The sequence below is a fragment of the Sinorhizobium sp. Y406 genome, assembly GCF_058732025.1.
Map to the genome: position 1 here is coordinate 57,108 of NZ_CM178974.1, position 56,059 is coordinate 113,166.

The following is a 56,059-nucleotide window of genomic DNA, read 5'->3' on the forward strand; positions in this document are numbered from 1 at the left end:
TGCCACTTGCCTGCAGCATGAGATCGATCACTTGAACGGGGTGCTCTTCATCGACCATATCTCCAAGCTCAAGCGCGATATGGTGATCCGCAAGTTCACCAAGGCTGCCAAGGTACGCGGAAGCCGGGCGATCTGACGGCTCCGATGCAACCGGCATGAAGGATCGGCGCTTGAGCACGACGCCGTTTCGGGCAATCGAGAGATACGGAGTACACCGACTTGCCGCTGCGCATCATCTTCATGGGCACACCGGACTTTGCCGTTCCGACGCTGGCGGCGCTCGCAGAAGCCGGGCATGAGGTCGTCGCCGTCTACACCCAGCCGCCGCGTCCCGGTGGCCGGCGTGGCCTCGATCTTCAGAAGTCGCCGGTGCACCAGGCGGCGGAGCTACTGGGCGCGCCGGTGTTGACGCCTGTCGACTTCAAGGATCCGGCCGATCGGCAGCGTTTTCGCGGCTTCGATGCCGATGTCGCCGTCGTCGTCGCCTATGGGCTCTTGCTGCCGGAGGAGATTCTCTCGGGCACGCGCCATGGCTGCTACAACGGCCATGCCTCGCTCCTTCCGCGCTGGCGGGGTGCGGCCCCGATCCAGCGCGCCATCATGGCCGGCGACAGCGAGACCGGCATGATGGTGATGAAAATGGACAAGGGGCTCGACACCGGCCCCGTCGCGCTGACGAAGCGCGTTGCGATCGGCGAGGCAATGACGGCCGGCGAGCTGCACGACAGGCTGATGCATGTCGGCGCGAGCCTGATGAAGGAAGCGATGGCGAAGCTCGAGGCGGGCGATTTGACGCTGACGCCGCAGCCGGAAGAGGGCGTCGTCTACGCCGCCAAGATCACCAAGGACGAGACACGCATCGATTTTTCGAAGCCCGCGCGCGAGGTCCACAACCATATTCGCGGCCTTTCGCCCTTTCCGGGCGCCTGGTTCGAACTCGTGACCGCCGGCCGTATCGAACGCACCAAGGTTTTGGGATCGGAACTTGCCGAAGGAACCGGCAAGCCCGGCACTGTGCTCGACGAAGCATTGACGATCGCCTGCAGCGAAGGGGCCGTGCGGCCGACGCGCTTGCAGCGGGCGGGCGGCAAGGCGCTTCCCACGGCCGAGTTCCTGCGCGGCACGCCCGTTGCGACCGGCTCGAGGATCGCCTGATGCCGCGCTATCGCCTGACTGTCGAATATGACGGCTCCGGCTATGTCGGCTGGCAGCGGCAGGAGAACGGCCGTTCAGTGCAGGGCGCGATCGAGAAGGCGGTGCTGTCGCTGACCGGCGAGATCGTCTCGATCCGCGGCGCCGGGCGCACTGATTCCGGCGTTCATGCAATCGGCCAGGTGGCGCATGTAGATCTGGGGCGCGAATGGAAGAGCCACACGCTGCGCAACGCGTTGAACGCCCACCTGACGCTCGCTGGCGATAGGGTCTCGATCCTCGATGCGGCGGACGTGCCGCCGGATTTCGACGCGCGCTTTTCCGCCGTCCGCCGCCACTATCTCTACCGCATCATTTCCCGCCGTTCGCCGCTGGCGCTCGAGGCAAGGCGCGCCTGGTGGGTGCCGAAGACGCTCGACCATGAGGCGATGCAGGAGGCGGCCCAGCGGCTCGTCGGCCATCACGATTTCACCACTTTCCGCTCGGCCCATTGTCAGGCGACGAGCGCTCTCCGTACGCTCGATCGGCTGGATGTCACCCGCAACGGTGAACTCATCGAGATCCGGGCGAGTGCGCAGAGCTTCCTGCATAACCAGATCCGCTCCTTCGCCGGCTCGCTGAAACTCGTCGGCGAGGGCAAATGGACGCCGGAAGCTCTGCAGGCGGCACTCGAAGCGCGGGACCGCAAGGCTTGCGGTCCTGTCGCGCCGCCCGACGGCCTTTACTTCCTGCAGGTGGACTACTGAACCGTGGGTTCAACCCGGTACCAGGCCGAAGAGATGCTGCAGATATTGTCCGACCATCATCGAAGGCAGCAGGAACAGCCCCGTCAGCGCTGCGGCGAGCAGGTTCTCATTGCCGGTGATCGTGCGCAGCAGCCGGAAGAGCAGGGCGATGCTGGCGAAGAGCACGATCAGCCACAGGAATGCGGTCACCTGCTGGCTTCCTCGCGTAAGGAGCAGGATCGCGGCCGGCACAGCCATCGCATAGGAGAGGGGCACAGACAGCCAGTTGCTGGTGACGATCACCGGCACCACGAGACCGGCGAAGCCGAGCGGCCGTGAAAGGACGACGATCAGCAGGATCGGCACGAGCCAGCTTGCGAGATCGACGATGAAGAGCTTGAGGAAAAAGCTGCCGCCGACGGTGGTGCCGCTCGGCATTGCGGAAAGATAGTAGAGACGCCAGGAGGCCCAGGTCACCGCCATGGCAGGCAGCGACCAGAGGATCGCCGCGAAGGAGCGCCACAGGCCGCGTTCGCTGATGTCCAGCCAGCCATAGCCTTCGCGCTTGCCGAGGATCAGCAGCCAAAGTCCCTTGACGTAGGAGAGGACCTCTTCAAGCGACGGCATGGCCGAACCAGCGGGCTATGAAGGATTCATAAATATTGGTGAGCGTCTCGAGATCGGCGACTGCGACGCGCTCATCGACCATGTGCATCGTCTGCCCGACGAGGCCGAATTCGACGACCGGGCAATAATCCTTGATGAAGCGTGCATCCGAGGTGCCGCCGGTGGTGGAGAGTTTGGGTCGGCGTCCGGTGACGCTTTCGACTGCGCCCGAAAGCGACTCGATCAGCGCATCGTTGCGGGTCAGAAAAACATGGCTCGGGCGTTCGTTCCAGACGATTTCATAGCTGACCGGCGCCCGGCCGGGTCTGAGCCTGTCGTCCTTAGCGGCCTCGTCGAGCCGCGAGACGATCTCTGCCTTCAGGCTCTCGACCGTCCAGCTATCATTGAAACGGATGTTGAAAGCAGCACTTGCCTTGGCGGGAATGACATTCACGGCGACATTTCCGACATCGACCGTCGTCACTTCCAGGTTGGACGACTGGAAATTCTCCGTGCCCTTGTCGAAGGGCGGGTGCATGAGCGCCTGGACGAGCTGAACGACACCGCGCACCGGATTGTCGGCGAGGTGCGGATAGGCGGCATGTCCCTGAACGCCATGGACGGTGATCCGGCCGGAAAGGGAACCGCGGCGACCGATCTTGATCATCTCGCCGAGCGCATCGGGATTGGTGGGTTCGCCGACGAGGCAGGCGTCCCAGCGCTCGCCTTTGCCTGCCGCCCATTCGAGCAGCTTCACCGTGCCGTTGATCGCAGGACCTTCCTCGTCACCGGTGATCAGGAAGGAAACGGAACCCTGCGGCGGCCCATGCGTCTCAATGTGACGGGCAACCGCTGCCACGAAGCAGGCGATGCCGCCCTTCATGTCGACGGCGCCGCGGCCATACATCTCGCCGCCGGCGATCTCGGCGGAGAACGGGCCATGGCTCCATGCGGCCTCGTCGCCGACCGGGACCACATCCGTGTGGCCGGCGAACATCAGATGCGGACCTTGCGTTCCGAGCCGTGCATAGAGGTTCTCGATATCCGGCGTCCCGGCCTCTTGCGCGACCATCCGGTCGACCTTGAAGCCGAGCGGCGAAAGCATCGCTTCGAGCGTAGCGAGCGCCCCGCCCTCGGTCGGAGTTACCGACGGGCAGCGGATGAGGGTGGCGAGATTGGAGATCGGATCGGTCGGAAACATGGAGCGGAATGCCTGCGGTGCCGGTGGGCCAATGGAGGAATTGCTGGTTTATCCGATCGATTTCGAGCTGTCACGCAGTCATGGAATCGAAAACGGGCCGGACGATCGTCCGGCCCGCTTCCATCCTGATCGGACAAGCCTATTCGCCCGGGGCGAGATGCGGCGCTTCGATCCGGGCTCCCGCATGCTTCAGCGGCCTTTCGCCCGAGAGCTTGCGGATCAGCACATAGAAGACCGGTGTCATGAAGATGCCGAAGGCCGTAACGCCGATCATGCCGGCAAAGACCGCGATGCCCATGGCCGAGCGCATTTCCGCGCCGGCGCCGGTGGAGGTGACGAGCGGCACGACGCCCATGATGAAGGCCATGGAGGTCATCAGGATCGGCCGGAGCCGAAGCCGGCTCGCCTCGATCGCGGCGCTGACGGCATTCCTGCCGGAGAGCTCGAGTTCGCGGGCGAACTCGACGATCAGGATCGCGTTCTTCGCCGATAGCCCCACAAGCACGATCAGACCGATCTGCGTGAAGACGTTGTTGTCGCCACCCGTTAGCCAAACGCCCGCCAGCGCCGCCATGATGCCCATCGGCACGATGAGGATGATGGCGATCGGTAGCATCAGGCTCTCGTATTGCGCGGCGAGCACGAGATAGACGAGCAGCAGCGCCAATGGGAAGATGAGGATGCCTGAATTGCCGGCGAGGATCTGCTGGTAGGTCAGATCCGTCCACTCGAAGCTGATGCCGGGCGGCAGCGTTTCCGCCGCGATCCGCTCGACCGCCGCCTGCGCCTGGCCCGAGGAGAAGCCCGGAGCCGGCCCGCCATTGATGTCGGCGGCGAGGAAGCCGTTATAGCGGATTGCCCGCTCGGCGCCCACCGTCTGCTCGACCTTGAGGAGCGCCGAGAGCGGGATCATCTCGCCCGAGGCCGAACGTACCTTCAGCTTGCCGATGTCGTCCGCATGGCTGCGGTAGCTCGCATCCGCCTGGATCCGCACGCTGTAGGTCCGGCCGAAGGCGTTGAAATCGTTGACGTACAGCGAGCCCAGATAGATCTGCAGCGTCTCGAAGACGTCCGTCACCGCCACGCCAAGCTGGCGCGCCTTGGTGCGGTCGAGGTCGGCATAGAGCTGCGGCACATTGATCTGGTAGCTCGAATAGAGTCCAGCCAACTCCGGCGCTTGCATCGCCTTGCCCAGGAAAGCCTTCGCGGCATCGTCGAGGGCCCGGTAGCCGAGGCCGTTCCTGTCCTCGATCTGCAGCTTGAAACCGCCCGTCGTGCCGAGGCCTTGGACCGGCGGCGGCGGGAACATGGCAATGAAGGCATCCTGGATCGCCCCGAATTGCTGGTTCAGCTGCATGGCGATCGCACCGCCGGAAAGCTCGGGCGTCGTGCGCTCCTCGAAGGGCTTTAGGGAGACGAAGACGATGCCGGAATTCGAAGAATTCGTGAAGCCGTTGATCGAAAGGCCGGGGAAGGCGATGGCATGCTCGATGCCCGGATGCTTCATCGCGATGTCGCTCATGCGGCGAATCACGTCCTCCGTACGGTCGAGTGTGGCCGCATCCGGCAGCTGCGCGAACCCGATCAGATACTGCTTGTCCTGCGCCGGCACGAAACCGCCGGGGACGGAGCGGAACAGGACGAGCGTGACACCGAGAAGCACGACATAGACGCCCATGATCAGCGACTTGCGCGTGAGAATACCGCCGACCCCTCGGCCATAGGCCCCGGAGCTCGCTCCGAAGAAGCGGTTGAAGCCGCGGAAGAACCAGCCGAAGGCCTTGTCCATCGCCCGCGTCAGCAGATCCTTCGGCGCACGATGATCCTTGAGCAGAAGCGCGGCGAGCGCCGGCGAGAGCGTCAGGGAGTTGAAGGCGGAGATCACAGTCGAGATCGCGATGGTCAGTGCGAACTGGCGGTAGAACTGGCCGGTGAGCCCGGTGATGAAGGCGAGCGGCACGAAGACCGCAACCAGCACTAGGGCGATCGCGATGATCGGACCGGAGACCTCCTGCATGGCGCGATAGGTGGCCTGGACCGGAGACAAGCCCTGCTCGATGTTGCGCTCGACGTTCTCGACGACTACGATCGCGTCATCCACGACGATGCCGATCGCCAGCACCAGTCCGAAGAGGCTCAGCGCGTTGATCGAGAACCCGAAGACATACATAACCGCGAAGGTGCCGACGATCGAGACGGGAACGGCGACGAGCGGGATGACGGAGGCGCGCCAGGTCTGCAGGAAGACGATCACCACGAGCACCACCAGCGCGATCGCCTCGAGCAGGGTGTGTACCACCGATTCGATCGACGCCCGGACAAACTGCGTCGTATCGTAGACGATCTCGTAATCGACGCCTTCCGGCATGGTCTGCTTCAGTTCGGCCATGACCTTGTGGACGTTCTCGGAAATCTGGATGGCGTTCGAACCCGGGGCCTGGAAAACGCCCATGCCGACGGCGGCGCTGTTGTCGAGGAGCGAGCGCAGCGAGTAGTCGGCAGCACCCATCTCGATGCGCGCGACGTCGCCAAGACGCGTGATCTCGCCATTGGCGCCGGACTTGACGACGATCTCGGCGAAGTCCTCGGGCGTTTTCAGACGCCCTTGCGCATTGACCGAGAGCTGCAGGTCGAGCCCTGGGACGGAGGGCGAGGCGCCGATTACGCCGGCGGCCGCCTGGACGTTCTGCCCGCGGATGGCATTGGCGATGTCGCTCGCCGCAAGCCCGCGCGCGGCGGCCTTTTCCGGGTCGATCCAGACACGCATCGAATAGTCGCCGCCGCCGAAGATCTGCACCTGGCCGACGCCCTCGACCCGCGCCAGCCGATCCTTCACCTTGAGCACGCCGTAGTTGCGCAGATAGTTGATGTCGTATTGCCCGTTCGGCGAAATGAGATGCACGACGAGCGTCAGGTCGGGCGAGCTCTTGACGGTAGTGACACCGAGGCGGCGCACCTCCTCCGGCAACCGCGGCTCGGCCTGCGATACGCGGTTCTGCACCAGCTGTTGCGCCTGGTCCGGATCGGTGCCGAGTTCGAAGGTGACGGTCAGCGTCATCAGTCCGTCGGCAGTCGCCTGGCTCTGCATGTAGAGCATGCCCTCGACGCCGTTGATCTGCTCTTCGAGCGGTGTCGCGACAGTCTCGGCGATAACGGCGGGGTTGGCGCCGGGATACTGGGCGCGAACGACGATCTGCGGGGGCACCACCTCCGGGTATTCGGAGATGGGCAGGCCGGTCATGCCGATCAGGCCCGCGACGAAGATCAGGACGGAGAGAACGCCCGCGAAGACCGGGCGGTCGACGAAAAAGCGTGAGAAGTTCATGTCATCCCCCTTTGGGACAAGTCAGGCACGCGGCGGGGCTTTTGCGGACAAGAATGCTTGTCCGCCGGCTCGGCGCATGCAGATTTGTGTTCGGACGCCCCCTTGGGACGATAGGCTATGGCTTGGCGATCGACGCCGTCGTTTGCTCGACCGGCTGCGGCGCGACGATCACGCCGGGGCGCACGCGCTGCAGCCCGTTGACAACGATGGTCTCGCCGGGAGCCAGGCCGTTCTCGACGATTCTCAGGCCATCGGCGGTCGGGCCGAGTGTCACCTGCCGGTATTCGACCGTGTTGTCGGGGCCGACGACCAGCACGAATTTCTTGTCCTGGTCCGATCCGATCGCGCGATCGCTGATCACCAGCTTCTCCCCCGGCTCCGGGTCGCCGATGCGGATGCGGACGAACTGGCCCGGGATCAAACGCCCGTCGGCATTGGCGAGCGCCGCACGGAGACGGATGGTGCCGGTCGCCGCGTCCACTTCATTGTCGATCAGCTGGATGTGGCCTTCGATCGGCGTGCCCTCGTCGGCGGCGGTGCCGATCTGGACCGGAATGCGCTCGATTGCATCCGTTCCGGAAAGCTTGGCAAGTGTGGCGGCGGCGACTTCCTCGTTGACGTTGAAGCTCGCATAGATCGGATCGATCGAGACGATTGTCGTCAACACCGGCGAAGCCGTGCCGGCTGCAACGAGATTGCCGGCCGTCACCTCGAGCGCTCCGACGCGCCCGGTAATCGGTGCCCGCACCTCCGTATACTGCAGGTCGAGCTGCGCGGAACGGAGCGCCGCCTTGGCCGATCGGACATTCGCCTGCGCCTCGTCATAAGCGCTTAGCCTCTGATCCACGCCGCTTTGCGGGATCGCATTGGTGGCAACGAGCTTGCGACCGCGCTCGAGCTCGGTGTTTGCAAGCGCAACCCTTGCTTCTGCGGCCGCGACCTCCGCCTCGGCGCGCTCGACGGCGGCGGCATAGGGCGCGGGATCGATCGTCAGGAGCAGGTCGCCCTTCTCGACCAGCGCCCCCTCGCGGAAGTTGGCACTCAGGATAGCGCCGCCGACGCGGGGGCGAATCTCGACTCGCTCAATCGCTTCAAGACGACCCGAGAAGCTCTCCCAGGTCGTGATCCGGCGCGTCTCCGCCTTGGCAACGGAAACAGGGATTGCCTGCGGTGCCGCCGCGGCCGTGGCGTCCGCCTGGGATCGGGTGGGCAGGCCGAATACAACAGCGGCACCGCCGGTGATGGACAACAGGATACTGAGGCCGGCACCCCAAAGGGCCCGGCGGGCAATGGTCGACGTCATGTTTTCTCCTTGCCGGTTGGGAGCCGGCTTTGGTTTCGATTACTGCCTGGTCGGCTTCGCCCCCGCCGCTTGAAAGAAGCGGGAGAAAAGGCCGGAAATGATTTCTTGCTGCGAAAGCCAGTGATGCTCGGCCGTGCCATTCGCCGTCAGCCAGGCTGCGCGCCCCGGCAGCAGGTGGAACTCGACCCGAACATCGGCCTTGCGCAGCCGCTCGGCGTAGGCCTCGGCCTCGTCACGCATCGGACATTCCTCGCTGGTGATGATCAGCGCCGGAACAAGACCGCCAAGCCGCGTGCAATGGCCGGGCGCCGCATAGGGGTGGGTCAGGCCGCTGTCTTCGCCGAGATATTGCTGCCAGCCGTTAGCGATCGACTGCGCCGAGCTCTGCGGACAGAACTTGCGGAACGACGGCGTAGCGAGACATGGATCGAGCAGCGGCGAGAGGAGAATCTGACCCTTGAGATCGGTCAGGTACTGGTCCCGCGCCATCAGTGCCAGACCGGCCGCAAGATTGCCGCCCGCCTCCTCGCCGGCGACGAACAGCATCGATTTCTTGTGCGCGAATTGCGGGCAGCGGCCACGCATCGACGCGAGCATCGAATAGGCGACGTCGATCGCCGCAGGGAATGGATTGAGACAGGCGGAGGGATAGTCAGGCGCGACGACGACGGCGCCGGCGGCGGCCAATGCAGTCGCCACCTTTTCGCCTGCGGCGACCGTCTCTCCGACAAAGCTCCCGCCGTGAAGGTGCAGCACGACCGGCGGCGGCGACAGCAGGGACTCGCCGCGATAGACGCGCGCACCGCACGAACCGCGGTGCGTTTGCATCGTCTCTTCGGTAAAATGCGTCTCCATCTCTTGCCTCCGCGCTGGGTGAATCCCTAAATGAGGGACAACCCGCGATATTCCAATCATACCATTGTCTTTCGTTTGGAATAGTCCGTAGAATTCGACTACACTATTCGGTATTTCGAACAATTCGGTTGTTGAAATGGATCAGCTCACGGCCATGCGCGTGTTTCTACGGGTGGTGGAAACCGGTAATTTCACTCGCGCTTCCGCCTCCCTCAACATGCCTAAAGCAACAGTCACCAATCTGATCCAGGGCCTGGAGGCGCATCTGCGCACCAAGCTTCTGAACCGCACGACCCGGCGGGTGCTGGTGACGCCAGACGGCGCTCTCTACTACGAACGCGCCGCCCGCCTCCTCTCCGACCTCGACGAACTGGACGGCAGCCTGTCGACTGCGCAAAGACTGCCCAAGGGGCGGCTGCGGGTAGAAACGGCGAGCGCCTTTGCCAACCTGATCATCATCCCGGCGCTACCCGAATTTCACAGGAAATATCCGGATATCCAGATCGATCTCGGCGTTTCCGACCGTACCGTCGATTATCTCGCGGAGAATGTCGACTGCGCCATCCGTGCCGGCACGCTGACGGACCAGTCGCTGATTGCCCGCCGCATCACGGAAATGAAGTTCATATCTTGCGCTTCGCCGGATTTTCTCGGCCGGCACGCGATGCCCGGACATCCGACCGATCTCGAGAAGAATTGCTATGTCGTCGGCTATTTCCTGCCGAAGACGGGGCGGCAGATGCCGTTCCATTTCCGCCGAGGCAATGAAGAGATCGAAGTAAACGGCCGTTATGTCGTGGCCGCCAACGAATCGACGAGCTATCTCGCCGCCGCCCGCGCAGGCCTTGGCATCATCCAGGCGCCGCTATTCATGGTGCGCGGCGATCTCCGCGCCGGCACTCTCATCCCGGTGCTCCCCGATTGGGAGATCGACCCGACGCCCATCTATCTCGTCTATCCGCCGAACCGGCACCTGAGCAGCCGCCTGCGTGTCTTCGCCGATTGGGTAGTGAAGGCAGTGGCGCAGGCGCAGATGGAGGGCTGAATCAAACCGGCCTATCGCTGCTGCGGCTTGTTGGGTTTGGATTTTGGCTTGAAGCCGCCGCGCTCTTTTTGGGCGCCCGGATAGGATTTCTTCTTGCCAGGCAGTGTCTCTCCGGGCCTCTCTGGGCGGATCTCCTGCCCCGGGTTCTTTTTGCCTTTGTGCCCCGGCTTGAACTCTGACGCTTCGCGCTCCACCCGTGGAGGCCGTTTTCTTGTGAACTCCGCCTTGTCCGACGATGGCCGAGAGAAGTCCGGCGTGCCTGTCAGCGGTGTGACGCGGATGCTCTTTTCCAGTGTGCGACCGGGGCCGATTGCCTCCAGCAAACTTTCCGCGCCGTCCGCCGACAGTTCGACAAAGGTCTCCTGCGGCTGCAGGCGGATCGCGCCGATCTGGCGCTTGGAAAGCCCGCCCTGGCGGCAAAGCATGGGGATCAGCCAGCGCGGCTCGGCGTTCTGCTTGCGTCCGACCGAAAGCGCGAACCAGCGGCCGTCGGGGAAATCCGGCCGAACCGGCGCCGCGTCGTCGCGCAGCGAAAAAGGACCGTCCTGCCTGGTTTTCCGGCGATCGTCGGCGAGGGACACTTCCGAGAGGTCCTCCGGTGCAGACCGTCGGGCGCGGAACTGGCGCAGGAAAGCGGCAGCCAGTCTTTCCGCACCCTGACGCTCGATCAGCGCCTGCACGATTGCCCGTTCGTCGTCGCGCAATGGCTCGTCGAAGGCGGCATCGGCAAGAAGGCGCTCCTCGTCGCGTCGCGTCACCTCGTCGGCCGAGGGCGGTTTCGCCCAGGTTGCGGTGATGCGTGCGCTTTCGAGCAGCCGCTCCGCCCGCCGGCGTGCGTTGACCGGTACGATCAGCGCGCTCACGCCCTTTTGCCCCGCCCGGCCGGTACGACCGCTGCGATGCAGCAGCGTATCCGGGTTGGTCGGCAGGTCGGCATGGATGACGAGTTCGAGCCCCGGCAGGTCGATGCCGCGCGCGGCGACATCGGTCGCGATGCAGACGCGGGCGCGTCCGTCACGCATCGCCTGGAGCGCATGGGTACGCTCGTTCTGGCTGAGTTCCCCCGAAAGGGCCACCACCGAGAAACCGCGATTGTTGAAGCGGGCCGTCAGATGGTTGACCGCAGCGCGTGTCGAACAGAAGACGATTGCGTTGCGCGCCTCGTAAAAGCGCAGCACGTTGATGATGGCGTTCTCGCGGTCGCTCGGGACGACGAGAAGGGACCGATACTCGATGTCGCCATGCTGCTTCTCTTCCGAAGCGATGCCGATGCGCACGGCGTCGCGCTGGTAGTTTTTGGCGAGCGTCGCGATCGCGCGCGGCACGGTCGCGGAGAACATCAGCGTCCGCCGCTCGGCCGGCGCCGCCTCGAGGATAAACTCCAGATCTTCGCGGAAGCCGAGATCGAGCATCTCGTCGGCCTCGTCCAGAACCACGGCCCGCAGAGCCGAAATGTCGAGAGAGTCGCGGCGGATGTGGTCGCAGAGCCGGCCGGGCGTCCCGACGACGATATGCGCGCCGCGCTCAAGCGCCCGCCGCTCGCTGCGGATATCCATGCCGCCGACGCAGGAGGCGATCGTTGCGCCCGCCGGCGCATAGAGCCATTCGAGCTCGCGCTTGACCTGCAGCGCCAATTCGCGCGTCGGTGCGATGACGAGCGCCAGCGGTGCAGCCGGCCCGCCGAACTGCTTCGCCTCGTCAAGCAGGGTCGGGGCCATCGCCAGGCCGAAGGCAACGGTTTTGCCGGATCCGGTCCGGGCGGAAACCAGGACATCGCTGCCCTCGATCGCCGGGTCGAGCATTGCCTGTTGGACGGGCGTCAGCGTTTCGTAACCGCGTTTTGCCAACGCCTCGGCGATCGCCGGCGCGATCCCTTCGAATTCTTTCATGTCTCGTCTTTCGGATTTCGGTCTTCGCGCCGAGAGACGAGCGAGCCCTTGAACAGGTCGTCATCAGGCGTCGATTGCCGCGGCCAACACGTCGCGGCCAGTTCAATTGGGCCGCTACATACGCGCTGGCAGCACGAATGTACAGGGGCTAACGTCTGGGGGCGTTTCGGTCCCCGCCGAACTCGTTGGCGCCCTGGGAGCCCGGCCAAAGACAGAGGGCGATGAAGACGATCGGGCTCAAGACCGGAATGAAGAGGCAGAGCGCCAGCGGGCCGGGATAGCCGATATCGTGCAGACGTTTGATCGCCAGCATGACCAGCGAGACGGTCGACAGGAATCCGGAAGCGACCAGCGCCAGCGTCCAGAGCGTCAGAGCCGCGTCCTGGCCCTCATATTTCAAGACCTGCGCCAGCAGGAAACCGCCCGTGAAGAGCCAGAAAAGCCAGGAGAGCAAGAACGGCAGGCGGCCGATCCGGCCGGAGGGGCTGAAGAACAGCCAGGTCATACTCGGCTGCCGCCCCTCCTCCGCCATCATCAGTCCCGGAGAAGTTCGTTGATGCCGGTCTTCGAACGGGTCTTCTCATCGACCCGCTTGACGATGACGGCGCAATAGAGGTTCGGGGCCGGCTGGCCGTTGGCCATGGTCGAGCCCGAGGGCATGGAGCCTGCGACGACCACGGAATAGGGCGGCACTTCGCCGTACATCACTTCGCCCGTGGCGCGGTCGACGATTTTGGTCGACTTGCCGATGAAGACGCCCATGCCGAGTACCGAGCCTTCACGGACGATGCAGCCTTCGACAACCTCGGAGCGGGCACCGATGAAGCAATTGTCCTCGATGATGGTCGGACCGGCCTGCATCGGCTCGAGCACGCCGCCGATGCCGACGCCGCCCGAAAGATGCACGTTCTTGCCGATCTGGGCGCAGGAGCCGACGGTCGCCCAGGTGTCCACCATCGTCCCTTCACCGACGTAGGCGCCGAGATTGACGAAGGAGGGCATCAGGACTGCGTTCGGCGCGATATAGGCGGAACGGCGGACGACACAGTTCGGCACGGCGCGAAAGCCGGCCTTCTCAAATTCGTTGACGCTCCAGCCGTCGAACTTCGAGGGAACCTTGTCCCACCAGACCGAGTCGCCCGGACCGCCCTTGACGAGTTCCATCGGGTTCAGCCGAAAAGACAGCAGAACGGCTTTCTTGAGCCACTGATTGACCGTCCAGGTGCCGTCTTCGCCCCGCTCGGCCACACGCACCTTGCCGCTGTCGAGCAGATTGAGCGCCGTTTCCACCGCGTTGCGGATCACCCCGCGCGTGCCGGTGTTGACGGCCTCGCGATCTTCGAAGGCGGTCTCGATCGTCTGCGATAGGGAGGCGAGGTCGTGGTTCGTCATCGGAATTCCTTATTGGTCAGCGGTTGTCCAGCAAGCTCTACTGCATAAATCCCGAAATCGGAATCGATTCAAGGACGGAAATGGAATGGCAATCCAGTGGGGCGTCGCGAGCGACACACGGCAGAAAGACGTATGTTCCCATCGCCTCGGGCAGAAAGTTGAGGACCTTTTACGCCGCTCCTCCACTCTCTTCCACTGGGGGACTTGGCAAGCCTCCCCGTTTCCGGCAGAGAGACCCACTTATGGCTGAGGAGATTTATGAGGGCGTGTCCGGACGAGATGTCGGCTATCCGGAACGCGACGGGAAAGGCGAAACATGGGACGCATGAAAAAGCGAAGCCTTCGCCGCAGAGGCGGGGTCTGGGATCCGCTGGCGGACAGCCAGCAAAGCAGGCAACGCGCCTCCACGGTCCCGCTCACGGCGCAATCCGCTTCGCCGACCTATCGTCTCGCCTATGTCGACGACGATTTCCTGTGCCGTGAGGAATTGCGCCCGGTACGTCTGCAGCTCGAACTATTGAAGACGGAGATGATGCTCGCGGAGCGCGGCATCAACTCTACCATCGTCATGTTCGGAGGCGCGCGGATTCCCGAACCCGGCGGCCCTGCCTGGGCGGCCAAGAACGAAACGCAGCGCAAGAATCTGGAGGCGGCGTCTGTCTATTACACCGAGGCGCGCAAGTTTGCCCGGCTCTGCTCGGAGCAGTCGGCCAAGCTCGGCCACAAGGAGTATGTCGTGGTGACCGGCGGCGGCCCGGGCGTCATGGAGGCGGGAAACCGCGGCGCGGCCGACGCCGGCGCCCCGTCGATCGGCTTCAATATCGTGCTGCCGCACGAGCAGGCGCCGAACAGCTACGTTACGCCCGAACTATCGTTCAATTTCCACTACTTCGCCATCCGCAAGATGCACTTCCTGCTGCGCGCCAGGGCCGTCGCAGTTTTCCCGGGCGGCTTCGGCACGCTCGACGAACTGTTCGAGACGGTGACGCTGATGCAGACGGGGCGCCTGGCGCTCGTGCCGCTCCTGCTCTTCGGCGAAAAATTCTGGCGCTCGATCATCAATTTCCAGGCTCTGGCGGATTTCGGCACGATCGCGCCGAACGATATCGATCTCGTCCACTTCGTCGAAACTGCGGAAGAGGCCTGGGACGTCATCGTGCGCTTCTACGAGACGGTTGACCCGAAGTCGATGCCCATGGCATCGGGCCGGCGATAGAGCATCTTGCAGTCAGGTGGAATCACCTGACGTTGCAAGCCAGGCCAGACGGCTGGAGCGGCAGCTTCTCCGGCTTACTCTTTACACGGTCGCAACGACGCGGCTGAGGAAGCCCGTCAGATCCTCGGTGACGTAGTCGATCTGCTCATCCGCGTCGCTCGACGTCTCCCACGCTTCGACGAATTCATATTCGAGATTGCGCGGCACCAGCAGCACGGTCTTCATGCCAAGTGCCTTCGGGACGACCAGGTTGCGTGGCAGGTCCTCGAACATCACCGCGTTCCGGGTATCCACCCGATGCAGGCTCATGAACTTGTCATAGGTGTCGCCGGCGGGCTTCGGGACGAAATCGGCGGCGACGATATCGAAGATTTCATCGAAATGATCGAGAATGCCGAGGGCGCGCGCCGTCATCTCCGCATGGGCGGTGCTGCCGTTGGTGAAGATGAACTTGCGCCCGGGCAAGGCCCGGATCGCCTCGCCAAGCGCCGGATCCGCGGGAACCACGCTGTAGTCGATCGCGTGTGCCCGCTCGAGAAAGTCGTTCGGATCGACGCCGTGATGGATCATCAGCCCCTGAAGCGTGGTGCCGTGATCGCGGTAATAGGCCTTCTGCAGCTTCTTCGCCTCCGCCGGATCGAGCGACAGCAGTTCTGCCACGTAAGCCGTCATGTTGCGGTCGATCTGGGCGAAGAGATTGACGTGGTGCGGATAGAGCGTGTTGTCGAGATCGAAGACCCAGTCGGTGACATGGGAGAATTCGGCACGGGTGGGCAGGCGATCGAGCTTCTTCATCGCCGCCTTATGGCATGGCCGGCGAGCGAAGGAAAACGGAATTCTTTTTTCGCCACCAATGGCTGGAGATGGATTGCCGCCCCCGCTCGTGCTAGCCCGCCTATATGGAAACCTGGGTTCTCATCACCATCGCCGCGGCATTCCTCCAGAATGTCCGCTCCGCCATGCAGAAACACTTAAAGGGCGTCATGGGAACGACGGGCGCCACTTTCGTACGCTTCGGCTTCGGCCTGCCCTTCGCGCTTTTCTACCTGGCCTTTCTCTACCGGTCGGGGCATGCCTTGCCGGTGCCGGGCGGCACGTTTCTTCTCTGGGCGACCATTGGCGGACTGGCGCAGATCGCGGCCACATTCCTGCTCGTCCACCTGTTCTCCTTCCGCAACTTCGCTGTCGGCACCGCCTATTCCCGTACGGAGCCGGCGCAGGCTGCCCTGTTCGGCCTGCTCTTCCTGGGCGAGAAAGCGAGCCCCGGCGCAGTCGTTGCGATCGCCATTTCCGTCGTCGGCGTTATGCTCATTTCCGTTGCTCGCACCACTTTGAGCATCCGGTCCCTACTAACCTCGGTCTTCAGTCGCACCGCGGGGACTGGTCTGCTCTCCGGCACTTTGTTCGGGCTCTCCGCCGTCTCCTACCGCTCCGCATCGCTGGCGCTGGCGCCGAGCCTGCCCGCTCCCGACTACCTGATGCAGGCAGGCTTTACCTTGAGTTTCGTCATCCTGCTGCAGACGCTCGCGATGCTGGCCTGGATCGTCCTGCGGGAACCGGACGAACTCGGCCGCATTCGCGGCGCATGGAAGCCCGCGGCTCTCGTCGGTTTCGTAGGCGCATCGGCATCGTTCGGCTGGTTTTCGGCAATGACCTTGCAACAGGCGGCGATGGTCAAAGTGGTGGCCCAGGTGGAGATGCTCTTCACCTTCGCCTCGTCCTTCTTCGTCTTCCGCGAATGGATCACCCGGCTCGAACTGATCGGCTGCCTGCTTATCGTGCTCGGCGTGGTGACGCTGCTCGTGCTCTGAGCGGCCGGATTCAGGAAAATGGATGCCCGAATTTCGGCGGACGGCACACGTGCAGGATGCTACAAAGCCGTATGATCTGCCGAACGGCGGCCTTGGCGATCATCGTACGGGGCAAATGGTAGCCGGACTCTATCGCGCCAGTTTTTACTCGTGGTTCAGGAGGATATGTGATGACACAGGAGGAAAGGGCGCTTGCCTTTGCAGCGCTCCACCGCAAGGGTGACCCGATCATTCTCTACAATATCTGGGATGCGGGCAGCGCCCGCTGTGTGGCCGAAGCGGGCGCCAAAGCGCTGGCGACCGGAAGCTGGTCGGTCGCGGCAGCCCATGGCTTTTCCGATGGGCAGAAGATACCGCTCCCGCTGCTGGTCGAGGTCGCCCGCGAAATCCTCGCCGCGACCGATCTCCCGCTTTCGGTGGACTTCGAAGGCGCCTATTCGGAAGATCCGGCGCAGGGGGCCGCCAATGTCGCACAGCTTATCGATGCCGGTGTTATCGGCATCAATTTCGAGGATCAGATCGTCGGCAAAAGCGGCATCCATCCGACCGACAGGCAGGTTGCAAGGATCCGCGCCATTCGCGAAATGGCGGAGCGCCAGAGCGTTTCGCTGTTCATCAACGCCCGCACCGATCTCTTCCTGAAGGAAAGCGACGAGACCCGCCACGGGGATCTCATCAACGAGGCGATCACCCGCGCCAGGGCCTATGCAGGCGCGGGCGCCAGCGGCTTCTTCGCGCCGGGACTGGCCGATGCCGACCTGATCGGCCGGCTGTGCGCGGCCTCCCCGCTGCCGGTGAACGTGATGATGAAGCCCGACGCGCCGGACGTTTCCACGCTCGCCGCCGCCGGCGTCGGCCGCATCAGCTACGGTCCGTTCCCCTATCGGGCGATGGTCGCCTGGCTGCGCGCAGAGGCGGAGAAGGTCTATGGGGGTGGAGGAAAATAGACTGATTCCCCAGGCGAATTTTATAGGTCCTGACCCTAGATCCTGCAGCCGATGCCGAAGCGGCGCCCTGCTACGGCACGATCAGCGTGCCGGCGCCGCGTTCGGTGAAGATTTCCAGGAGTACGGCGTGTGCGGTCTTGCCGTTGAGGATGACCACGCCCTGCACGCCGGCCTTGATCGCGTCGATGCAGGTCTCGACCTTCGGAATCATGCCGCCGGATATCGTGCCGTCGGCGATCAGTCCGCGCGCTTCGGCGACCGAGAGCTCCTTGATGAGCTCGCCGTTCCTGTTGAGAACGCCGGGCACATCCGTCAGGAACAGAAGGCGCGTCGCGTTTAGTGCGCCGGCGATTGCGCCGGCGAAGGTATCGGCATTGATGTTGTAGGTATGGCCGTCGCGGCCGGGGGCGACCGGCGCGATGACCGGGATCATCTCGGAGCGTGCGAGCAGATCGAGCAGTGTACGGTCCACTTCGACCACGTCGCCGACGAAGCCGAGATCGAGCACGCGCTCGATGTTCGAGTCCGGATCGCGGATGGTCTTCTTGGCCTTTTCCGCAAAGACCATGTTGCCGTCCTTGCCGCAAAGGCCGATCGCCCATTCGCCGGTCTGGTTGATCAGCGCGACGATCTCCTTGTTGATCGAGCCCGCAAGCACCATTTCGACGATCTCGACGGTCTTCTGATCGGTGACGCGAAGCCCGCCTTCGAATTTCGATTCGATGCCCATCTTGTTCAGCATGGCACCGATCTGGGGACCGCCCCCATGGACGACGATCGGATTGACGCCGGACTGCTTCAAGAGCGCGACGTCGCTGGCGAAGGCCCGGCCGAGTTCGGGATTGCCCATCGCATGCCCGCCATACTTCACGACGATCGTCTTGTTCTCGTAGCGCTGCATATAGGGCAGGGCCTGCGCGAGCAGGCGTGCCTGGATTTCACTTTCTGATGCGGACATGGCGGACCCTCGAAACAAACCGGCTGCTGTTTAGCGCAAACTTATGGCGGATGGAATGATCCCGGCGCAACATAACGCCGTAATGACGGCCGTGGAATGGCGCCTGCCAGCACCATTGCCTGCCTGCGGGCGGGGGTCGAGACCTCGAATCGAGATCAGCCGAAATCCCATTGGAACACGATTGACGGGGCTCATGATTTGACTGATCCTGCCTTGCATGCGGAAAATCGGGCACGGCCTCCGGATATCGAGAGAGTGCATGGAGCGATGACGACGCAGAAGCCCGAAAGCGGGGATTCCCGCCGCGATGAAGTAATCGCGGGGGAATACGTGCTGGGCGTTCTATCCGACGAAGACCGCCGGAAGGTCGAGGCGCGCATGGCCTCGGATAGTGATTTTGCGGCCATGGTCATCCGCTGGCAGAATAATCTCGCTTCCTTCGACGACGCCTACGAACAGGTCGCCTGTTCCGTGCGCGGATCGGCACCGGGCGAGCAGGCGATAGTCGACACGCCACAGCGCCCGCCCGGTCTGTGGCAGTCGCTGCCTCTCTGGCGCAGCCTCGCGCTTGCATCGCTCGCCGCAGTCGTTGTTCTTGCCGCCTCCTCGGTCGGCCTTTTCGGCGGGGGTACGGGCGGAGCGTCGCTGGTGGCTGACCTTTCCGGAGAAGGCAACGCCATCGACCTTGTCGCACGCTTCGATCCCGCATCCGGACGCCTGATGGTGACCCCGGTTGCCGCCAGTCAGACGGAAGAAAAGGCTCTGGAACTCTGGTTGATCAGAGGCACTGCCCCGGCGGTCTCGCTTGGCGTGCTGCCACAATCCGGCGAAGGGGAAATCCCGCTGTCGTCGGGCGACCGCGGCAAGGTCACCTCGGGCGCCACACTCGCCGTCAGTGTCGAGCCGCCCGGCGGATCGCCGACCGGCTCGCCCAGCGGCGCGGTCATTGCCCGCGGGACCGTGCGTTATCGCTGACTTAGCCGCGTTTTCAAAAAGTGCCCGGCTGCGGCGACGGCGTCTGCGCGTCCATGAGTGCCGCCTGCAGCTTCTGTTCCTGCTCCGGCGAAAGCGATGTCTTGAGGACGCGGCCGCGCAGCCCAGACAATTCTGCAAGCACTTTTTCCGGCTGCACCTTGCGCACCAGAATGAAAAGAGCCGAGGAATTGTTCGGGATGGTATTGCCGAGCGACTTGATGAAGTTGTCGTCGATGCCGTAGTCGACAAGCGATCCGGAGAGGGCGCCGGCACCGGCGCCGAGCGCGCCGCCGATCGCAAAGCCGGCGAGGGGGTTCAGGAACAGCAGCCCGACGAGTCCACCCCAGAGCGAGCCGGAAAGAAGGCCCGATGTTGCCCCGGCGGCCGTGAGGTTGAAGCTCTGCTTAAGATGTACTTTGCCGTCGGCGTCGCGCACGACGACGACCGCATCTTCGAGGTCGATCAGATATTCCTTCCTGAGGCTGCTGAGCTTCAAGAGAACCTTGTCGGCCTCTTCCGTCGAATCGAATCCTATGACGATCAAATCGGACATCTCTTCCTCCTGCTCTTGAGACGACGAATCAACGTCGCCAGCCGGAGATAGGGCGGCTCTAGGGCCAGTGAAGATGTCCGGAATGCTTCAGGTGTCGGGCGACCCGGTCAGCGCGCGACGGCAAGATCGATCGCGGCGCGCAGCTCCTCTATGCCGGCGCCTTTCTCCGAGGATGTCGACAGCACCTCCGGATAGGCGGCCGGACGCTTCTTGATCTTTTCGAGCGTTTCGGCGACGAGCGGCGGCACCCCGGCTGCCTTGATCTTGTCGGTCTTGGTGAGCACGATCTGGTAGGAGACCGCCGCCTTGTCGAGAAGCGACAATACCTCCTCGTCGTTCTTCTTAATGCCGTGGCGGGCATCGATCAGCACATAGACGCGCTTCAGCGTCGCACGACCGCGCAGATAATCGAAGACGAGTTTTGTCCAGGCGTCGACCTGTTCCTTGGGCGCCTGGGCATAGCCGTAGCCTGGCATGTCGACGAGTGCGATCGGCGGGAGGTCGCCGGCCTCTCCGGAATAGCCATCCGGCACGAAATAGTTGAGCTCCTGCGTGCGTCCCGGCGTGTTGGAGGTACGCGCAAGTCCCTTCTGGCCGACGAGCGCATTGATCAGCGACGACTTGCCGACGTTGGAGCGGCCGGCAAAGGCGATCTCCGTCGGACCCTCGGGCGGCAGGAATTTCATCGACGGAACGCCGCGGATGAATATCCACGGCCGACCGAAGGTGGCGGCGACGTTCCGGTTGCTGTTTTCGGTCATGTCCAGACATTCCTTATTGCCCAGTCGGGATCAGGCTTTTGGCGCCGCTTGTCAAGCGTGGCGGGCCGCTCGCATGGTTTCGGACAGAGCGCGCCGGCAGGACAAAAAAGCCCCGGATGACTTTCGTTCCGGGGCTTCGAGGCGAAGTGGGCTGCCGGCTATTCCGCCGGCTTGGGTCTCTTCGAAAACAGCGACTTCAGATTGTCGAAGAGCTCGATCCTCACGCCTTGGCGCTTCATGATGATCGACTGCTGGATGATCGACAGCAGGTTATTCCAGGCCCAATAGATCACCAGTCCGGCGGGGAACGACGCCAGCATGAAGGTGAATACCACCGGCATCCAGGTGAACAGCATTGCCTGGGTCGGGTCCGGAGGCGTCGGGTTCATGCGCATCTGCAGGAACATGGTGATGCCCATCAGGATCGGCCAGACGCCGAGATGCAGGAAGACAGGCACGTCGTAAGGCAGCAGTCCGAAGAGGTTGAAGATCGTCGTCGGATCCGGCGCGGAAAGGTCCTGGATCCAGCCGAAGAAAGGTGCATGGCGCATCTCGATGGTGACATAGATCACCTTGTAGAGCGCGAAGAACACCGGAATCTGGATGAGGATCGGCCAGCAACCCGCCAGAGGATTGATCTTCTCATCCTTGTAGAGCTGCATCATCGCCTGCTGCAGCCCCATGCGGTCGTCGCCGAACTTCTTCTTCAGTTCCTCCATCTTCGGCTGGACCTTCTTCATATTCGCCATCGAGGCATATTGCTTGTTGGCGAGAGGGAAGAAGATCAGCTTGACCACGATCGTGGTGATCAGGATCGCGATGCCGAAATTGCCGAAAAGACGGAAGAAGAAGTCCATCATCTTGAACATCGGCTTTGTGATGAAGTAGAACCAGCCCCAGTCGATCAGCTTGTCGAAATTCGGGATCGAATAGGCGACTTCGTAATTGTCGACGACCGGGACTTCCTTGGCGCCCGCAAAGACGAGGTTTTTGACCTCTGCCGACTGGCCTCCAGCGACGGTGATCGTATCGCTCTTATAGTCGCTCTGGTAGCGGGCCCGGCCGTCCGTGAAATGCGAGAAACGCGTGTCGAAGGGCGTCTCCTGTGGTGGGACGATCGTGGCTGCCCAGTACTTGTCGGTGATGCCGAGCCAGCCGCCTGTCGACTTGCCGGGCTCGATGGTGGTTTCGTCCTCGGCGTCCGAATAGTCGACCTCCCGCAGACTGTCGCCGGTTACGCCGACGAATCCCTCGTGCAGGACATAGATGCTCGGCGTCGCCGGCTTGTTGAAGCGGGTGATGCGGCCGTAGGAGGAAAGCGAGATCGGCGCGGCGCTGTCGTTTTTGATGCTGTCGACCACCTCGAACATGTAGCGATCGTCGACCGAGATCGTCCGGGCGAAGGTGACGCCCTTATCATTCGTATAGGTGAGCGTTACCGGCGTCGCGGGTGTCAGCTTGTCGCCGCGGGAGAGCGTCCAGACCGTCTGCGGTCCGGGTACCGCTCCCGTCGCGTCGCTGCCGATGTAGCCGAGTTCGGTGAAGTAGCCGTCCGCCGTTTCAGCAGGGCTGAAGAGCGTGATGATCGGGCTCTTCGGATCGACGGTTTCACGATAGCCCTTGAGCTTCAGGTCGTCGAAGCGTGCGCCGGTCAGGTTGATGGAGCCGGCAAGGGCAGGCGTGTCGATCGCAATGCGCGCGGACTTGGCGACCGCCTGTTCGCGGCTTTCGCCAGCGCCCGGAATGGCGCCGCCGGGCAGGGCTTGTCCCGGTGCCGCCTGCTGGCCGCCCTGCTGAGCTTCAATCTGCTGCGCCTGCTGCTGCGCCTGTTCCGCGGCAATGCGGTCCTTCTCGATCCTCGGATTGACATAGAAGAACTGCCAAGCAACGAGGATCAGTACGGACAGGGCAATCGCCACGAAATAATTGCGGTTGTTTTCCATCATGCTTTCCTGGAACCGGCTGGCGGCCGTTTCGGTTTCGGCTTGCTTTCGATGCGATCCTCGAGCGCCCGAGTCAATGCGTCAAAAGGAGCATTCAGGAGATCGCGTCGGGCGACAATCACATAGTCGTGTCCGGGTTTCATTGCAAACCCGGCGGTAAGCCGCACGGCTTCCTTTAACCGTCGACGCATACGATTGCGCTCGACGGCGTTGCCGTGTTTCTTGGTGACGGTAAAGCCGACACGGGGCTGCGCTTCCGGATCATCCCTGTCGAGCACTTCGAGGAGGAACATCGGCCCTTTGCGACTTTCTCCAGCCCTGACGGCCAAAAACTGCGGACGGCTTTTCAGCCGTCCGACAGGAAGCTTGTGTCTGTCTGTCATATGCCCGCACATGTGGATTCGGGCAGGCTCGGCTCAGGCCGAGAGACGCTTGCGGCCACGGGCCCGGCGGGCTCCGAGAACCTTGCGGCCACCCTTGGTAGCCATACGTGCACGGAAGCCGTGACGGCGCTTGCGAACAAGCTTGGACGGTTGGTAGGTACGCTTCATTTATTTAAATACCGCGGTGTGCGGCCCTTCTTGAGTTTGCATTATGCAAGGAGCGTTTACGTTACGGGCATAGCTCCGCCCCGGGGCGGTATGACCGAACGTGGCGGCTTATAGGGACAAAAGCCCGGCAAAGTCAATTCCCGCCGGTGGCCGACGATGCGCCCCGGCTGACTGGCATCGGCTTCTGCCGGCGGCGCAAGACACCGGAAGCGCCTCGGATCTTGCGGATCGAGAACATCTTCCTGGCCGGCGAAACGGACTGACCCCTTTTGTCGCCGCTTGGCCGGATAATGGGAACGGTGGCGCGTGCTTTCGGCGGTGGTTGGACGCCGTCGGCCGCGACCAAGGGCAGCAGTTCTGATCGGCTGGCCTCGCGTCTCTTCGATTTGCCGGAGCCGCCGATCCACAGGACCGGCCGCTTCCGCCGTCTCACGGCAAAGTGACTTGTTCCGCCCGCCCGTTCGCGCTGTCTTCGAGGGTACGGATCATTCATCCGCTTCCATTCATGGCGGGCGGACCTCGCCGAAGGCAAAACCGAAATGGGCCCTGAACTGAGCGACGGCGCGGAAGACGAAGCCTCCGTGAACGCATCGCCGAGCCGGACTGGCGGCGAAGCCGGCGGCGGTCGCTCGCCGTGGCGCTTCGCGCCGTTTGCGCTGCTCGTCGCTGGCGGAGTGGCCTGCTATACACTGGGCCTCCCGCGATACTTGACGCTGTCGGCGTTGGTCGACCACAGCGAGGCGCTCAGCGCCTATGTCGGCGCCTATCCTGTTCGATCGGCGCTCACCTTCTTTTCCGTCTATGTCATCGTTGTGGTCTTCTCGATTCCCGCGGCATCGGTGCTGACGATTACCGCCGGCTTTCTGTTCGGCTGCCTTCTTGGAAGCGTCATCGCGATCGCCGCCGCTTCCCTGGGGGCCTGCCTTCTGTTTGTGGCGGCACGCGGAGCCCTGAGAGACCTGCTGCGACGGCGCGCCGGGCGCTTCATCGAGCGCCTTGCCGCCGGCTTTCGCCGCGATGCCTTCCATTACCTGCTGATCCTGCGCCTCGTGCCGGTTTTTCCCTTCTTCATCGTCAATATCGCGCCGGCCTTCTTCGACGTGAAGCTGCGCACCTTTGCCGCGGCGACCCTTCTCGGCATCGTGCCCGGCACCTTCGCCTATGCCTGGCTCGGCTGCGGTCTTGACGAGGTGATCGCCCATGCGGCGGCAGGCGCGCGCGCGTTGTCTCCGTCGGATTTCGCGACACGACACATTTCTCTGGCGCTTCTCGCGCTGGCGCTGATTGCGGCGCTGCCTCTCGTCTACAGGCGAATACAGCTGCGCCGGAGGGAAAACTGACGTGGGGCATGGAGCGTGGCAAGGATACTCAAACCGGACATTTGCGTGATCGGCGGCGGCGCCGCCGGCCTTTCCGTGGCCGCGGGCGCGGCCGCCTTCGGCGTGCCGGTCGTTCTCATCGAGCACGGCAAGATGGGCGGCGACTGCCTGAATTACGGCTGTGTGCCCTCCAAGGCGCTGATCGCGACGGCGAAACATGCGCAGGCCATCCGCAAGGCCGGAGCGTTCGGTCTCGTTGCCGCGGAGCCGGTCGGCGATAACGAACGGCTCAAGGACCGGATCAGCCGGGTCATCGCAGACATTGCACCGCATGATTCCGTCGAGCGGTTCACGAGCCTCGGCGTCGAGGTGATTACGGAGACGGCGCGGTTCGTCGACGAGCGGACTCTGGCGGCCGGCGACTGCCTCGTCCGGGCCCGGCGCTTCGTCATCGCCACGGGTTCCTCGCCCGCCATTCCCGCGATTACGGGTCTCGCGGAGACGCCATTCCTCACCAACGAGACGCTGTTCGAGCTGGAACAGGTACCCCGCCATCTAATCGTCATCGGCGCCGGCCCGGTGGGACTGGAGATGGCGCAGGCCTATTGCCGGCTGGGTGCGCGCGTGACCGTCATCGAGGGCGCTACGGCGCTCGCGAAGGAAGATCCGGAACTGAAGGCGATCGTGCTCGACGCGCTGCGCGCCGAGGGTGTCGTCCTCCACCAGCGAACGACGATCCATTCCGTGACGAGCAGCGAGGACGGCGTAATTTTGCGCTGCGAAGATCAAAGCGGAAGCCTCGATATCAAAGGCAACCACCTTTTGCTCGCGACCGGCCGCACTGCCAATCACGATTCGCTCAATCTCGCCGCCGCGGGCATTCGGCATGATGCCGCGCGCATCGAAATCGGCGCGAATCTGCGCACCAGCAACCCTCGGGTGTATGCGATCGGCGATGCGGCTGGCGGCCAGCAATTCACCCATGCCGCCGGCTACCATGCGCGGCTTGTCCTGCAACAGATCCTCTTCCGGCTGCCGGCACGAGAGATCCGCGCCATGATACCGCGGGTCACCTTCACTGATCCGGAGCTCGCCCATGCCGGCCTGACGGAAGAGGAGGCGCGGGAGAAGTCCGGAAGCGTTGACGTCGTTCGCTGCGATTATTCAGCCAATGACCGTGTTCGCATCGATGGCCTTGGATGCGGACAGATGAAGCTGGTGATCGGCCGACGCGGACGGATTCTCGGCGCCGGCATCGCCGGGGCAGGGGCGGGGGAAATGATCGACATCTGGGCCCTTGCCATTGCCAACCGTTTGACGCTCAAGAGCTTCCGCGACCATGTAGCACCCTATCCCACCCTTTCCGAGATTGGAAAACAGGCAGCGATCTCCTATTATTCTCCCATGGCACGAAATCGCTTCGTCCGCACCGCAATCCGCATCTTGCGGCGCTTCGGCTGACGGCAGGGAAATTCTTCAAGCATGATAGAAGAGGCACGCCACGAGAATGCGACGGCGCCGCCCCGCGCGGCCGTCGGTTTTCTGCGCGGGCTCTCCGGCAAGCTGCTTCTGCTGACGGTCGCCTTCGTCATGCTCGCGGAAGTGCTGATCTTCGTGCCCTCCGTCGCCAATATGCGTATCCGCTGGCTTGAGGATCGGCTGAACACCGTCGCGGCCGCGGCCGTCGTCGTCGACGGTTTGCAGAACATCGAGCTGCCGCGCGCCGTGCAGCGCGAGACGTTGATGGCAACCGGCACCAAGGCGATCGTCATCCGACGCAAGGATGCGTCGCGGATGATCGCCAGCGTGGATATGCCGCCTCAAGTCGACGGCGAATACGACATCGCCAATCTCACGGCGCTCGGCGCGGTGCGCGACGCTTTCGACACGCTGCTTTTCGGCGGCCATCGCATCATGCGTGTCTATGGACCGCTCGGCGAAAGCGATGCGACCATTGAACTGGTGATGAAGGATGCGGGCCTGCGCAAGGCGATGCTCGTTTATTCGCGCAACGTTTTCCTGCTGTCGATCGTCATCTCGCTGATCACGGCATCGCTGATCTTTCTCGCGATCAACCGCATGCTGATACTGCCGATCAGGCGCCTGACGACGAGCATGCAGGAATTCTCCGGCGAGCCATCGAACCCCGAACGCATCCTCGTACCGCCCGAGGGCGGGGACGAACTGGCGGTCGCCGGCCAGCACCTCGCCAGCATGCAGCGCGAGTTGCAGAGAACTTTGAAGCAGCAGAAAAGCCTCGCCGAACTCGGCCTGGCCGTTTCGAAGATCAATCACGACATGCGCAACATCCTGTCCTCGGCGCAGTTGATATCGGACCGGCTTGCCGATGTCGATGATCCGGTCGTGAAGCGTTTTGCACCGACATTGCTGAGGACCATCGACCGCGCGGTCGGCTACACGCAGGAAGTCCTTTCCTATGGACGCACCGCGGAAGCAGAGCCGCGCCGTCGCTTCGTCGCGCTTCGCCCGCTCGTCGACGATGTCTCGGAACTCCTGGCGATCGATGGCCAAAGCGGCATCGAATTCCAAAACCAGGTTCGCGACGACGTTATGGTGGATGCGGACAGCGAGCAGCTTTTCCGGGTCATCCACAATATCTGCCGCAATGCGGTCGAAGCGCTGGCGAACCACGAGCCGGAGGATGGGCGCGGTCGGGCGATCTGCGTTTCGGCGGTCCGAACGGGCAGCGTGGTGACGATCTCGATCGACGATACGGGGCCCGGCATGCCGGCAAGGGCTCGCGAAAACCTGTTCGCCGCCTTTCGCGGCTCGGCCCGCTCCGGCGGCACGGGGCTCGGCCTTGCAATTGCCCGCGAATTGGTGCTCGCCCATGGCGGTACGATCGCGCTCGTGGAGAAGCCGACACCCGGCACGCTCTTCCGCATAGAGTTGCCGGACCGCCCCGTCCGCCTCGACGCATTCCGCGCGAAAGGACGCTCTTGAGCCTCGGCTTTGCCGGACCCGGTAAAGGCGCCGGGATGCGCGAGCCTGACCGTCGCAAAATGAAATTTTTCCCGAAAGGTGCTTGCAATCCCCGAAAGGACGCTTTAGAGGATCGCCACGCAAGCGGTGGTCACCGCTTCCAAGACACGCACCCGTAGCTCAGCTGGATAGAGCACCAGACTACGAATCTGGGGGTCAGGAGTTCGAATCTCTTCGGGTGCGCCATTTCTCCAGCATGCCAGAACAAAGATGGGCACCTTGGCCCGCTGTTAACGGCTGCGTTCATTCTGGCGAAGGCCAACGCACCGTAGATGTCCCCTATCTTAGCTAGCGGTCATCGCGTCTTCGGGAACTGTCCGACAAACCCAAGAGCAAGCGCACCGATGAACAGCATGGCCGTCGCGATTGTCATCGTGACCCGCCGCTCTTGTTCACGGCTTCGCTAGCACCGCTCCTCTGGGATCGTTGCGAAAGCAGGCAAGGTCGGGTCCAACCTGTCCCATGATGGTGCCCGACTGGCATAAACGATCATCTGCGGCTTGGCGATTTCAGGATCATCGAGCGCAGACGCCCGGACGAACACCATTCCTGGCATGGCAGAATTCTTCGACAGCAGCGGAGAACCGCAGGTGCCGCAAAATCCACGGCTTACGAGATTGCCGCTGTCAGCGGAGCGGTCGTAGAAGGTCAGTTTGCCGGTGACCGTGAACGCCGTCTCAGGCACCATCGCGTGTATGCTATGCGCGGTGCCGCTCGATCTGCGACAATCGGTGCAATAACAATGGCCCACCAGTTGCATCGCCGCTCGGCTCTCGAATCGGACAGCACCGCACAAGCAGCCGCCCCGGACACTGCCGAGCGTGTTGTCAGTGACAGCCGGCAGATCCGCTACGCACCCACTCCGAAGGGCCGCGCGCTCCTCCCCGTTCTCGTCGAATTGGCTTATTGGGGCGCCAAGCACGATCCGCAAACTGCGGCGCCGGAGGCGTTCGTGCGTGCCTACGAAACGAACCGGGGCGGACTGATTCAATCGATCGAGACAGGCGCGGACCCTTCGGAAGGTTGACCCGGCGCAGGACGTCCTTAACCGGTCTCCGCAAACACGGGTCTATTGTTGCTTCCCCGTCCGGGATTGACCAAAGGCGCTCGTGACAGCCCAATCATGGCGTCCCCACAATGGCATGGCAGTGCCCAGCTTCATCCTCTCCGGTGCGCCACTCTTCTTCAAGCGTGCACGAAATTCGCCAAAGGGTGCTGGCTGCCTTGCGCTTTGTCACAAAGGCCGCTCTCCACCTCTTCCCGGATCGATGTCGATCGGAAGAGGTGGTGCAATAGATCCCGCCTGTTCCGCGTCAGACCGATGGATGGCTGAAGCGGGCGACTTGCGCATCCTTCATCAGGTTGCGGAAATTGGTGCCGCTCATATGCACCAGCGTCCGGTGATCGCCGCCTTCGAAATAGACATCGCTCGCCCGGTCGAGGCTTTCGTCGAGTATGACCGGTACACCATAGGCCGATCCGATCGGCGGCACCGCGCCGATTTCGCAGTCGGAGAAAAGCGAACTGACCTCATCCTCTGAGGCGAGGCCCAAGCGCCTGTTCATGACGTCCTGCAACGTCGAGAGCTCGACGCGATGCGAGGCGGGAACGACGGCCAGTACATAGCCCATTTCGTGGTGCACGACCACGGACTTGGCCAGCCTGCTGCCCGGAACATGGGCGGCCTCGGCGGTCTGGCTCGATGTTGCGGTACGGTGATGCGCGACGGTGTCGTAGCTGACCCCTTCGCTGTCGATATAGTCCTGGAGTTTCTTAGCGATCGTCATCTTAGTCGCCCCTTCTGATAAGTCGCGACGCGTGCAACCATTCTGCCCTGATCGCCCTGGAAGTCAACGATGAATGGGTCGGAACGCCGGCGCTGGGTTGGTCGGGAGTTATCGGATCCACGGATAGATGCGCCAGCGGCATCGGCCCCGTTCGTTGTCTCGCAGACGTCGCTGCGTCGCAGGGGGCGGCCTCATTTTCCGGCAAGGATGTCGATCGTCCGGGCATCCCGTATTCCTTCGAAATAGCGCTCCAGTGCCCGGGCGAAGGCGCCGACGGTCGGGGCTGCGGCCTCGAAAAGGGTCATCGACGAGCGAAATTTGAGATCGTCCGGCCTGCCGAAGATCTCGAGGGCGCCGCGTCCCTTGAGGGCGTTGACCGCTTCGGTGCACTCCAGGATACGGCGGCCGAGAAGCGGGTGCCGCAGATAGGCGATGGCCTCGTCCATGCTCGAGAGCGCGTAATATTGTGCTGTCGGCGAATGGCCGAGGCCCTGGATCTGCGGAAAGATGAACCACATCCAGTGGCTTCTCTTGGCACCGGCCCGAAGTTCCGCCAGCGCAATGTCGTATACGCCCTCTTGCGCTTCGAGGAATCGTTCGAGATCGAAGGCCTCGCTCATGGTTGCAGTCCTGGCGCCGGTCACCACGCGCCCACTCTGCCTCTCGGCAGCGGCTGTCGATGCGGCTCCGATTTTCATCACCGCTGACGACCATGAACCTTGATCAGCCGCTCGTAAAGGTCGGCAATGGCGGCCTCAGCGCATCGGGATTGGCGACGGAAACGGCATCCCGTTCGGGAATCCAACGCAAAGCGTCCTGCGGCGGCTGCCGGAAAATACTGTAAGATGATCTGCGACGAGAATGGTGCCGATGAAAAGCCGCTTAGTTCTCCAGTGAGACGATCGCCTTGCCGCGGCTGAGATCGGTGACGAGCGCCAGCACGTCGTCCACCAGATCTTTTCGCATCTCGATCGTGAGCACGGCTCCGGTGTCCGTGAAGCTCTCTGTGGTAACCGTGACGCCGCGGCTGGCAAGTCGCGCCTTTATCAGCGCCAGGTCGGAGAAGTCACAGGCGACCGTCGCGCCTTGCCTGTCCACGAGTTCGATCCTCTCGGCCGTTTTGAGGCAGAGTGCGGCGGTGCCGCCATAGGCGCGCATCAGCCCGCCGCTGCCGAGCAGGATGCCGCCGAACCAGCGTGTGACGAGGACCGCGACCCGATCGAGCTTCTGCCCGTCGATCGCGGCAAGGATCGGCTTGCCCGCCGTACCGCTCGGCTCGCCGTCGTCGCTGAAGCGATAGGACTGTCCGAGTCGCCAGGCCCAGCAATTGTGGTTGGCGGCGGGGGCGGAATGGGCTGCAAGGAAGGCCCTTGCCGATGACTCGTCCTCAATGGGGCCGGCGATCGCGAGAAAGCGGCTCTTCTTGATTTCCTGTGTCGAGGTCTCGATGCGCCGGAGCGTGAACATCCGCTTTTCCGTGTTTTGGCGGTGATAGCGGATTGGGAGAGGGCGCGCCAGCAGGGCATTGATTTGCCCCACCTCGCAGCCGTGACACCCCGCATGCGATCGCATGCGGGGAGAGGATCGAGAAAGGCATTCTGGAGAAATCGCGGTGCGATCACCCGATTGCCATCAGGCTCGCATTGCCGCCGGCGGCCGCCGTATTGATCGACGTGGAAACCTCCTCGACCAGCCAGTTCAGGCAATAGGCGTCCGGATTGCGGGTGACTACCTCGCTCGACGCCGCCTGGACGAGGAGCAATGGGCCGGGCAGGGCGGCGAGGGCCTTGTTGACCGCACGGATGCGTTCGCCATCCCCTTCGACCAGCGCGCCGGCGAAGGGGCCGTCGGCCGCCCAATCATTCGACCAGGAGACACGGGCGGCGACGCTGTGCGGCAAGCCTGCGAGCGAGGATTGCAGGCCCGAGCCGGCGTCGACGACGACGCTGTTGCCGGTGGCAAGCGCCGCGGCGAGCTGATGGTAAAGGCCGCTCTCGGTCGCCGGAACAGTGAGGATACGCCCGCGCGGATGGAGCGCATAGAGGTTGCGCTCGCCGACCGGACCGGGCAGTTCCACGTCGAGGCCCAAGGCCGAATTGCTGCCGGCATTGCGTGCGGCTTCGGCCTCCGCCGCCGCGCCCTTGCCGTCGAGCCATTTGGCGAAATCGCGCAGAACCGGATCCGTATGCACGGAGCTGTGCTGCGGCGGCACCGGCGGGCTCGTCACCAGCCGCCCGAGATAGAGCGGGCCGCCGGCCTTTGGCCCCGTGCCGGAAAGGCCGCGGCCGCCGAAGGGCTGCACGCCCACGACCGCGCCGATGATGTTGCGGTTGACATAGCGGTTGCCCGCCTTGATGCGGTCGGTGACATGGGCGATGGTTTCGTCCAGGCGCGTATGCAGACCGAAGGTGAGGCCGTAGCCGGTGGCGTTGATATCGTCGATCAGCCGGTCGATATCCTCGCGGCGATAGCGGATGACGTGCAGCACGGGTCCGAAGACCTCGCGTTTGAGGTCGGACATCTTCTCGAGCTCGATGATGGTCGGCGGCACAAAGGTGCCGTGGCCGGTCTCCGCGGCAAGACCGATCTGCTCCACCTTGCGGCCGAGCCGGCGCATCCCGTCGATATGCTTTTCGATGCCCGCCTTGGCCTCCGCGGTGATTACCGGACCGACATCCACGGAAAGCCGGTCGGTGCGGCCGATCTCCAACTCGTGCAGCGCCCCTTTCAGCATCGTCAGAATGCGGTCGGCGACGTCCTCCTGCAGGCAGAGCACGCGCAGCGCCGAGCAACGCTGGCCGGCGCTGTCGAAGGCCGATGCGATCACGTCGCCGACGACCTGCTCGGCAAGGGCGGAGGAGTCCACGATCATCGCATTCTGGCCGCCGGTCTCGGCGATCAGCGGGATCGGCCGGCCGGCCGGCGAGAGCCTTTCGGCGAGTTGCGCCTGGATCAGCCGCGCAACCTCGGTCGAGCCGGTGAACATCACGCCGGCGATCTCCGGTGCGCCGACGAGCGCCGCGCCGACACGGCCGTCGCCGGTGAGAAGCTGCAGCGCGCCCGCCAGGACGCCGGCCTCATGCAGGATGCGGACGCCCTCGGCGGCGATCAGCGGCGTCTCTTCCGCCGGCTTGGCGAGTACCGGGTTCCCCGTCACGAGAGCGGCGGCAATCTGGCCTGTGAAGATCGCCAGCGGGAAGTTCCAGGGGCTGATGCAGACGATGGGCCCGAGCGGTGCGTGGGCAGGGCCAAGCGTGCGGCGCGTCTGTTCGGCATAATAGCGCAGGAAATCGATCGCCTCGCGCACCTCGGCAATGGCGTTGGGCAGCGATTTGCCGGCCTCGCGCATGATGAGGCCCAGAAGCGTCGGCATCCGCGCCTGCATGAGATCGGCGGCCCGGTCTAGGCAGGCCGCCCGTTCCGTCGGAGAGACCGCCGCCCAGCCTGGCGCCGCTTCCGAGGCAAGCTGGGCCGCCCGCCGTGCATCCGCGTCCGAGGTCTCGGTCACCGAGCCGACCACGTCGCGATGGTCGCCGGGATTGGAGATAGCCCGGGTCTCGCCCGAAGCCGCGCCTGTGGCAAGCTGCGGCGCGGCGGCCCAATTGACGGCGGCGCTTGCCTTCAACATCTCCGTCAGCGACGCGAGCGTCGCCTCGTTGGAGAGGTCGAGCCCGGCGGAATTCGTGCGCGACTCGCCGAAGAGCCGGGCGGGCAGCGCGATCTTGTCGTGTTTGGCGCCGACGACCGGCATGGCACGGACGAGCTCCACCGGATCGGCGATGAGCTCGCTGATGGAGACCTTCGGATCGGCGATGCGGTGGACGAAGGAGGAATTGGCGCCGTTTTCGAGCAGGCGACGCACGAGATAGGCAAGCAGCGTCTCATGCGTGCCCACGGGCGCGTAGATACGGCAGGGCCTGTTGAGCTTGTCCGGACCGACGACCTCCTCGTAAAGCGGCTCGCCCATGCCGTGCAGGCACTGGAACTCGTAAGTGCCGACGCGAAAGTCCGTGCCCGCCATGTGGTGGATCGTGGCAAGCGTCTGGGCATTGTGGGTTGCAAATTGCGGGAAGATCACGTCGGTGGCCTGAAGCAGCTTGCGGGCGCAGGCGACATAGGAAACGTCGGTGTGGATCTTACGCGTGAAGACCGGGAAATCCTCAAGACCGTCGATCTGCGCCCGCTTGATCTCGGCATCCCAATAGGCACCCTTGACGAGTCTCACCATCATGCGCCGGCCGGAGCGCCGCGCAAGATCGATGATGTAGTCGAGCACGAAGGGGCAGCGTTTGCCATAGGCCTGCACGACGAAGCCCATGCCGTTCCAACCGGCAAGATCGGCGTCCATGCAGAGCTCTTCGAGGAGGTCGAGCGACAGTTCGAGCCGATCCGCTTCCTCGGCATCGATGTTGAAGCCGATGTCATATTGTTTGGCGAGCGCGGCGAGCGCCTTCACCCGCGGCAGCAGCTCGCTCATCACACGCGCCGCCTGCGCTCGCGCGTAACGCGGGTGCAGCGCGGAGAGCTTGATCGAAATGCCGGGGCCCTCATAGATGCCGCGGCCGGCGGACGCCTTGCCGATCGCATGGATGGCGGCCTCGTAGTCCTTGTAATAGCGCTCCGCATCGGCGGCCGTGGTCGCGGCTTCGCCGAGCATGTCATAGGAATAGGTGAAGCCCTTCCTCTCAAGTTCCTTCGAGCGCTGCAGTGCTTCCTTGATCGTCTCGCCGGTGACGAACTGTTCGCCCATCATCCGCATTGCCATGTCGACGCCGCGACGGATCACCGGTTCGCCGCATCGGGCGATGAGCCGCGTCAGCGCCGCTGAAAGGCTGCGGTCGTTGACGGTCGAGGTCAGCTTGCCGGTGACGACAAGACCCCAGGTGGCGGCGTTGACGAACAGCGAGCGGCCGCCGCCGAGATGCGCTTTCCAGTCGCCGTCGGAAATCTTGTCGCGGATCAGCGCATCGCGCGTAGCCGTGTCGGGAATGCGCAATAGCGCCTCCGCCAGGCACATCAGCGCGACGCCCTCCTGGCTTGAAAGCGAATATTCCTGCACCAGGCCTTCGACGCCCGAGCCCGAATGCTTGGCCCGCAGCGCCTCGACCAGCTTTCGGGCTGTTTTCGCGGCGGCTGCCCGCGTCTCCGGCGGCAATGTGGCCGCCTCGACGAGTGGCGGCAGGCATTCCGGCTCCGGCCGGCGATAGGCGGCGGTGATCGCCCGGCGAAGCGTGCTCTGCGGCCGGATCGGCGGCGCGAAGTCGGCAAAGGGAGCGGGGGCGGATTCGTTCGCCGGGGCTGATGTCTGAAGATGCGTTTGGCTCATTGGATGCGGTCCTTCACACCGGGCGCGCAGGGCGGCTGGCACCCCGCGATTTCGTGGCTAGAAGATACGCCTTCTCAAGCCGAACATCTATCCGCCAAATTCCATCGTTCTTGGTTTATATCACTAGAGATGGCAAAACATGCCGGGCAATGTACGGAGTATATCGGGAATGCCCGTATATTTGTTCCTCAAGCGGCGCTCCCGAACAGGCGCTCGCGCGCCATCAGGCATTCTTCGTCGCCGGGCATGCATGTCCGGCAGACGATCGGCCGAACGGCATAGATGGCGCAGCCGACCGACTTTCCAAGGGTGCCGGCGAGTGCCGTGCAGCGATCGTTGACGCAGCGCATTCCGCCGAGATCGGACGCGACGAATTGCGCCGGAATGCGGTCGAGTTCCGCCTCCGTCTCCAGCGAAAATCGCGGCCAATCGGCCGAATAGGCGCAGCATGCGCCGCAGCTCTGGCAGTCGAAATTCTGTGCGGCAGAAATGGCGGTGGTCATGACGCCAGCCTAGCGCATCGGCCCGAAAACCGGAACCGATTTTCGGAAAGCTCGATGCGCAGATTCAACGAGTTACAGCGACCTTCGCGCGTCCAAGAATGGCGCGCGGCGCTGTAGCACGACCCCGAACGGGTCGGAATGCCGTTGCCCTCGCACGGAACGCATCTTATGTGATGCTGAGACGGCAGCCGATCTGCCGGATTCGCCTCTTCCGTCAATTGAGGCGGCCGTTCCTTCCCAGGTGGGCGGCGCGAACCACGCCGCCCTCCGCGCTCCGATGCGCGCTGAGCGTTTGGCCGCCTCCGGCCTGGGTCAACCACTGCGCCGCTAGCGCCTCATCGACGGTCGTACCGATGCCCTCGCGGTAGGCGATACCGAGATGGTAGGCGGCAAGGCTGTTTCCTGCGGCGGCAGCACGCCTGTAAAACTCGAGAGCCGCCTCCGGATCGCCGCGTTCCGCAAGCCGGACACCGTAATTGACCATGGCGAGCGAGTGGCCGTTTTCTGCGGCCTCTCCGAGAATGCCAAGCGACTTCAGCTTTTCCCCGGCCCGCTCGAGAACACGGGCCAGTTGGAACTGCATGCGCGGGCCACCCTGCTGATTATAGGCTTCGCGGCAGGCGGACAGCGCGATCCCGATGCGGATATCCTCGGAGGCGACGGGCGGAAAGGCCGGATTGCGCTCGCGATCGACTTCGCTGCCTGCCTCCTTGTCGCATAGCTCGGACACGGAGAGATCGTTGGCACGCGCCGGCGCCACCGCCACAATGAAGGCGGCTGCCGCGACAACGCACGAGTTGGCGATCGGCATATGGGATTTCGTGCGCTTCATCGACGTTACCTCAATCGTTGTCAAAGGGTAAAACCGTCTTGCTGCCGCGGCTGTTCCGGGGGAAACTGCCGGCCTGTCGGCGGATCTCCGCGAATGGGCCGGTCTCGGAAACAGGGAGCGCTGCGATGAGGCGGCGGGGAAATCGATGCGGCACCGATATTTCGCAAGGCGCGCATTACTCGGCGGCGCACTCCTCGTCGGCCTCGCCGGCGGATTTCCGGCGGCGCAGGCAGCGGTGATCGGCAAGGCGCAGAGAATTCGCGGGAATGTTCGTCGTCGTCAAGGTGTAGAGGAGGAGCGGCTTGCCGCAGGCGGCGCCGTTCTCGACCGGGACTATGTCGCCACCAGCATCAACAGCTTTGCCGATCTTGCGCTCAGTGAGACGCGCATCCTGCTGGGGCCGCAGACGGAACTCCTGATCGACCGCTTCATCGCCGGCAAGGGCGGAACGCTGGAACTCGGGGTCGGCCGCATGGTCTTCGAGCGGCCGGAGGGGGCGCCGAGGATCGACCTGGCGGTGCGGACCGCCTTTGGCATGATCGGCGTGCGCGGCACAAAATTCTTCTGCGGCCCCAGCCGCTCGGCCGCCTTCGCCGTCTTCGTCGAGTACGGCGCTGTCACGGTCCGAGGCGGCGGCGCCGTGCGGACGGTCTCCGCTGGCGAGGGCGTGGATTTCGAGCGGCCCGGCGCGCCTGCGAGTGTGCCGACGCGCTGGGGGCAGGCGCGCATTCGCGAAGCCTATGCAAGCGTCGGGTCACGGTAGCGGCCCGCGAGACCACTGCATGCCTCCGCGCGTCGCCGTAGGGACCGTGAAAAGTTCCATGGTGCCGAAGCCCCGGATGTCGTGCTGGCCGAGGGATTGCATTGCGATGCTGCATTCCCCGGCGGCGGCCGGGCCGATGCAGATCGCAGTTCCGAGGAACTTGTTCGCCTCCTGAAGCCGGGCGGCGAGATTCACGGCGTCGCCATGGGCCGTGTAATCCAGTTTTCCGCCAGCACCGACTTCCCCGAGCACCGCCGGCCCCGTCTCTATGCCGATGCGCGTCCGGCCGAACCCCTGTTTTGCGAATTGCGGCCGCTTGCGCATCTCCTCCGTCAGAGCGTGAATGGCCAGCGCGCAGGCGACTGCCGCGTCGACGTGGTCCTTCAGATCCTCCGGCGCATTGAATAGGGCGTGCACCGCATCGCCCACCACCTTGTCGACCATGCCGCCATGGCGGGAGACGAGCGCATTCACCTCGGCGAAATAGATGTCGAGCAGTGCCACGAGGTCGCGCGGGGCGAGCTTTTGCGACAACGCCGAGAAGCCCTCGATATCGGTGAAGAGGGCGGTCACGACGCGTTCTTCGCCCGCGACGCGGCCATTGTCCGGTTCATCGATATAGCGGGCCACCACGGACTGCGGCAGATATTGCGAGAATTTCTGCCGGGCGAGCGCCTCTGCACGGCGCACGCGGCCAAGCTGCAGCGCGCTTGTGACGACGAGGACCGCCGACAGGGCCGCCGAAATGCTGAGTGCATCGACGAGCAAGCCGGTTGCCGCGTAGATGGCGCCGACGCCGGCGGTGACGGCAACGATGCCGATGAAGGCGGATGCGAGCGCCGCCAAGGGGCGGAGCTTCGTTGCGCCATAGGCGGCGAGAACGCCGGCGGCGAAGCTGAACAGCGCCTCGTAAAACGGCAGGCCGCCGCCGCGATAGGGTACAAAGCCCGTCATGATCGCATTTGCGACGTCGGCATGGATTTGCACCGATGGCTCGAGCGGCATGGAAGCGGTCGGTCTTAACCCGCCGAGGCTCGGCACGCTGCTGCCGATGAACACGAGCTTGCCGGCAAGCCGGCTTTCCTCGATCCGGTCAGCCATGATCTCGGCCGCCGACAGCGTGCGTGCGGCAATCGTCTCCTGCGAACTGGCGACGAAGCGAAGATTGCCGCTCTCGTCGAGGGGAATGACGGCGTGGTCGAGCCGGAGCCATGCGGGTTCTCCGCCGAGCACCGGTGTGCTGCTTCCGGCGGCGAGCCGGCCCGCTTCGATGCCGAGAGCCGGATAGGCGTTGTTTCCGAGGATGGCGAAGGCCTGCGTGCGCCGGACACGCGCGTCCTTGTCGCCGACGAGAAACGCGGCGGTCGCCGCCTTCGACCGTTCCATGAATGCGGGACAGGAGGTTTCCGCGCCTTGAATGAACCAGGTCCCGGGAACCGCGAGCGGCCGCTGCAGGGCGAGTGGCGGAACGGGTCGCGGGCGTTCCAGCACGTGCTCGGCAGCCAGGAAGCCCAGGACAACCGGCGCGTCGCCGATCGCCGAAGCAAGCGCCCGATTGCCGGGCGCGGCCGGATCGCAGTCGGAACTGAAGACGAAGTCGACGGCGATCGTCTGCGCCCCGGTTGCCGCAAGGTGCATGAGAAGGCTGGCGGTCGCGGCCCTGTCCCAGGAGCCTGCGCTCGTTTCATATGCCTCGCGATCGATATCGATGACGACGATCCCCGGTGAACGGGGCGAGGCGACCATCTGGGTGAGACTGTCGAAGAAGAGCTCGCGCTGGGTACCGAACACGGCCTCCGCATAGAGGTAGAGCATGACCGCCGCCGAGAGGCTCGCGATGATCCCGCCTGCAAGCGGGCTGGAGCGATGATGCAGCCAGCGTGTCCGGCTCAAACGGCCTAGTCCTCCTCCGGATCGGCTATGTTCAGCAGGCGCTCGATATTGCAGGAGACGATCCCGTCCGAGCGGCTGAGGGCGCCGTTCTCCTCGAGCCACAAGATAGCCCGGTTCACCTTGGGCCGGCTCGCACCGAGAATCGATGCAATATCGGTCTGGCTGAGTGCCAGGCGGAGATTGGCGCTTTCGGGCAGCTCATTGCCATGGATCTGTCTCAGCGTCGCCAGGAAGAAGCGCGCAACGCGGGCGTTGAGATCGTAGAGCGCGATCGTCTCCAGCCTCTCGGTCGTATCGCGCAATTGTGCACAGAGGAAGCGGATTACGGCCTCGGCCGATTTGGGCCTTCGCGTGATCAGGCCGACGAAATCCTTCTTGCCGATCACATAGCCTTCGGCGGCGGTGACCGCGGTGGCATCCGCCGAGCGTGGCTGGTCGTCGAGCACGGCCATTTCGCCGAAGAGCGCACCGGCCTCGTGCTGGCGTAGTATGAGCTCGCGGCCCTGGGGCGTGAACAGCGAGATCTTGATCCGTCCGGAAACGACGACAATCATGTAGTTGCCCTCGTCGCCACGCTGGAAAATGACGGTGCCCGCGGCCCATTTCCGATAGCTGGCGAGATCGGCAAGTTCGCAAAGCGTGTCCCTGTCAAACTCTTCGAATATCGGGAAGGACCGCCAGAAAGCGGGACTCCGGTTAACTTCGGCCATGAGATTCCCCCGTGCGTGTCCGCTGCCGTGCGTACGCGCGGCGATTCTTTATGGTGTCGTCCTCTCTTGCAATAGAAAAAGCACGTCAGCGCCGGGGGAGATCCCGCGTGTTGACGAAAGCACGCGTCTGTCTTCGTGGGGTGAACGATCTGTTTCCGTGGCGGCGGCTAGATCAATCGGAAAATGCTGGTACTTCTGTTGCCAACTTGTTTCCAACAGGAGCCTCGCGCATGTCCCCGAATGTCATCGTCCTCATCGGGCGCATTCTTCTCTCGATCATCTTCATCACCTCCGGCTTCGGCAAGCTCGGCGATCCGTCCGGAACCGCCGGCATGATCACCAATGCCGGATGGCCGGCGGCGACCCTGCTCGCCTATCTCGCCGGCGTCTTCGAATTGGCCGCAGGCCTTGCCGTCCTCGTCGGCTTCCAGACGCGGATCGCCTCTTACCTGCTCGCCGCTTTCTGCCTGGTCACCGCCTTCGTGTTTCATGGCAGCGCCATCAACATTCCGGGTTTCCCTGATGCTGCAAACGGCTTGTTGTCGCTCTTCAACCAGATCATGATGATGAAGAACATCACGATCGCCGGCGCCTTCCTCGTGCTGGCCGGATTTGGTCCCGGCGCCTTCTCCATCGACGCGCGCTTCGGCAAATCGCTCGTGACCGCCTGAGTGCCTGAGCCACTATCGGAAGAAGAACCCGCCGGCGACTCCGGCGGGTTTTTTGTCATCTGCTCGGGTAAATCACGCCTTTGCGCAGGATGACATTGCCGTAGAGCCGCGGTTCGCTCGTCTGCACAACGGTATGGGCAGCCTTCACCCGCGGATAGAAGTCGGCGCCGAGGAGTGGCACGACCGGCCGGTCCGGCTCATGCCTGCGGCAGCACTCGATGATGTCCCGATGCACCGCGTCGAGCACCTCCTTGTCCTGCCCGACGGTCGCGCGGAAGATCGCTTCGGGCACGAAATCGTCGATTGGTAGAACGCTCAAGATGGCATCGAGAACGCGGATCAGGTGATGCCCATCGAGCCGCACCAGCCGGCGCGCATGCTCCTGTCCCGGATAGTTGCCGTCGACGAGGGCGATTTCGTCGCCGTGCCCCATCGCCCTCAGCGCCGAAAGCAATTCCGGGCTGAGGATGGGGTCGATTCCTTTTAACATCGGCCGGGTGCCTTTCGTTTCGAGATCAACATGGTCTGTTCAAAGCTCCTTGAAGAGAACATTGGTGTCGAGCAGGTAGCGTGAAAAGAGCGGCAGGCTCGCGCCGCCGATCGCCCGGGCGTGGCTTCCAACCGCGCCCTCGACGAGGTCGGGAACCGTCACGCCCTGCAGGTCGAGCGTCTTGAGCGCCTTGCGCGTCGCCGCAAGGAGCCGTGACTTCACCCATGGCGGGAAGCCGCCGTCGATCACGGCGGCGGAGAAGTCGATGATCGAGGCGGCCGACACGACGGCCTGGGCGAGAGCGGCCGCCGAATCCTGAATCCAGATTTCGAGCGGTTCGCCGAAGTCGATCCAGTCGTCCGCCGAGTACCAGAGCGGCTTCGGATCGACGCCATGTTCGCGCAGAAGCTTCTCGAGTACGAAAACCGAGGCGATTTTCAGCAATTGCGTCGTCCTGCCGTCCTTGCCGGAAACCGGCAGCGGACCGACGGCACCGGCAGTGCCGGTGCGGCCGGAGAACAGGGCGGAATTGATGACGACGCCACCGCCAATGAACGAGCCGATATAGAAATAGACGAAGTCCGGATAATTGGCGCCGACGCCGAAAGCGAGTTCCGCACCGCAGGCGCTGGTGCCGTCGTTCTGCAGGAAGACCGGATATCGACTCCTGCCAGAGACCGCCGCAGTCAGGTCGAAATCGCGCCACTTGTCCATCGCTTCGCGCGGCGCGCCGACCTCCTCGGCCCAGTTCCAGAGTTCGAAGGGCGTGGCGATGCCAATGCCGGCAATGCGCTTGCGCTCATCCGGCTTGAGCTGCGCCTGCAGCTTCTCCGTACCGTCGATGATGAAGGCGACCAGGTCCGCGGGCAGCGGGTAGGCATGGATCTGGTGAAGATGCAGCCGAATCGATCCGACGAAATCCATCAGCACCAGATCGGTGCTGCGCCGGCCGATCTTGACGCCGAAGGAAAACACCGCATCGGGGTTGAGGCGCATTGGGATCGAGGGCTGGCCGACACGCCCGCGCACGGGATCGCCGCGGATGAGCAAGCCGTCCGCTTCGAGCGCCCGCATGATGACGGAGACGGTTTGCGCCGACAGCCCGGAACGGCGCGCGATCTCCGCCTTCGAAAGGCTGCCGTGGCGACGCACCAGCGACATGACCAGCCGCTCGTTATAGGCACGCACGCGCGTCTGGTTCGCCCCGCCGCTCGGGTCGATCACATCCGGCTGTAAGGCCCCCCCGAGGGGATCTCCTGTCACTGACATGCCACGGTCTCCTCCCGTCGGCAGCACGATCCTCAAATCGGGCAACTGAGAATCACGCGATCTTTTCAAGGCATTGAGGCTTCGCCAAACGGCACCCGCCCAAAACGCCTCCTTTTTCTTCATCTGCGCGTTTCGTGCTCGCCTCACCCGCGAGCTCGAGTCCGGCCAGCCCTTCGCAGCATGCCACATCCAGATAATAATTCAATTTGATTTATTTATTGACACTCCCGAGATTTGGTGTTTGAGTGATCGTCGGAAGCGCCGCTCGCGGAGGAGAAACTGCGATGGCGAAGCCCGGAGCCGGTGCGCCGGCATGTTCAAAACCTTGGGAGGGTTTTATGAAGAAAACTGTACTGTCTGCTGCCATGGGCGCGCTTGCTCTCGGCGTTGCCTTCGCCACGCCGTCTCAAGCGGCCGATGTTTCCGCCTGCCTTATCACCAAGACCGACACCAATCCCTTTTTCGTAAAGATGAAGGAAGGTGCGACCGCCAAGGCTCAGGAACTCGGCGTCACGCTCAAGTCCTATGCCGGCAAGATCGACGGTGATTCCGAAAGCCAGGTTGCCGCAATCGAGACCTGCATAGCCGATGGCGCCAAGGGTATCCTGCTTACCGCGTCCGACACCAAGGGCATCGTGCCGAGCGTGCAGAAGGCGCGCGACGCCGGTCTTCTGGTCATTGCGCTCGACACGCCGCTCGAGCCGATCGATGCCGCCGACGCCACCTTCGCGACCGATAACCTGCTTGCCGGCAAGCTGATCGGCCAGTGGGCGGCCGCAACGCTCGGCGATGCCGCCAAGGATGCTCGCGTCGCCTTCCTCGATCTGACGCCGGCGCAGCCCTCCGTCGACGTTCTGCGCGATCAGGGCTTCATGATCGGCTTCGGCATCGACCCCAAGGATCCGAACAAGATCGGCGACGAGGACGATCCGCGCATCGTCGGCCATGATGTCACCAACGGCAACGAAGAGGGCGGGCGTACCGCGATGGAGAACCTTCTGCAGAAGGACCCGACCATCAATGTCGTCCATACGATTAACGAGCCGGCTGCCGCTGGTGCCTATGAGGCGCTGAAGGCGGTCGGTCGCGAGAGCGACGTGCTGATCGTTTCCGTCGATGGTGGTTGCCCGGGTGTCAAGAACGTCGCCGAAGGCGTCATCGGCGCGACGTCGCAACAGTACCCGCTGATGATGGCGGCGCTGGGGATCGAGGCGATCAAGAAGTTTGCAGATACCGGCGAGAAGCCGGCCCCGACCGAAGGAAAGAACTTCTTTGACACCGGCGTTGCGCTCGTCACCGATAAGCCGGCCTCTGGCGTCGAGTCGATCGACACCAAGGAAGGCATGGAGAAATGCTGGGGTTGATCGCCCCTCGATTTCGGATCGAAGCATCTCAGAGAGGGGCGGCTGCCAGCCGCCCTTCGCGTAAGCACCAAGTCTTTGACAAGCCGTAAGACCTGGGCAACTTTTGTGGGGCGGGATGGAGGAACTTGCAAAGCGTTTCCGCTTGCGTCCCGCTCCGGCTTCTTCGGTCATGCCATCGAGATCGGCAAAGTTCCGAACCTCGCCGCGATGACCGGGGGCCGCGCATCCTGAAGCAATGCGACCCCCTTTGGGAGTGGGGTTCACGGGAGGAATCTCCATGAGCGAGCCAAACACAGCCGCACAGCCATCCCAGGAATTCGAAAAGGTCCTGGTTAACAGTTCGACGGAGGTGGCGTCCTTCGATACGCACGACAAGACGCCGCTCCAGAAGCTCCAGCACTTCCTTCATTCCAGCCCGGCCGCCGTGCCGCTGATCGTGCTGGTCCTGTCGCTGGCGGCGTTCGGCGCCATTCTCGGAGGCAAGTTCTTCTCCGCCTTCTCGATGACGCTGATCCTCCAGCAAGTAGCGATCGTCGGTATCGTCGGGGCGGCCCAGACGCTCGTCGTGCTGACGGCGGGCATCGACCTCTCAGTCGGCGCCATCATGGTGCTCTCGTCCGTCATCATGGGGCAGTTCACCTTCCGCTACGGACTGCCGCCGACGCTGTCGGTTCTCTGTGGCCTCGGCGTTGGCGCACTCTGCGGCTACATCAACGGCATGCTCGTCGCGCGCATGAAGCTGCCGCCTTTTATCGTCACGCTCGGCATGTGGCAGATCGTGCTCGCGTCCAACTTCCTCTACTCGGCCAACGAGACGATCCGTTCCCAGGATATCTCTGCCAACGCGCCGATCCTGCAGTTTTTCGGCCAGAACATTCGCATTGGCAATGCGGTCTTCACCTATGGCGTCATCGCCATGGTGCTTCTCGTCTCGCTGCTCTGGTACGTCCTCAATCGCACCGCCTGGGGCCGTTACGTCTATGCGGTCGGCGATGACCCGGAGGCGGCCAAGCTGGCCGGCGTCGACGTCAAGCGCATGCTCGTCACCGTCTACACGCTGTCGGGACTGATCTGCGCCCTTGCCGGCTGGACCCTCATTGGCCGCATCGGCTCAGTCTCGCCGACCGCAGGCCAGTTCGCCAACATCGAATCGATCACCGCTGTGGTGATCGGTGGCATCTCGCTCTTCGGCGGACGCGGCTCCATTCTCGGCATGCTCTTCGGCGCGCTGATCGTCGGCGTCTTCTCCCTTGGGCTTCGGCTGATGGGGACCGATCCGCAATGGACTTATCTGTTGATCGGCTTGCTGATCATCACCGCCGTTGCAATCGACCAGTGGATCAGAAAGGTAGCAGCGTGATGGCACAGGAACCCATTCTCACAGCCCGCGGTCTCGTCAAGCGCTACGGCCGAGTGACCGCTCTCGACCACGCCGATTTCGATCTCTACCCGGGTGAAATCCTGGCCGTGATCGGCGACAATGGCGCCGGCAAGTCCTCCATGATCAAAGCGATCTCCGGCGCGGTCACGCCGGACGAGGGCGAGATCCGCCTCGAAGGCAAGCCCGTCCATTTCCGCTCGCCGATGGACGCGCGGAATGCCGGCATCGAGACGGTCTACCAGAACCTTGCCCTGTCGCCGGCGCTCTCCATCGCCGACAACATGTTCCTCGGCCGCGAGATCCGCAAACCAGGAATCATGGGCAGTTGGTTCCGCTCGCTCGATCGGGCGGCGATGGAAAAACAGGCGCGCGCCAAACTCTCCGAGCTTGGCCTGATGACCATTCAGAACATCAACCAGGCGGTGGAGACGCTTTCGGGTGGCCAACGCCAGGGCGTCGCCGTCGCCCGTGCGGCCGCCTTCGGGTCGAAGGTCGTCATCATGGACGAGCCGACCGCCGCACTCGGTGTCAAGGAAAGCCGGCGCGTGCTGGAACTGATCCTCGACGTGCGCCGCCGCGGCCTGCCGATCGTCCTGATCTCGCACAACATGCCGCATGTCTTCGAAGTCGCGGATCGAATCCACATCCACCGCCTCGGCCGCCGCCTCTGCGTCATCAATCCGAAGGACTACACCATGTCGGATGCGGTCGCCTTCATGACCGGCGCAAAGGCACCTCCGGGCGAGGCGATCGCCGCATGAACCTCCAGTCCTTGACGGACGAAATCCTGAAACGGGCGGCGGATGCCGGCCGTTTCATTGTCGCCATTGCCGGCCCGCCCGGGGCCGGCAAGTCGACGCTTTCGGAGGCCCTGGCCGCTTCGATTGCCGATGCGGGCGAATGCGTCGCGGTGCTTCCGATGGACGGCTTCCACATGGACAATGCCGTCCTCAATGAGAAGGGGCTCATCGCCCGCAAGGGATCGCCCGAGACCTTCGACGTGCGGGCGTTCGTTTCGACGCTCGCCGCCGTGCGCGCCAATGACGGTGAAGTGCTGGTTCCGGTCTTCGATCGGTCCCGCGAACTGGCGATCGCTTCGGCGAGGGTCATCGCGCCGCAGACGAGGATCATTCTCGTGGAGGGCAATTACCTGCTGCTCGACGAGGCACCCTGGAACGGACTCGCCGGCGCCTTCGATTATTCGATCTTCATCGACCCGGGTATCGACGTGCTCGAACGGCGATTGCTCGAACGCTGGTACGACCACGGCTATGGCGACGAGCCGGCCCGCGAGAAGGCCTTCGGCAACGATATACCGAATGCCCGCCGCGTCATCGGCAGCCGCCGGCCGGTCGATCTCGTGATACGGGATTTCTGAGAGATGCCATTGTCTTCGGCGGAGCAATGATGATATCGAGGCGCCGGTTTCACCACATGAGCGACCGCCTTTGAAGCGCATCGGCCGGCGCTCTACTGCATGTCTCCTTTAATCGACGTCGATTAATGGACAAAGACATGCAGCAATTCAAAGAGCCACAGCGACCTTTGCGCGTCTAATAAGACGCGCGGCGCTGTAGCGCCGCACGCGCCGAACGGGCGCGAGCATCGGGAGAACGCTGACATGCAAGAGCTCGTAATCAGACGCCCGGACGATTGGCATCTTCATCTTCGCGACGGAGGCATGCTGCGCGGTGTCATTGCCGACACGAGCCGCCATTTCGCGCGCGCCATCATCATGCCCAATCTGGTGCCGCCGGTGGTCACGTCCGCCGATGCGGCCGCCTATCGCGAGCGCATCCTCGCCGCCGTACCTGCAGGAGATCGCTTCCAGCCGCTGATGACACTTTACCTCACCGAGACCACCGATCCGAACGACGTGGAAGCGGGCTTCAAGAGCGGTCTCGTCAAGGCGGTGAAGCTCTATCCGGCTGGTGCGACGACCAATTCGTCGAGCGGCGTGCGGGACATCGAAAAGGCGATGCCGGTGCTGGAGCGCATGGCCGAGATCGGTGCACCGCTCTGCGTCCATGGCGAGGTGACGACGGCGGATGTCGATATCTTCGACCGCGAGGCCGTGTTCATCGAGAAGGTGCTCGATCCGCTTCGCCGCCGCCTGCCGGACCTGAGGATCACCATGGAACACGTGACGACGAAGGACGGCATCGACTATATCATGACGTCGAAGGCCAATCTCGCCGGCTCGATCACCACCCATCACCTGATCATCAACCGCAACGCCATTCTCGTCGGCGGCATCAAGCCGCACTACTACTGCCTGCCGGTCGCCAAGCGCGAAACGCACAGGCTGGCGCTGAGGGCGGCGGCGACTTCCGCCGACAAGCGCTTCTTCCTCGGCACGGATTCCGCTCCGCACGGCGATCCCATGAAGGAGTGCGCCTGTGGCTGTGCCGGCATCTACACCTCGATCAACACCTTGAGCTGTCTGGCGCATGTCTTCGAGGAAGAGGGCGCACTCGACCGGCTGGAGGCCTTCACGTCGCTGAACGGCCCCGCCTGGTACGGCCTGCCTGCCAACGAGGAGAAGATCACGCTGCGCAAGCAGGAGGAACGGCTTCGCTACCCCGCCAAGATCGAGACGGAAGCGGGTCCCATCACAGTCTTCGATCCGATGTTCCCGCTCCACTGGGCCGTCGTCTGATCGGTTTTTTAGGGGATGACATCCGGTCAGCCCCGGAAGGAGAGGTCATGTTTTCAAATGCGTTCACCGACAAGGCGGTGATGGCCGAACTGCTCGCGAAGATGCTCTGGGAAATCAGGGCCGTACACTTCCGCGCGGACGAGCCCTACAAGCTTGCCTCCGGCATGGCGAGCCCCGTCTATATCGACTGCCGCAAACTGATCTCCTATCCGCGCATCCGCTCGGCGGTCATGGATTTCGCCGCCGCGACGGTCCTCGGCGAGGCCGGCTTCGAGCAGTTCGACCTGGTTGCGGGCGGCGAAACCGCCGGCATTCCCTTTGCGGCGATGCTCGCCGAGCGTCTCGGGCTTCCGATGATCTACGTGCGCAAGGCGCCGAAGGGGCATGGCCGCAACGCCCAGATCGAGGGCCACATGCCGGAGGGCGCGCGCGTGCTCGTGATCGAGGACCTGACCACCGCGGGCGGTTCGATGTTCAAGTTCATCGATGCGATCCGGGCGGCCGGCGGTATCGTCGAGCATGGCGTTGCCCTCTTCTACTACGACATTTTCCCGGAAGCGCGTGCCAACATGAAGTCCAAGGGCGTCGACCTGCATTACATCGCCACCTGGCGCAACGTGCTTGCGGTCGCCCGTAAGCAGGTGCTCTTCGACGAGAAGACGCTGAACGAAGTCGAGGCCTTCCTCGATGCGCCGCTCGACTGGTCGGCCCGCAATGGCGGCGTCAGCGCGCTTGCGGCCAATTGAAAGCCGCGCCCGCTCAATCAATTTGAATACCCATAGGGAGGGACAGTCATGATCGTTTGCTGCGGAGAGGCCTTGATCGATATGCTGCCGCGCGAGACGCCGTCCGGGGAAAGCGCCTTTGCGCCCTATGCGGGCGGCGCGATTTTCAACACGGCCATCGCGCTCGGGCGCCTTGGCATTCCGACCGGCTTCTTCACCGGCCTTTCCGATGACATGTTCGGCGACATACTGCGCGAGACGCTGAAAGCTGCGAATGTCGACTTCAGCCCCTCTGCCACCCTGCCGCTGCACACGACCCTCGCCTTCGTTAGGCTTGTCGATGGTCATGCGAGCTATGCCTTCTTCGACGAGAACACCGCCGGACGGATGATCACCATCGATCATCTTCCGGCGCTCGGCGATACCTGCGAGGCGTTGCATTTCGGCGCGATCAGCCTCATCCCCGAACCCTGCGGCTCGACCTACGAAGCACTGATGCGGCGGGAGCACGAAAAGCGAGTGATCTCCTTCGACCCCAATATTCGCCCGGGCTTCATCACGGACCGGCAGGCCCATCTTGCTCGCATGAACCGCATGGCGGCGATGTCCGACATCGTCAAGTTCTCCGACGAGGATCTCGCCTGGTTCGGCATGGAGGGAAGCCACGACGCACTTGCGGCCGAATGGCTGGCGCGCGGCCCGAAGCTGGTGCTGATCACCAAGGGGGCGGAGGGCGCGGTCGGCTATACGCGCGATCATAAGGTCGAAGTCGCAGGAGAGCGGGTGAGCGTAGTCGACACGGTCGGTGCCGGCGACACTTTCGACGCCGGCGTGCTGGCCTCGCTGAAGCTCAACAATCGACTGACGAAGCAATCCGTGGCGAGCCTCGACGAGGCAGCCGTTCGCGCCGCCCTGACGCTCGGCGCCAAGGCGGCGGCCGTCACGGTGTCGCGCGCCGGCGCAAATCCGCCCTGGCGGCACGAAATCGGACTTTGATTGCCGAACAGGAGAGCCAGACGAGGCGCCGATACCATCGGCGCCTCGAATCGTTTCCGATCAGCGCGCCGCCTGCAGGATTGCGGCAACGAGACCCGCGGTTGAAGAATCGTGGCCTTCGGCGCTCTCTTTGCCTTCGACCACCGGCAGCAGGCCGGTCGCGAGTTCCTTGCCGAGTTCGACACCCCACTGGTCGAAGGAGTTGATGTTGAAGAGCGCACCCTCGACGAAGACGCGATGTTCATAAAGCGCGATCAGTCGGCCGAGCGCGAAAGGATCGAGCTGGTCGTAGACGAAGGTGAGCGACGGCCGGTTACCGGTGAAGACGCGGTGCGGCGCGATCCGGTTGGCCTTGGCCTCGTCCATGCCTTTGGCGGTAAGCTGTGCCTTTGCTTCGGCAAGCGTGCGGCCCTTCATCAGCGCCTCCGATTGCGCCAGGCAGTTGGCGATCAGGAGTTCGTGCTGGTGGCGCAGTGTCTTTTCGTGCCCGTTCGCGGCGATCATGAATTCGGCGGGAATGATGTCCGTTCCCTGGTGGATAAGCTGGTAGAAGGCATGCTGCCCGTTGGTGCCCGGCTCTCCCCAGACGACCGGTCCGGTCGCGAATTCGACCGGCGTGCTGTCGAGCGTGACGGCCTTGCCGTTCGATTCCATATCGAGTTGCTGCAGATAGGCGGGGAAGCGCGAAAGGCGCTGGTCGTAAGGCAGGATCGCCCGTGACGGATAGCCAAGCACGGTGCGATGATAGAAGCCGATGAGGCCAAGCAGCATCGGGATGTTCTCGCGAACCGGTGCGCCGCGGAAATGCTCGTCGATCGCATGGCCGCCGTCGAGGAATCGGCCGAAATCCTTCTTGCCGATCGCAATCATCAGCGGCAGGCCGATGGCCGACCAGATCGAATAGCGGCCGCCGACCCAGTCCCAGAAACCGAAGACGCGGGACGCATCGATGCCGAAGGCGGAGACCTTGTCGAGCGCCGTCGAAACGGCCGCGAAATGATTGCCGACGGCCGCTTCGCCGAGCTTGTCGGCAATGAAGGCGCGGGCGGTTGCCGCGTTGGTCATGGTTTCGATGGTCGTAAACGTCTTGGAAGCGACAATGAAGAGCGAGGTTTCGGGGTCGAGCAGCTTCAGCGTATCGGCAATATGGGCACCGTCGACATTGGACACGAAATGCAGCCGCGGGCCGTCATGGAAAGGGGCAAGAGCCAGCGTCGCCATTACAGGACCGAGGTCTGAGCCACCGATGCCGATATTGACGACGTCGGTGATCTCCCTGCCCGTGGCGCCCTTCAGGCTGCCGGATCGCACGTCCTCGGCAAAGCCGCCCATTGCTTCTAGCACGGCATTGACGTCGGGCATGACATCCTTGCCGCCGACGAGGACCGGTCGGTTTCCTCGGTTTCTGAGCGCCGTGTGCAGCACGGCGCGTTCCTCGGTGATATTGATGATATCGCCGCGGAACATGGCGTCGCGCTTTTCCTCGACCCCGGCTGCCTTCGCCAGCGCTTCGAGCCCTTCCAGGACCCGGTCGTTCACCGCACATTTCGAATAGTCGAAGAGGAGATCGTCTAGCCTCGTGCTGAAGCGGGAAAAGCGGTTCGGATCGGCCGCGAAGGCGGCGCGGATATCGGTTGCATCGGTCTCGCGTGCACTGGCTTTCAGGCTTTCGACAAGCGCTTTCATCGCAGGGCTCCTTGCATCGGAATTGGCTGCGATAGCTAGTCGGTTTAACCGCGGCAAATCAAGGGCGAGTGTGCGCTGCAGCGAAAAAAGGTCGCCTGCCGACGGCCTTCAACGCGATCGGTGCTCCGTTGGTTCTGGCTAACCGCGCAGGTCCTTGCGCAGGATCTTGCCGACATTCGATTTCGGCAGTTCGGGGCGGAACTCGACGAATTTCGGGCGCTTGTAATTGGTGAGGTTGTCGGAGCAGTGGCGCTTGACGTCCTCTTCCGTGAGGTCCTGGTCCTTACGCACGACGAAGAGCTTGACGGCTTCGCCCGAATGCGGGTCGGCAACGCCGATGGCGGCGCATTCCAGAACGCCCGGATGAGTGGCCACGACCTCCTCGATCTCGTTGGGAAAGACGTTGAAGCCGGAAACGAGAATCATGTCCTTCTTGCGGTCGACGATCTTCACGAGCCCGGCGGCATTCATGAAACCGACATCGCCGGTGCGAAAGAAGCCGTCCGGCGAGATCGCCCTTGCCGTTTCGTCGGGGCGCTGCCAGTAGCCGGCCATCACCTGGGGACCGCGGATGCAGATTTCGCCGATCTCGCCGACCGGCAATGCCTGACCGTCGTCGCCGCGAATTTCCACTTCGGTGGAGGGAAGCGGCATTCCGATGGTGCCGGTAAACTCGTCCGTATCGAGCCGGTTGGCGGTGGCAACCGGTGAGGTTTCCGACAGCCCGTAGCCCTCATGGATCGGGCAGCCGGTCATCTGAAGCCAGCGTTCCGCTACGGGCCTCTGCACCGCCATGCCGCCGCCGAAGGTCAGGATGAGCGAGGAGAAGTCGAGCTTCTGGAACTCGGGATTGTTCATCAGCGCATTGAACAGCGTATTGAGACCTGGGAAGATGTTCGTCCGGTATTTGCCAAGTTCCTTGACGAAGGCCGGAATGTCGCGCGGATTGGGGATCAGGATGTTGTTGCCGCCGAGCGCCAATCCCATCAGCGAATTCACCGTCAGCGCGAAGATGTGATAGAGCGGCAGCGCGCACATGAAAGTCAGGCTTTCCGGTCGCGGCTTGCGCAGGAAGGCCGTGTTCAGCCAGATGTCCATCTGCGCCATGTTGGCGAGAAGATTGGCATGGGTGAGAGTGGCGCCCTTGGAAATGCCGGTCGTGCCGCCGGTATATTGCAGGAATGCGACGTCCCCGGACGTGACATTGGGGTTCCTGAGCGTGAGTGTCGCGCCTTTGGCAAGGACCGTCCTGAAGGAGAGATGCCCAGGAATCGACCAGGCGGGCACGAGCTTCTTCACCCGGCGCACGACAAGGTTGACCAGCAGGCCCTTCATGCCGAGCATATCCCCCATGCTGGCGACGACCACATGCTTGACCGCGGTGCGGGCGACCACCTGCTCGACCGTGTGAGCGAAGTTTTCCAGAACGAAAATCGCCTTGGCGCCGGCATCGACAAGCTGATGCTCGAGCTCGCGGGGCGTATAGAGCGGATTGACGTTCACCACCGTGTAGCCGGCCCGCAGGATACCGTAGACGATCACCGGATTCTGCAGAATGTTCGGCAGCATGACCGCGACCCTATCGCCCTTTGCGAGACCCAGCGACTGAAGCCAGGCACCGATCCTGCCGGAATGGGCGTTCAGATCGGCGAAGGTCAGGGATTTGCCCATGCAGGTGAAGGCAGGGCGCCAGGAATATTGCGCAACGGCGTGATCGAAGAATGCGCCGATGGACTGATAGTTAAGTGGCCCGATATGGCCGGGCACGCCCGGCGGATAGGAATTGAGCCAGATCTTTTCCCCGCTGGACCCTGCCTGCTGCATGCTAGCTTCCGCCATGCCCTCTCTCCCTCTGGTCGCCAACGAACGGCTGTGCTCACGGCGGAGAAAAACCCTCCAGATCTTCCTCTCCGACGAAGATGCTGCTTTTGCTGCGCATCTTCAAGCAGTATTCCCGCTTATATGACCTTGACGTAAACGTCAATAAACACAAATAGCGAAGGGACGTCATCCCGCCTAAATCTGCCTGTCATGTGCTTCCGCTACAGGAGGCGGAACGCGACGGAGCGCCGACAGTGAAGTGATCACGATGAAAGCGAATTGAATCGGCCTTCGATCAGCACGATGTATTGCAGGCATTCCTTAACCGAAACCGAGAAGCATACGACGTCTTGCCGGATGGCCGGCAGCGGAAGCGAATGAACGCCGCCGGTGGGAGATGGGCTGGCAAGGCCATGGGTTTGCTGTAATGTTGCTAAAAGACGGAGGAATGCAGGTGCAGTTGGGCAATCGCGAGCGAGACAATCCCCCGGCGGAGCCACGGCTCTTCGGGCAGCCGGCCCATTCACGCTCCGCCCTGGTCCTGCCAATCTCGGCGGCGCGCTGGCTGCTCGTGCTGGTGCTGCTCGCCGGCGTTTATTTCTTCCACGGCTTCGTGGTGCCGGTGCTTGCTGCCGTCGTCATCGGCTTTGCCAGCTGGCCGATCTACCGCCATCTGCTGCAGGCGGTAAACGGCAACCGCACGCTCGCCGCGACCATCGCCATCGTCCTGGTGGTCGCCTTCATCGTCGTGCCGATTTCGATCGCTGCGATCTATGCGGTGCAGGAGGTTCGCGACTGGCTCGTCTGGGCGGTGGCGACCAATGCGAACGGGGCACCGGTACCCGATTGGCTGGCAACCATACCCATGGCGGGCGACTGGCTCGGTGCGCAATGGGTGAAATATGTCGGCCATCCGGGGGCGCTCGGCGAGCTGGTGCAGCTCGTCAGCGGCTCGAATATCGGCAACATCTATCGCGGCGTGCTCGTCATCGGCGCCTCCGCCTTTCATGCCTTCCTGACACTGCTCTTCATGCTGATCACGCTGTTCTTCGTCTATCGTGACGGACAATCGTTTTCGCGGCAGCTCGACCGTCTCGGCGAACAGATCTTTCCGATGCGCTGGGAACGACTGTCTCGTGTGGTGCCACTCACCATCAGCTCCACCGTGACCGGCATGGGCATCATCGCGATCGGCGAAGGCATTGTTCTCGGCGTCGCCTATTGGCTGGCCGGCATGCCTTCGCCGGTGACGCTCGGCATCATTACCGGCATCATGGCCCTCGTCCCGGGCGGTGCGCCGCTGTGCTTCACGCTGGTGTCGGCCTATCTGATCGCCAGCGGATCACCCATCCACGGTGTCGCCCTGTTCGTGTGGGGCACGACGGAGCTCTTCATCGTCGACAAGACGCTGCGTCCGAGACTTGTCGGCGGCCCGATCAAGCTGCCCTTCCTGCCGACGTTCTTCGGCCTCGTCGGCGGCGTCAAGACCATGGGCTTCCTCGGCCTTTTCGTCGGCCCCGTCCTCATGGCACTGCTTGTCGCCATCTGGCGTGAGTGGATGCGCGAAGTGACGGCCGACGCGTCTAACCAGGCGGAGGAACCGGTAAAGCGGCTGGATCTCTCCGCCAAGTAAAGTCGGTGTGAGAGGTCGCCGACAGCGCCGTGCGTCTGGAACGCAGGTGTTGCAATGCCCCGCGGGCCCATATGGTCTTTTTCGCCAAGTTGTTTTAAGACTTGCTGCAATCGTAAAATTTGCACATTCGGTCTTGCGCGAAGATGAATGAGGTTTCCGAGGCGGGCGAAAAGCCGAGTGCCGATCGCCGCCCGATTGCGGCGCGCCAGAGCGGTTTCGCGCGATGGCTGACGGCCCTCCTTCTCAAGACACCCATCACGCCGAACCAGATTTCGGTCCTCAGCATCGCCTTTGCGGCAATCGGGGCTGCTGCCATCCTCTTTGCGCCGCGTTGGCCGCTGCTTTATCTGATCGCCGTCCTCTGCACGCAGTTGCGTCTTCTCTGCAATTTGCTCGACGGGATGGTGGCCGTCGAGGGCGGGCGCGGTTCCGCCGTCGGCGCGCTCTATAACGAGTTTCCGGACCGAGTCGCCGACAGCGTGCTCATCGTTGCGCTCGGCTATGCTGCAGAAGCGGGTTGGCTCGGCTGGGCGGGTGCGCTCGCGGCGGCGCTCACAGCCTATGTGCGCGTCTTCGGGGGCTCGCTCGGCCAGGCGCAGGATTTCCGCGGGCCCATGGCGAAACAGCACCGTATGGCGCTCATAAGTCTTGCCTGCGTGCTGGCGCTATTTGAAGCGGCATTGACGACCGAGCGCCTCGTGCTCTACGGCGCCGCCTGGATCATCCTCGTGGGGTCGTTTCTCACCTGCCTGACCCGCACTAGAGCCATCGTCTCGCGCATCCCTGGAGCAACCAGCCCGTGATCGAGACCCTGCTGATCGCCCTCACACGCTTTCTCGTCGGCGGTCAGGCGCGATGGACGGGCGCTGGGCCGGAACCGCGCCAGCGCATCTATTTCGCCAATCACGCCAGCCACCTGGATACGCTGCTCATCTGGTCGGCGCTGCCGCGACCGTTGCGTGCGTCCACGCATCCGATCGCCGCCGCTGACTATTGGGGCAGCGGCAACATCCGGCGCCACATTGCGCTTAAGGTGCTGAATGCCGTACTTGTGGAACGCTCCGCCAAGGGACCGCCGGGGGCGGCGTTGGCGCCTTTGCGCGGTGTCCTGTCGGAGGGAGGCTCTCTCATTCTCTTTCCCGAGGGCACCCGCGGCAGCGAGCGCCTTCCGGGCCCCTTCAAAAGCGGTCTCTATTGGCTGGCGCAGGATTTCCCGGATGCCGAGCTGATCCCGACCTATCTCGACAATCCCTCGCGCGCCTTTCCCAAGGGAGCTTTCTTGCCCGTTCCGATCAGTTGCACGGTTCGTTTCGGCGCGCCGCTCGCCCGCCGCCAGGGCGAAGAGAAGGATGAATTTCTAGAGCGCGCCCGGCAGGCCGTGAGCGCACTTGCGTCGGACGCGATCGCGTGAGGCCGCCATGTCTTTGATGGACAAGCTTTTCATCCTCTTCGGCGGTATTTGCGGGCTACTCGCCATAGCCTCGATGATCGGCTTGGCGCTGTCGCGCAGCACCACGTCCGAAACCGGCCGGGCGACCGTCGACAATCTCAATGCCCGCATCGGGGCTTGGTGGGTGATGGTCGCGATCTTCGCCGTGAGCTTCGGCCTCGGCCGGGGAGCGACCGTGCTTCTCTTCGCGCTTACGTCATTCTATACGCTGCGGGAGTTCGTATCGCTGACGCCGACGCGTGCGGCCGATCATCTGCCCCTGGTCGGCGCCTTCTACCTGCTGCTGCCGCTTCAGTACTGGCTGGTCTGGATCGACTGGTATGCGCTGTTCACGATCCTGATCCCGGTCTACGGTTTCCTGCTCCTTCCGAGCCTTGCGGCGTTGCGGGGCGATACCGGGCAATTTCTGCTGCGCGTCTCGCGCATTCAATGGGGGCTCATGCTGACGGTCTTTTGCATCAGCCACGCGCCCGCCCTGATCACGCTCGATATTGCCGGCTACGAGGGCCAGGAGTTCCTGTTGCTCTTCTTCCTGATCACCGTCGCGCAGTTCAGCGACGTGATGCAATA

The 56,059-nt window shown here is 63.5% G+C and carries 52 protein-coding genes, 1 tRNA gene and 1 pseudogene (2 of these 54 only partly in view); 26 read left to right on the plus strand and 28 right to left on the minus strand.

The window, feature by feature from the left end; genetic code table 11:
- The 3 genes from def to truA all read left to right on the plus strand — a co-directional run.
- A protein-coding gene (gene def, locus AC4P1R_RS00265) for a peptide deformylase (protein ID WP_069459647.1) crosses the window boundary here: on the plus strand, positions 1–136 show its final stretch. The gene continues 389 nt to the left of window position 1, outside the view; only the last 136 of its 525 coding nucleotides appear in the window; its start codon lies beyond the left edge, outside the window; it ends in the stop codon at positions 134–136.
- Positions 137–219: 83 nt separating this feature from the next.
- Positions 220–1,155, plus strand: a complete 936-nt coding sequence (gene fmt / locus AC4P1R_RS00270; RefSeq protein WP_151610760.1) for a methionyl-tRNA formyltransferase — start codon at positions 220–222, stop codon at positions 1,153–1,155.
- On the plus strand, positions 1,155–1,898 hold the full coding sequence (gene truA / locus AC4P1R_RS00275) for a tRNA pseudouridine(38-40) synthase TruA (protein WP_069459645.1): 744 nt from the start codon (positions 1,155–1,157) through the stop codon (positions 1,896–1,898). The genes fmt and truA overlap by 1 nt, the downstream gene beginning before the upstream one ends.
- 9 nt (positions 1,899–1,907) lie before the next feature.
- On the opposite strand, the gene AC4P1R_RS00280 is transcribed toward truA, so the two are convergent.
- The 5 genes from AC4P1R_RS00280 to AC4P1R_RS00300 form a co-directional block, all read right to left on the minus strand.
- A complete protein-coding gene (locus AC4P1R_RS00280) occupies positions 1,908–2,504 on the minus strand; it encodes a hypothetical protein (RefSeq protein ID WP_069459644.1) in 597 nt (198 codons plus the stop codon).
- The gene (dapE, locus tag AC4P1R_RS00285) at positions 2,491–3,684 is read right to left on the minus strand and encodes a succinyl-diaminopimelate desuccinylase (protein ID WP_069459643.1); all 1,194 of its coding nucleotides are present in this window, start codon (positions 3,682–3,684) and stop codon (positions 2,491–2,493) included. The genes AC4P1R_RS00280 and dapE overlap by 14 nt, the downstream gene beginning before the upstream one ends.
- A gap of 139 nt (positions 3,685–3,823) precedes the next feature.
- A complete protein-coding gene (locus AC4P1R_RS00290) occupies positions 3,824–7,009 on the minus strand; it encodes an efflux RND transporter permease subunit (RefSeq protein ID WP_492177276.1) in 3,186 nt (1,061 codons plus the stop codon).
- Positions 7,010–7,124: 115 nt separating this feature from the next.
- A complete protein-coding gene (locus AC4P1R_RS00295) occupies positions 7,125–8,312 on the minus strand; it encodes an efflux RND transporter periplasmic adaptor subunit (protein ID WP_069459641.1) in 1,188 nt (395 codons plus the stop codon).
- A gap of 39 nt (positions 8,313–8,351) precedes the next feature.
- On the minus strand, positions 8,352–9,167 hold the full coding sequence (locus AC4P1R_RS00300) for an alpha/beta hydrolase (protein ID WP_069459640.1): 816 nt from the start codon (positions 9,165–9,167) through the stop codon (positions 8,352–8,354).
- A gap of 136 nt (positions 9,168–9,303) precedes the next feature.
- Here AC4P1R_RS00300 and AC4P1R_RS00305 point away from each other — a divergent pair, with 136 nt between their 5' ends.
- The gene (locus AC4P1R_RS00305; RefSeq protein WP_151610763.1) at positions 9,304–10,212 is read left to right on the plus strand and encodes a LysR family transcriptional regulator; all 909 of its coding nucleotides are present in this window, start codon (positions 9,304–9,306) and stop codon (positions 10,210–10,212) included.
- A gap of 11 nt (positions 10,213–10,223) precedes the next feature.
- Here the strand turns inward: AC4P1R_RS00305 and AC4P1R_RS00310 are convergent, their stop codons facing one another.
- The 3 genes from AC4P1R_RS00310 to dapD all read right to left on the minus strand — a co-directional run bounded on the left by AC4P1R_RS00310 (position 10,224) and on the right by dapD (position 13,493).
- Entirely contained in the window at positions 10,224–12,101 is a 1,878-nt protein-coding gene (locus AC4P1R_RS00310; protein WP_225191320.1) for a DEAD/DEAH box helicase, read from the minus strand.
- 148 nt (positions 12,102–12,249) lie between these two features.
- Positions 12,250–12,633, minus strand: coding sequence for a DUF805 domain-containing protein (locus AC4P1R_RS00315; RefSeq protein ID WP_069460007.1), 384 nt, complete (start codon positions 12,631–12,633; stop codon positions 12,250–12,252).
- Positions 12,634–12,635: 2 nt separating this feature from the next.
- Positions 12,636–13,493, minus strand: coding sequence for a 2,3,4,5-tetrahydropyridine-2,6-dicarboxylate N-succinyltransferase (dapD, locus tag AC4P1R_RS00320; RefSeq protein ID WP_069459637.1), 858 nt, complete (start codon positions 13,491–13,493; stop codon positions 12,636–12,638).
- 316 nt (positions 13,494–13,809) lie between these two features.
- Here dapD and AC4P1R_RS00325 point away from each other — a divergent pair, with 316 nt between their 5' ends.
- Positions 13,810–14,709, plus strand: coding sequence for an LOG family protein (locus tag AC4P1R_RS00325; RefSeq protein WP_069459636.1), 900 nt, complete (start codon positions 13,810–13,812; stop codon positions 14,707–14,709).
- An 81-nt stretch (positions 14,710–14,790) separates the two neighbouring features.
- Here AC4P1R_RS00325 and AC4P1R_RS00330 read toward each other — a convergent pair whose 3' ends face one another.
- Positions 14,791–15,504 carry a pyrimidine 5'-nucleotidase gene (locus tag AC4P1R_RS00330; protein WP_106407885.1) on the minus strand — a complete coding sequence of 238 codons (714 nt, stop codon included), beginning with the start codon at positions 15,502–15,504 and terminating at the stop codon, positions 14,791–14,793.
- Positions 15,505–15,608: 104 nt separating this feature from the next.
- Here AC4P1R_RS00330 and AC4P1R_RS00335 point away from each other — a divergent pair, with 104 nt between their 5' ends.
- Together AC4P1R_RS00335 and AC4P1R_RS00340 are read left to right on the plus strand one after the other, a co-directional pair.
- Positions 15,609–16,520 (plus strand): EamA family transporter, encoded by a 912-nt coding sequence (locus AC4P1R_RS00335; protein ID WP_069459634.1) that lies wholly within the window; start codon positions 15,609–15,611, stop codon positions 16,518–16,520.
- Positions 16,521–16,690: 170 nt separating this feature from the next.
- Complete coding sequence (locus tag AC4P1R_RS00340; protein ID WP_069459633.1) at positions 16,691–17,467, plus strand: isocitrate lyase/PEP mutase family protein; 777 nt, start codon at positions 16,691–16,693, stop codon at positions 17,465–17,467.
- Positions 17,468–17,537: 70 nt separating this feature from the next.
- On the opposite strand, the gene argB is transcribed toward AC4P1R_RS00340, so the two are convergent.
- Positions 17,538–18,425, minus strand: a complete 888-nt coding sequence (gene argB, locus AC4P1R_RS00345; protein WP_069459632.1) for an acetylglutamate kinase — start codon at positions 18,423–18,425, stop codon at positions 17,538–17,540.
- Between the two features lie 267 nt (positions 18,426–18,692).
- On the opposite strand from argB, the gene AC4P1R_RS00350 reads away from it, so the two are divergent.
- Positions 18,693–19,400 carry an anti-sigma factor gene (locus AC4P1R_RS00350; RefSeq protein ID WP_492177277.1) on the plus strand — a complete coding sequence of 236 codons (708 nt, stop codon included), beginning with the start codon at positions 18,693–18,695 and terminating at the stop codon, positions 19,398–19,400.
- 13 nt (positions 19,401–19,413) lie between these two features.
- Here AC4P1R_RS00350 and AC4P1R_RS00355 read toward each other — a convergent pair whose 3' ends face one another.
- From AC4P1R_RS00355 to rpmH, 5 genes are all read right to left on the minus strand, one after another.
- Entirely contained in the window at positions 19,414–19,953 is a 540-nt protein-coding gene (locus AC4P1R_RS00355) for a DUF1269 domain-containing protein (protein ID WP_069459630.1), read from the minus strand.
- Positions 19,954–20,060: 107 nt separating this feature from the next.
- Positions 20,061–20,714 carry a ribosome biogenesis GTP-binding protein YihA/YsxC gene (gene yihA, locus AC4P1R_RS00360; protein WP_225191322.1) on the minus strand — a complete coding sequence of 218 codons (654 nt, stop codon included), beginning with the start codon at positions 20,712–20,714 and terminating at the stop codon, positions 20,061–20,063.
- Between the two features lie 158 nt (positions 20,715–20,872).
- Positions 20,873–22,657 (minus strand): membrane protein insertase YidC, encoded by a 1,785-nt coding sequence (gene yidC / locus AC4P1R_RS00365; RefSeq protein WP_225191323.1) that lies wholly within the window; start codon positions 22,655–22,657, stop codon positions 20,873–20,875.
- Positions 22,657–23,052, minus strand: a complete 396-nt coding sequence (gene rnpA, locus AC4P1R_RS00370) for a ribonuclease P protein component (RefSeq protein ID WP_069459627.1) — start codon at positions 23,050–23,052, stop codon at positions 22,657–22,659. The genes yidC and rnpA overlap by 1 nt, the downstream gene beginning before the upstream one ends.
- A gap of 21 nt (positions 23,053–23,073) precedes the next feature.
- A complete protein-coding gene (rpmH, locus tag AC4P1R_RS00375; protein ID WP_083265374.1) occupies positions 23,074–23,208 on the minus strand; it encodes a 50S ribosomal protein L34 in 135 nt (44 codons plus the stop codon).
- A gap of 539 nt (positions 23,209–23,747) precedes the next feature.
- Here rpmH and AC4P1R_RS00380 point away from each other — a divergent pair.
- The 4 genes from AC4P1R_RS00380 (at position 23,748) to AC4P1R_RS00395 (ending at position 27,716) form a co-directional block, all read left to right on the plus strand.
- Positions 23,748–24,548, plus strand: a complete 801-nt coding sequence (locus AC4P1R_RS00380) for a TVP38/TMEM64 family protein (RefSeq protein ID WP_225191324.1) — start codon at positions 23,748–23,750, stop codon at positions 24,546–24,548.
- A 15-nt stretch (positions 24,549–24,563) separates the two neighbouring features.
- Positions 24,564–25,988, plus strand: a complete 1,425-nt coding sequence (locus tag AC4P1R_RS00385) for an FAD-dependent oxidoreductase (RefSeq protein WP_225191325.1) — start codon at positions 24,564–24,566, stop codon at positions 25,986–25,988.
- 21 nt (positions 25,989–26,009) lie between these two features.
- Positions 26,010–27,491 (plus strand): sensor histidine kinase, encoded by a 1,482-nt coding sequence (locus AC4P1R_RS00390; RefSeq protein WP_069459625.1) that lies wholly within the window; start codon positions 26,010–26,012, stop codon positions 27,489–27,491.
- 148 nt (positions 27,492–27,639) lie between these two features.
- Positions 27,640–27,716 (plus strand) — tRNA-Arg (locus AC4P1R_RS00395).
- A 217-nt stretch (positions 27,717–27,933) separates the two neighbouring features.
- On the opposite strand, the gene AC4P1R_RS00400 is transcribed toward AC4P1R_RS00395, so the two are convergent.
- Entirely contained in the window at positions 27,934–28,290 is a 357-nt protein-coding gene (locus tag AC4P1R_RS00400) for a GFA family protein (RefSeq protein ID WP_083265373.1), read from the minus strand.
- Here AC4P1R_RS00400 and AC4P1R_RS00405 point away from each other — a divergent pair.
- On the plus strand, positions 28,273–28,557 hold the full coding sequence (locus tag AC4P1R_RS00405; RefSeq protein ID WP_131820489.1) for a hypothetical protein: 285 nt from the start codon (positions 28,273–28,275) through the stop codon (positions 28,555–28,557). The genes AC4P1R_RS00400 and AC4P1R_RS00405 overlap by 18 nt on opposite strands.
- A gap of 286 nt (positions 28,558–28,843) precedes the next feature.
- On the opposite strand, the gene AC4P1R_RS00410 is transcribed toward AC4P1R_RS00405, so the two are convergent.
- From AC4P1R_RS00410 to AC4P1R_RS00435, 6 genes and pseudogenes are all read right to left on the minus strand, one after another.
- A complete protein-coding gene (locus tag AC4P1R_RS00410) occupies positions 28,844–29,317 on the minus strand; it encodes an aminoacyl-tRNA deacylase (RefSeq protein WP_069459624.1) in 474 nt (157 codons plus the stop codon).
- 191 nt (positions 29,318–29,508) lie between these two features.
- Positions 29,509–29,937, minus strand: a complete 429-nt coding sequence (locus AC4P1R_RS00415; protein WP_069460004.1) for a DUF1810 domain-containing protein — start codon at positions 29,935–29,937, stop codon at positions 29,509–29,511.
- A 262-nt stretch (positions 29,938–30,199) separates the two neighbouring features.
- Positions 30,200–30,784, minus strand: a complete 585-nt coding sequence (locus AC4P1R_RS00420) for an IMPACT family protein (RefSeq protein WP_069459623.1) — start codon at positions 30,782–30,784, stop codon at positions 30,200–30,202.
- A gap of 151 nt (positions 30,785–30,935) precedes the next feature.
- Positions 30,936–34,643, minus strand: a complete 3,708-nt coding sequence (gene putA, locus AC4P1R_RS00425; protein ID WP_225191326.1) for a trifunctional transcriptional regulator/proline dehydrogenase/L-glutamate gamma-semialdehyde dehydrogenase — start codon at positions 34,641–34,643, stop codon at positions 30,936–30,938.
- 188 nt (positions 34,644–34,831) lie between these two features.
- A complete protein-coding gene (locus tag AC4P1R_RS00430) occupies positions 34,832–35,146 on the minus strand; it encodes a YkgJ family cysteine cluster protein (protein WP_069459621.1) in 315 nt (104 codons plus the stop codon).
- 307 nt (positions 35,147–35,453) lie between these two features.
- Positions 35,454–35,957: pseudogene (locus tag AC4P1R_RS00435) on the minus strand (SEL1-like repeat protein); the annotation flags it as partial.
- Between the two features lie 166 nt (positions 35,958–36,123).
- Here AC4P1R_RS00435 and AC4P1R_RS00440 point away from each other — a divergent pair.
- The gene (locus tag AC4P1R_RS00440) at positions 36,124–36,741 is read left to right on the plus strand and encodes a FecR family protein (protein WP_069459619.1); all 618 of its coding nucleotides are present in this window, start codon (positions 36,124–36,126) and stop codon (positions 36,739–36,741) included.
- Here the strand turns inward: AC4P1R_RS00440 and AC4P1R_RS00445 are convergent.
- Both AC4P1R_RS00445 and AC4P1R_RS00450 read right to left on the minus strand, forming a co-directional pair.
- The gene (locus AC4P1R_RS00445; RefSeq protein ID WP_069460003.1) at positions 36,733–38,616 is read right to left on the minus strand and encodes a CHASE2 domain-containing protein; all 1,884 of its coding nucleotides are present in this window, start codon (positions 38,614–38,616) and stop codon (positions 36,733–36,735) included. The genes AC4P1R_RS00440 and AC4P1R_RS00445 overlap by 9 nt on opposite strands.
- A gap of 23 nt (positions 38,617–38,639) precedes the next feature.
- On the minus strand, positions 38,640–39,344 hold the full coding sequence (locus AC4P1R_RS00450) for a Crp/Fnr family transcriptional regulator (protein ID WP_069459618.1): 705 nt from the start codon (positions 39,342–39,344) through the stop codon (positions 38,640–38,642).
- 230 nt (positions 39,345–39,574) lie between these two features.
- Here AC4P1R_RS00450 and AC4P1R_RS00455 point away from each other — a divergent pair, with 230 nt between their 5' ends.
- Positions 39,575–40,015, plus strand: a complete 441-nt coding sequence (locus tag AC4P1R_RS00455) for a DoxX family protein (protein WP_069459617.1) — start codon at positions 39,575–39,577, stop codon at positions 40,013–40,015.
- A 55-nt stretch (positions 40,016–40,070) separates the two neighbouring features.
- Here the strand turns inward: AC4P1R_RS00455 and AC4P1R_RS00460 are convergent, their stop codons facing one another.
- Both AC4P1R_RS00460 and AC4P1R_RS00465 read right to left on the minus strand, forming a co-directional pair.
- Positions 40,071–40,505, minus strand: a complete 435-nt coding sequence (locus AC4P1R_RS00460; RefSeq protein ID WP_069459616.1) for an RbsD/FucU family protein — start codon at positions 40,503–40,505, stop codon at positions 40,071–40,073.
- Between the two features lie 39 nt (positions 40,506–40,544).
- Positions 40,545–41,774, minus strand: a complete 1,230-nt coding sequence (locus tag AC4P1R_RS00465; RefSeq protein WP_492177278.1) for an ROK family transcriptional regulator — start codon at positions 41,772–41,774, stop codon at positions 40,545–40,547.
- 338 nt (positions 41,775–42,112) lie between these two features.
- Here AC4P1R_RS00465 and AC4P1R_RS00470 point away from each other — a divergent pair, with 338 nt between their 5' ends.
- From AC4P1R_RS00470 to AC4P1R_RS00500, 7 genes are all read left to right on the plus strand, one after another.
- Positions 42,113–43,138: a sugar ABC transporter substrate-binding protein gene (locus tag AC4P1R_RS00470; RefSeq protein WP_069459615.1), complete on the plus strand. Its 1,026-nt coding sequence runs from the start codon at positions 42,113–42,115 to the stop codon at positions 43,136–43,138.
- 277 nt (positions 43,139–43,415) lie between these two features.
- The gene (locus tag AC4P1R_RS00475; RefSeq protein WP_069459614.1) at positions 43,416–44,498 is read left to right on the plus strand and encodes an ABC transporter permease; all 1,083 of its coding nucleotides are present in this window, start codon (positions 43,416–43,418) and stop codon (positions 44,496–44,498) included.
- Entirely contained in the window at positions 44,498–45,280 is a 783-nt protein-coding gene (locus tag AC4P1R_RS00480; RefSeq protein ID WP_069459613.1) for an ATP-binding cassette domain-containing protein, read from the plus strand. Before AC4P1R_RS00475 ends, AC4P1R_RS00480 begins: the two co-directional genes overlap by 1 nt.
- The gene (locus AC4P1R_RS00485) at positions 45,277–45,897 is read left to right on the plus strand and encodes a nucleoside triphosphate hydrolase (RefSeq protein ID WP_069459612.1); all 621 of its coding nucleotides are present in this window, start codon (positions 45,277–45,279) and stop codon (positions 45,895–45,897) included. The genes AC4P1R_RS00480 and AC4P1R_RS00485 overlap by 4 nt, the downstream gene beginning before the upstream one ends.
- A gap of 243 nt (positions 45,898–46,140) precedes the next feature.
- The gene (pyrC, locus tag AC4P1R_RS00490; protein WP_151610775.1) at positions 46,141–47,178 is read left to right on the plus strand and encodes a dihydroorotase; all 1,038 of its coding nucleotides are present in this window, start codon (positions 46,141–46,143) and stop codon (positions 47,176–47,178) included.
- A gap of 47 nt (positions 47,179–47,225) precedes the next feature.
- Positions 47,226–47,924, plus strand: coding sequence for an orotate phosphoribosyltransferase (locus AC4P1R_RS00495; RefSeq protein ID WP_069459610.1), 699 nt, complete (start codon positions 47,226–47,228; stop codon positions 47,922–47,924).
- Positions 47,925–47,972: 48 nt separating this feature from the next.
- Positions 47,973–48,899, plus strand: a complete 927-nt coding sequence (locus AC4P1R_RS00500; RefSeq protein ID WP_492177280.1) for a carbohydrate kinase family protein — start codon at positions 47,973–47,975, stop codon at positions 48,897–48,899.
- 60 nt (positions 48,900–48,959) lie between these two features.
- Here the strand turns inward: AC4P1R_RS00500 and pgi are convergent, their stop codons facing one another.
- Together pgi and AC4P1R_RS00510 are read right to left on the minus strand one after the other, a co-directional pair.
- Entirely contained in the window at positions 48,960–50,585 is a 1,626-nt protein-coding gene (pgi, locus tag AC4P1R_RS00505; protein ID WP_069459608.1) for a glucose-6-phosphate isomerase, read from the minus strand.
- Positions 50,586–50,723: 138 nt separating this feature from the next.
- Complete coding sequence (locus AC4P1R_RS00510) at positions 50,724–52,424, minus strand: long-chain fatty acid--CoA ligase (protein WP_069459607.1); 1,701 nt, start codon at positions 52,422–52,424, stop codon at positions 50,724–50,726.
- Between the two features lie 436 nt (positions 52,425–52,860).
- On the opposite strand from AC4P1R_RS00510, the gene AC4P1R_RS00515 reads away from it, so the two are divergent.
- From AC4P1R_RS00515 to AC4P1R_RS00530, 4 genes are all read left to right on the plus strand, one after another.
- Entirely contained in the window at positions 52,861–54,039 is a 1,179-nt protein-coding gene (locus AC4P1R_RS00515; RefSeq protein ID WP_069460001.1) for an AI-2E family transporter, read from the plus strand.
- A 143-nt stretch (positions 54,040–54,182) separates the two neighbouring features.
- Positions 54,183–54,842, plus strand: a complete 660-nt coding sequence (locus tag AC4P1R_RS00520) for a CDP-alcohol phosphatidyltransferase family protein (protein ID WP_151610776.1) — start codon at positions 54,183–54,185, stop codon at positions 54,840–54,842.
- Positions 54,839–55,450 (plus strand): lysophospholipid acyltransferase family protein, encoded by a 612-nt coding sequence (locus AC4P1R_RS00525; RefSeq protein ID WP_151610777.1) that lies wholly within the window; start codon positions 54,839–54,841, stop codon positions 55,448–55,450. The genes AC4P1R_RS00520 and AC4P1R_RS00525 overlap by 4 nt, the downstream gene beginning before the upstream one ends.
- A 7-nt stretch (positions 55,451–55,457) precedes the next feature.
- Positions 55,458–56,059 carry the 5' portion of a phosphatidate cytidylyltransferase gene (locus tag AC4P1R_RS00530; protein ID WP_151610778.1) on the plus strand. The gene runs 340 nt beyond the window's last position, so the window shows 602 of its 942 coding nt (coding positions 1–602); the start codon lies at positions 55,458–55,460; the stop codon falls past the right edge of the window.

Excerpts from the sequence above, each read along its gene's own strand:
- truA (WP_069459645.1), top strand. The coding sequence starts at position 1,155 with ATGCCGCGCTATCGCCTGACTGTCGAATATGACGGCTCCGGCTATGTC.
- AC4P1R_RS00280 (WP_069459644.1), bottom strand. The coding sequence starts at position 2,504 with ATGCCGTCGCTTGAAGAGGTCCTCTCCTACGTCAAGGGACTTTGGCTG.
- dapE (WP_069459643.1), bottom strand. The coding sequence starts at position 3,684 with ATGTTTCCGACCGATCCGATCTCCAATCTCGCCACCCTCATCCGCTGC.
- AC4P1R_RS00290 (WP_492177276.1), bottom strand. The coding sequence starts at position 7,009 with ATGAACTTCTCACGCTTTTTCGTCGACCGCCCGGTCTTCGCGGGCGTT.
- AC4P1R_RS00295 (WP_069459641.1), bottom strand. The coding sequence starts at position 8,312 with ATGACGTCGACCATTGCCCGCCGGGCCCTTTGGGGTGCCGGCCTCAGT.
- AC4P1R_RS00300 (WP_069459640.1), bottom strand. The coding sequence starts at position 9,167 with ATGGAGACGCATTTTACCGAAGAGACGATGCAAACGCACCGCGGTTCG.
- AC4P1R_RS00305 (WP_151610763.1), top strand. The coding sequence starts at position 9,304 with ATGGATCAGCTCACGGCCATGCGCGTGTTTCTACGGGTGGTGGAAACC.
- AC4P1R_RS00310 (WP_225191320.1), bottom strand. The coding sequence starts at position 12,101 with ATGAAAGAATTCGAAGGGATCGCGCCGGCGATCGCCGAGGCGTTGGCA.
- AC4P1R_RS00315 (WP_069460007.1), bottom strand. The coding sequence starts at position 12,633 with ATGGCGGAGGAGGGGCGGCAGCCGAGTATGACCTGGCTGTTCTTCAGC.
- dapD (WP_069459637.1), bottom strand. The coding sequence starts at position 13,493 with ATGACGAACCACGACCTCGCCTCCCTATCGCAGACGATCGAGACCGCC.
- AC4P1R_RS00325 (WP_069459636.1), top strand. The coding sequence starts at position 13,810 with ATGGGACGCATGAAAAAGCGAAGCCTTCGCCGCAGAGGCGGGGTCTGG.
- AC4P1R_RS00330 (WP_106407885.1), bottom strand. The coding sequence starts at position 15,504 with ATGAAGAAGCTCGATCGCCTGCCCACCCGTGCCGAATTCTCCCATGTC.
- AC4P1R_RS00335 (WP_069459634.1), top strand. The coding sequence starts at position 15,609 with ATGGAAACCTGGGTTCTCATCACCATCGCCGCGGCATTCCTCCAGAAT.
- AC4P1R_RS00340 (WP_069459633.1), top strand. The coding sequence starts at position 16,691 with ATGACACAGGAGGAAAGGGCGCTTGCCTTTGCAGCGCTCCACCGCAAG.
- argB (WP_069459632.1), bottom strand. The coding sequence starts at position 18,425 with ATGTCCGCATCAGAAAGTGAAATCCAGGCACGCCTGCTCGCGCAGGCC.
- AC4P1R_RS00350 (WP_492177277.1), top strand. The coding sequence starts at position 18,693 with ATGACGACGCAGAAGCCCGAAAGCGGGGATTCCCGCCGCGATGAAGTA.
- AC4P1R_RS00355 (WP_069459630.1), bottom strand. The coding sequence starts at position 19,953 with ATGTCCGATTTGATCGTCATAGGATTCGATTCGACGGAAGAGGCCGAC.
- yihA (WP_225191322.1), bottom strand. The coding sequence starts at position 20,714 with ATGACCGAAAACAGCAACCGGAACGTCGCCGCCACCTTCGGTCGGCCG.
- yidC (WP_225191323.1), bottom strand. The coding sequence starts at position 22,657 with ATGGAAAACAACCGCAATTATTTCGTGGCGATTGCCCTGTCCGTACTG.
- rnpA (WP_069459627.1), bottom strand. The coding sequence starts at position 23,052 with ATGTGCGGGCATATGACAGACAGACACAAGCTTCCTGTCGGACGGCTG.
- rpmH (WP_083265374.1), bottom strand. The coding sequence starts at position 23,208 with ATGAAGCGTACCTACCAACCGTCCAAGCTTGTTCGCAAGCGCCGTCAC.
- AC4P1R_RS00380 (WP_225191324.1), top strand. The coding sequence starts at position 23,748 with ATGGGCCCTGAACTGAGCGACGGCGCGGAAGACGAAGCCTCCGTGAAC.
- AC4P1R_RS00390 (WP_069459625.1), top strand. The coding sequence starts at position 26,010 with ATGATAGAAGAGGCACGCCACGAGAATGCGACGGCGCCGCCCCGCGCG.
- AC4P1R_RS00405 (WP_131820489.1), top strand. The coding sequence starts at position 28,273 with ATGGCCCACCAGTTGCATCGCCGCTCGGCTCTCGAATCGGACAGCACC.
- AC4P1R_RS00400 (WP_083265373.1), bottom strand. The coding sequence starts at position 28,290 with ATGCAACTGGTGGGCCATTGTTATTGCACCGATTGTCGCAGATCGAGC.
- AC4P1R_RS00410 (WP_069459624.1), bottom strand. The coding sequence starts at position 29,317 with ATGACGATCGCTAAGAAACTCCAGGACTATATCGACAGCGAAGGGGTC.
- AC4P1R_RS00415 (WP_069460004.1), bottom strand. The coding sequence starts at position 29,937 with ATGAGCGAGGCCTTCGATCTCGAACGATTCCTCGAAGCGCAAGAGGGC.
- AC4P1R_RS00420 (WP_069459623.1), bottom strand. The coding sequence starts at position 30,784 with ATGTTCACGCTCCGGCGCATCGAGACCTCGACACAGGAAATCAAGAAG.
- putA (WP_225191326.1), bottom strand. The coding sequence starts at position 34,643 with ATGAGCCAAACGCATCTTCAGACATCAGCCCCGGCGAACGAATCCGCC.
- AC4P1R_RS00430 (WP_069459621.1), bottom strand. The coding sequence starts at position 35,146 with ATGACCACCGCCATTTCTGCCGCACAGAATTTCGACTGCCAGAGCTGC.
- AC4P1R_RS00440 (WP_069459619.1), top strand. The coding sequence starts at position 36,124 with ATGCGGCACCGATATTTCGCAAGGCGCGCATTACTCGGCGGCGCACTC.
- AC4P1R_RS00450 (WP_069459618.1), bottom strand. The coding sequence starts at position 39,344 with ATGGCCGAAGTTAACCGGAGTCCCGCTTTCTGGCGGTCCTTCCCGATA.
- AC4P1R_RS00455 (WP_069459617.1), top strand. The coding sequence starts at position 39,575 with ATGTCCCCGAATGTCATCGTCCTCATCGGGCGCATTCTTCTCTCGATC.
- AC4P1R_RS00460 (WP_069459616.1), bottom strand. The coding sequence starts at position 40,505 with ATGTTAAAAGGAATCGACCCCATCCTCAGCCCGGAATTGCTTTCGGCG.
- AC4P1R_RS00465 (WP_492177278.1), bottom strand. The coding sequence starts at position 41,774 with ATGTCAGTGACAGGAGATCCCCTCGGGGGGGCCTTACAGCCGGATGTG.
- AC4P1R_RS00470 (WP_069459615.1), top strand. The coding sequence starts at position 42,113 with ATGAAGAAAACTGTACTGTCTGCTGCCATGGGCGCGCTTGCTCTCGGC.
- AC4P1R_RS00475 (WP_069459614.1), top strand. The coding sequence starts at position 43,416 with ATGAGCGAGCCAAACACAGCCGCACAGCCATCCCAGGAATTCGAAAAG.
- AC4P1R_RS00480 (WP_069459613.1), top strand. The coding sequence starts at position 44,498 with ATGGCACAGGAACCCATTCTCACAGCCCGCGGTCTCGTCAAGCGCTAC.
- AC4P1R_RS00485 (WP_069459612.1), top strand. The coding sequence starts at position 45,277 with ATGAACCTCCAGTCCTTGACGGACGAAATCCTGAAACGGGCGGCGGAT.
- pyrC (WP_151610775.1), top strand. The coding sequence starts at position 46,141 with ATGCAAGAGCTCGTAATCAGACGCCCGGACGATTGGCATCTTCATCTT.
- AC4P1R_RS00495 (WP_069459610.1), top strand. The coding sequence starts at position 47,226 with ATGTTTTCAAATGCGTTCACCGACAAGGCGGTGATGGCCGAACTGCTC.
- AC4P1R_RS00500 (WP_492177280.1), top strand. The coding sequence starts at position 47,973 with ATGATCGTTTGCTGCGGAGAGGCCTTGATCGATATGCTGCCGCGCGAG.
- pgi (WP_069459608.1), bottom strand. The coding sequence starts at position 50,585 with ATGAAAGCGCTTGTCGAAAGCCTGAAAGCCAGTGCACGCGAGACCGAT.
- AC4P1R_RS00510 (WP_069459607.1), bottom strand. The coding sequence starts at position 52,424 with ATGGCGGAAGCTAGCATGCAGCAGGCAGGGTCCAGCGGGGAAAAGATC.
- AC4P1R_RS00520 (WP_151610776.1), top strand. The coding sequence starts at position 54,183 with ATGAATGAGGTTTCCGAGGCGGGCGAAAAGCCGAGTGCCGATCGCCGC.